The 43,265-nt window shown below is 61.5% G+C and carries 49 protein-coding genes, 1 tRNA gene and 1 pseudogene; 49 read left to right on the top strand and 2 right to left on the bottom strand.

Annotated elements, in window-relative coordinates; genetic code table 11:
* From tuf (DIE23_RS34140) to dsbD, 46 genes are all read left to right on the top strand, one after another.
* On the top strand, nt 1–1,182 hold a 1,182-nt coding region (gene tuf / locus DIE23_RS34140), incomplete at its 5' end, for an elongation factor Tu (protein ID WP_027805213.1).
* A gap of 59 nt (nt 1,183–1,241) precedes the next feature.
* A tRNA-Trp gene (locus DIE23_RS34135) sits at nt 1,242–1,317 on the top strand.
* A gap of 42 nt (nt 1,318–1,359) precedes the next feature.
* Entirely contained in the window at nt 1,360–1,740 is a 381-nt protein-coding gene (gene secE, locus DIE23_RS34130; protein ID WP_006482892.1) for a preprotein translocase subunit SecE, read from the top strand.
* 1 nt (nt 1,741) lies between these two features.
* On the top strand, nt 1,742–2,299 hold the full coding sequence (nusG, locus tag DIE23_RS34125; RefSeq protein WP_006400672.1) for a transcription termination/antitermination protein NusG: 558 nt from the start codon (nt 1,742–1,744) through the stop codon (nt 2,297–2,299).
* 141 nt (nt 2,300–2,440) lie between these two features.
* Nucleotides 2,441–2,872 (top strand): 50S ribosomal protein L11, encoded by a 432-nt coding sequence (gene rplK / locus DIE23_RS34120; RefSeq protein ID WP_006477201.1) that lies wholly within the window; start codon nt 2,441–2,443, stop codon nt 2,870–2,872.
* Nucleotides 2,873–3,571 carry a 50S ribosomal protein L1 gene (rplA, locus tag DIE23_RS34115; protein ID WP_017333534.1) on the top strand — a complete coding sequence of 233 codons (699 nt, stop codon included), beginning with the start codon at nt 2,873–2,875 and terminating at the stop codon, nt 3,569–3,571.
* 295 nt (nt 3,572–3,866) lie between these two features.
* Nucleotides 3,867–4,364: a 50S ribosomal protein L10 gene (gene rplJ, locus DIE23_RS34110; RefSeq protein ID WP_124616623.1), complete on the top strand. Its 498-nt coding sequence runs from the start codon at nt 3,867–3,869 to the stop codon at nt 4,362–4,364.
* Between the two features lie 63 nt (nt 4,365–4,427).
* A complete protein-coding gene (gene rplL / locus DIE23_RS34105; RefSeq protein ID WP_124616621.1) occupies nt 4,428–4,802 on the top strand; it encodes a 50S ribosomal protein L7/L12 in 375 nt (124 codons plus the stop codon).
* Nucleotides 4,803–5,179: 377 nt separating this feature from the next.
* A complete protein-coding gene (gene rpoB, locus DIE23_RS34100) occupies nt 5,180–9,286 on the top strand; it encodes a DNA-directed RNA polymerase subunit beta (RefSeq protein ID WP_124616619.1) in 4,107 nt (1,368 codons plus the stop codon).
* Nucleotides 9,287–9,307: 21 nt separating this feature from the next.
* Nucleotides 9,308–13,549: a DNA-directed RNA polymerase subunit beta' gene (gene rpoC / locus DIE23_RS34095; protein ID WP_124616617.1), complete on the top strand. Its 4,242-nt coding sequence runs from the start codon at nt 9,308–9,310 to the stop codon at nt 13,547–13,549.
* A 241-nt stretch (nt 13,550–13,790) separates the two neighbouring features.
* Nucleotides 13,791–15,638: a DNA helicase RecQ gene (gene recQ, locus DIE23_RS34090; protein ID WP_124616615.1), complete on the top strand. Its 1,848-nt coding sequence runs from the start codon at nt 13,791–13,793 to the stop codon at nt 15,636–15,638.
* 227 nt (nt 15,639–15,865) lie between these two features.
* Nucleotides 15,866–16,246, top strand: coding sequence for a 30S ribosomal protein S12 (gene rpsL, locus DIE23_RS34080; RefSeq protein ID WP_006400662.1), 381 nt, complete (start codon nt 15,866–15,868; stop codon nt 16,244–16,246).
* Between the two features lie 172 nt (nt 16,247–16,418).
* Nucleotides 16,419–16,889 carry a 30S ribosomal protein S7 gene (gene rpsG, locus DIE23_RS34075; protein WP_006477195.1) on the top strand — a complete coding sequence of 157 codons (471 nt, stop codon included), beginning with the start codon at nt 16,419–16,421 and terminating at the stop codon, nt 16,887–16,889.
* 123 nt (nt 16,890–17,012) lie between these two features.
* Nucleotides 17,013–19,115: an elongation factor G gene (gene fusA, locus DIE23_RS34070; protein WP_124616611.1), complete on the top strand. Its 2,103-nt coding sequence runs from the start codon at nt 17,013–17,015 to the stop codon at nt 19,113–19,115.
* Between the two features lie 39 nt (nt 19,116–19,154).
* Nucleotides 19,155–20,345, top strand: a complete 1,191-nt coding sequence (gene tuf / locus DIE23_RS34065; RefSeq protein WP_011350666.1) for an elongation factor Tu — start codon at nt 19,155–19,157, stop codon at nt 20,343–20,345.
* A 286-nt stretch (nt 20,346–20,631) separates the two neighbouring features.
* Nucleotides 20,632–20,943, top strand: coding sequence for a 30S ribosomal protein S10 (gene rpsJ / locus DIE23_RS34060; RefSeq protein ID WP_004199280.1), 312 nt, complete (start codon nt 20,632–20,634; stop codon nt 20,941–20,943).
* A 178-nt stretch (nt 20,944–21,121) separates the two neighbouring features.
* On the top strand, nt 21,122–21,772 hold the full coding sequence (gene rplC / locus DIE23_RS34055) for a 50S ribosomal protein L3 (RefSeq protein WP_006752926.1): 651 nt from the start codon (nt 21,122–21,124) through the stop codon (nt 21,770–21,772).
* The gene (rplD, locus tag DIE23_RS34050) at nt 21,772–22,392 is read left to right on the top strand and encodes a 50S ribosomal protein L4 (protein WP_006477192.1); all 621 of its coding nucleotides are present in this window, start codon (nt 21,772–21,774) and stop codon (nt 22,390–22,392) included. The genes rplC and rplD overlap by 1 nt, the downstream gene beginning before the upstream one ends.
* A complete protein-coding gene (gene rplW, locus DIE23_RS34045) occupies nt 22,389–22,703 on the top strand; it encodes a 50S ribosomal protein L23 (protein ID WP_004199275.1) in 315 nt (104 codons plus the stop codon). The genes rplD and rplW overlap by 4 nt, the downstream gene beginning before the upstream one ends.
* Nucleotides 22,704–22,705: 2 nt before the next feature.
* Nucleotides 22,706–23,533, top strand: coding sequence for a 50S ribosomal protein L2 (gene rplB / locus DIE23_RS34040; protein WP_006482900.1), 828 nt, complete (start codon nt 22,706–22,708; stop codon nt 23,531–23,533).
* A gap of 10 nt (nt 23,534–23,543) precedes the next feature.
* Nucleotides 23,544–23,819 (top strand): 30S ribosomal protein S19, encoded by a 276-nt coding sequence (gene rpsS, locus DIE23_RS34035; protein ID WP_004199273.1) that lies wholly within the window; start codon nt 23,544–23,546, stop codon nt 23,817–23,819.
* 12 nt (nt 23,820–23,831) lie between these two features.
* The gene (rplV, locus tag DIE23_RS34030) at nt 23,832–24,161 is read left to right on the top strand and encodes a 50S ribosomal protein L22 (protein WP_004199272.1); all 330 of its coding nucleotides are present in this window, start codon (nt 23,832–23,834) and stop codon (nt 24,159–24,161) included.
* A gap of 11 nt (nt 24,162–24,172) precedes the next feature.
* Nucleotides 24,173–24,973: a 30S ribosomal protein S3 gene (gene rpsC / locus DIE23_RS34025; protein ID WP_006482899.1), complete on the top strand. Its 801-nt coding sequence runs from the start codon at nt 24,173–24,175 to the stop codon at nt 24,971–24,973.
* A 2-nt stretch (nt 24,974–24,975) separates the two neighbouring features.
* Nucleotides 24,976–25,392, top strand: a complete 417-nt coding sequence (gene rplP, locus DIE23_RS34020) for a 50S ribosomal protein L16 (protein ID WP_006482873.1) — start codon at nt 24,976–24,978, stop codon at nt 25,390–25,392.
* Between the two features lie 9 nt (nt 25,393–25,401).
* Complete coding sequence (gene rpmC, locus DIE23_RS34015) at nt 25,402–25,596, top strand: 50S ribosomal protein L29 (RefSeq protein WP_006400652.1); 195 nt, start codon at nt 25,402–25,404, stop codon at nt 25,594–25,596.
* The gene (gene rpsQ, locus DIE23_RS34010; RefSeq protein ID WP_043191859.1) at nt 25,593–25,865 is read left to right on the top strand and encodes a 30S ribosomal protein S17; all 273 of its coding nucleotides are present in this window, start codon (nt 25,593–25,595) and stop codon (nt 25,863–25,865) included. The genes rpmC and rpsQ overlap by 4 nt, the downstream gene beginning before the upstream one ends.
* 309 nt (nt 25,866–26,174) lie before the next feature.
* A complete protein-coding gene (rplN, locus tag DIE23_RS34005) occupies nt 26,175–26,543 on the top strand; it encodes a 50S ribosomal protein L14 (protein WP_006752929.1) in 369 nt (122 codons plus the stop codon).
* 9 nt (nt 26,544–26,552) lie between these two features.
* Nucleotides 26,553–26,861 (top strand): 50S ribosomal protein L24, encoded by a 309-nt coding sequence (rplX, locus tag DIE23_RS34000; RefSeq protein ID WP_006477187.1) that lies wholly within the window; start codon nt 26,553–26,555, stop codon nt 26,859–26,861.
* 16 nt (nt 26,862–26,877) lie between these two features.
* Complete coding sequence (gene rplE, locus DIE23_RS33995; protein WP_006477186.1) at nt 26,878–27,417, top strand: 50S ribosomal protein L5; 540 nt, start codon at nt 26,878–26,880, stop codon at nt 27,415–27,417.
* A 7-nt stretch (nt 27,418–27,424) separates the two neighbouring features.
* Complete coding sequence (gene rpsN / locus DIE23_RS33990; RefSeq protein ID WP_006482884.1) at nt 27,425–27,730, top strand: 30S ribosomal protein S14; 306 nt, start codon at nt 27,425–27,427, stop codon at nt 27,728–27,730.
* Between the two features lie 14 nt (nt 27,731–27,744).
* The gene (gene rpsH / locus DIE23_RS33985; protein ID WP_006477185.1) at nt 27,745–28,140 is read left to right on the top strand and encodes a 30S ribosomal protein S8; all 396 of its coding nucleotides are present in this window, start codon (nt 27,745–27,747) and stop codon (nt 28,138–28,140) included.
* A gap of 18 nt (nt 28,141–28,158) precedes the next feature.
* Entirely contained in the window at nt 28,159–28,689 is a 531-nt protein-coding gene (gene rplF / locus DIE23_RS33980; protein ID WP_011350678.1) for a 50S ribosomal protein L6, read from the top strand.
* A 12-nt stretch (nt 28,690–28,701) separates the two neighbouring features.
* A complete protein-coding gene (rplR, locus tag DIE23_RS33975; protein ID WP_006477183.1) occupies nt 28,702–29,067 on the top strand; it encodes a 50S ribosomal protein L18 in 366 nt (121 codons plus the stop codon).
* A gap of 14 nt (nt 29,068–29,081) precedes the next feature.
* Complete coding sequence (rpsE, locus tag DIE23_RS33970) at nt 29,082–29,600, top strand: 30S ribosomal protein S5 (protein WP_006752931.1); 519 nt, start codon at nt 29,082–29,084, stop codon at nt 29,598–29,600.
* Nucleotides 29,601–29,615: 15 nt separating this feature from the next.
* Nucleotides 29,616–29,798 carry a 50S ribosomal protein L30 gene (rpmD, locus tag DIE23_RS33965; protein ID WP_006400644.1) on the top strand — a complete coding sequence of 61 codons (183 nt, stop codon included), beginning with the start codon at nt 29,616–29,618 and terminating at the stop codon, nt 29,796–29,798.
* 26 nt (nt 29,799–29,824) lie between these two features.
* Nucleotides 29,825–30,259 (top strand): 50S ribosomal protein L15, encoded by a 435-nt coding sequence (gene rplO, locus DIE23_RS33960; RefSeq protein ID WP_059759907.1) that lies wholly within the window; start codon nt 29,825–29,827, stop codon nt 30,257–30,259.
* 42 nt (nt 30,260–30,301) lie between these two features.
* A complete protein-coding gene (gene secY / locus DIE23_RS33955; RefSeq protein ID WP_006400642.1) occupies nt 30,302–31,651 on the top strand; it encodes a preprotein translocase subunit SecY in 1,350 nt (449 codons plus the stop codon).
* Nucleotides 31,652–31,660: 9 nt separating this feature from the next.
* Nucleotides 31,661–31,879 (top strand): translation initiation factor IF-1, encoded by a 219-nt coding sequence (gene infA, locus DIE23_RS33950; protein ID WP_004521905.1) that lies wholly within the window; start codon nt 31,661–31,663, stop codon nt 31,877–31,879.
* Between the two features lie 20 nt (nt 31,880–31,899).
* Nucleotides 31,900–32,016, top strand: coding sequence for a 50S ribosomal protein L36 (gene rpmJ, locus DIE23_RS33945; RefSeq protein WP_004199844.1), 117 nt, complete (start codon nt 31,900–31,902; stop codon nt 32,014–32,016).
* 38 nt (nt 32,017–32,054) lie between these two features.
* Nucleotides 32,055–32,420, top strand: coding sequence for a 30S ribosomal protein S13 (gene rpsM, locus DIE23_RS33940; protein WP_014898353.1), 366 nt, complete (start codon nt 32,055–32,057; stop codon nt 32,418–32,420).
* 28 nt (nt 32,421–32,448) lie between these two features.
* Nucleotides 32,449–32,850 carry a 30S ribosomal protein S11 gene (rpsK, locus tag DIE23_RS33935; RefSeq protein WP_004197937.1) on the top strand — a complete coding sequence of 134 codons (402 nt, stop codon included), beginning with the start codon at nt 32,449–32,451 and terminating at the stop codon, nt 32,848–32,850.
* Nucleotides 32,851–33,006: 156 nt separating this feature from the next.
* On the top strand, nt 33,007–33,630 hold the full coding sequence (gene rpsD, locus DIE23_RS33930; protein ID WP_006752934.1) for a 30S ribosomal protein S4: 624 nt from the start codon (nt 33,007–33,009) through the stop codon (nt 33,628–33,630).
* A 124-nt stretch (nt 33,631–33,754) separates the two neighbouring features.
* Entirely contained in the window at nt 33,755–34,732 is a 978-nt protein-coding gene (locus DIE23_RS33925; RefSeq protein WP_006477176.1) for a DNA-directed RNA polymerase subunit alpha, read from the top strand.
* Between the two features lie 136 nt (nt 34,733–34,868).
* Entirely contained in the window at nt 34,869–35,264 is a 396-nt protein-coding gene (gene rplQ, locus DIE23_RS33920) for a 50S ribosomal protein L17 (protein WP_006477175.1), read from the top strand.
* Nucleotides 35,265–35,470: 206 nt separating this feature from the next.
* Nucleotides 35,471–35,797: a divalent-cation tolerance protein CutA gene (cutA, locus tag DIE23_RS33915; protein ID WP_124616609.1), complete on the top strand. Its 327-nt coding sequence runs from the start codon at nt 35,471–35,473 to the stop codon at nt 35,795–35,797.
* On the top strand, nt 35,790–37,637 hold the full coding sequence (dsbD, locus tag DIE23_RS33910; protein WP_124616607.1) for a protein-disulfide reductase DsbD: 1,848 nt from the start codon (nt 35,790–35,792) through the stop codon (nt 37,635–37,637). Before cutA ends, dsbD begins: the two co-directional genes overlap by 8 nt.
* Before the next feature lie 114 nt (nt 37,638–37,751).
* Here the strand turns inward: dsbD and hemB are convergent, their stop codons facing one another.
* Both hemB and yihA read right to left on the bottom strand, forming a co-directional pair.
* Nucleotides 37,752–38,750, bottom strand: a complete 999-nt coding sequence (hemB, locus tag DIE23_RS33905; protein WP_124616605.1) for a porphobilinogen synthase — start codon at nt 38,748–38,750, stop codon at nt 37,752–37,754.
* A gap of 253 nt (nt 38,751–39,003) precedes the next feature.
* The gene (yihA, locus tag DIE23_RS33900) at nt 39,004–39,663 is read right to left on the bottom strand and encodes a ribosome biogenesis GTP-binding protein YihA/YsxC (RefSeq protein WP_044848923.1); all 660 of its coding nucleotides are present in this window, start codon (nt 39,661–39,663) and stop codon (nt 39,004–39,006) included.
* Nucleotides 39,664–39,880: 217 nt separating this feature from the next.
* Between yihA and DIE23_RS33895 the strand changes: the two genes are divergently transcribed.
* From DIE23_RS33895 to DIE23_RS33880, 3 genes and pseudogenes are all read left to right on the top strand, one after another.
* Complete coding sequence (locus DIE23_RS33895) at nt 39,881–40,534, top strand: cytochrome c (RefSeq protein WP_124616625.1); 654 nt, start codon at nt 39,881–39,883, stop codon at nt 40,532–40,534.
* Between the two features lie 205 nt (nt 40,535–40,739).
* Nucleotides 40,740–42,956 (top strand): cytochrome c biogenesis protein ResB, encoded by a 2,217-nt coding sequence (locus tag DIE23_RS33885; RefSeq protein WP_124616603.1) that lies wholly within the window; start codon nt 40,740–40,742, stop codon nt 42,954–42,956.
* Between the two features lie 4 nt (nt 42,957–42,960).
* A pseudogene (locus DIE23_RS33880) lies at nt 42,961–43,265 on the top strand (c-type cytochrome biogenesis protein CcsB); the annotation flags it as partial.

Raw genomic sequence — 43,265 nt, 5'->3', positions numbered from 1 at the left:
GGTAAATTTGAGCGGACCAAGCCGCACGTCAACGTTGGTACGATTGGTCACGTTGACCACGGCAAGACGACGCTGACGGCAGCGATCACGACGGTGCTGACGAAGAAGTTCGGCGGCGAAGCGAAGGCATACGACCAGATCGACGCGGCACCGGAAGAAAAGGCGCGCGGCATCACGATCAACACGGCACACGTCGAGTACGAAACGGCCAACCGCCACTACGCACACGTCGACTGCCCGGGCCACGCTGACTATGTGAAGAACATGATCACGGGCGCAGCGCAGATGGACGGCGCGATCCTGGTTTGCTCGGCAGCAGACGGCCCGATGCCGCAAACGCGTGAGCACATCCTGCTGGCACGTCAGGTTGGCGTTCCGTACATCATCGTGTTCCTGAACAAGTGCGACATGGTGGACGACGCTGAACTGCTCGAGCTGGTCGAGATGGAAGTTCGCGAACTCCTGTCGAAGTACGACTTCCCGGGCGACGACACGCCGATCGTGAAGGGTTCGGCAAAGCTGGCGCTGGAAGGCGACACGGGCGAGCTGGGCGAAGTGGCGATCATGAGCCTGGCAGACGCGCTGGACACGTACATCCCGACGCCGGAGCGTGCAGTTGACGGCGCATTCCTGATGCCGGTTGAAGACGTGTTCTCGATCTCGGGCCGTGGTACGGTGGTGACGGGTCGTGTCGAGCGCGGCATCGTGAAGGTCGGCGAGGAAATCGAAATCGTCGGTATCAAGCCGACGGTGAAGACGACCTGCACGGGCGTTGAAATGTTCCGCAAGCTGCTGGACCAAGGTCAAGCAGGCGACAACGTTGGTATCCTGCTGCGCGGCACGAAGCGTGAAGACGTGGAGCGTGGCCAGGTTCTGGCGAAGCCGGGTTCGATTACGCCGCACACGCACTTCACGGCTGAAGTGTACGTGCTGAGCAAGGACGAAGGCGGCCGTCACACGCCGTTCTTCAACAACTACCGTCCGCAGTTCTACTTCCGTACGACGGACGTGACGGGCTCGATCGAGCTGCCGAAGGACAAGGAAATGGTGATGCCGGGCGACAACGTGTCGATCACGGTGAAGCTGATCGCTCCGATCGCGATGGAAGAAGGTCTGCGCTTCGCAATCCGCGAAGGTGGCCGTACCGTCGGCGCCGGCGTCGTCGCCAAGATCATCGAGTAAGCCAGTTATTCGTTGATCGACAGTTTTGGGGCTGGCAACAGCCAGCCCCAGTATGGTTTAGGGGTATAGCTCAACTGGCAGAGCGTCGGTCTCCAAAACCGAAGGTTGGGGGTTCGATTCCCTCTGCCCCTGCCAAAAATCGCCACGTGTCCCACGTGGCATTTGTTTTAAGGTGTTATGGCGAATCCATCCGTCGAAACTGTAAATACCTCCGGCGATAAGCTGATGCTGGCCCTGGGCGTATTGCTGGTCTTGGCCGGATTCGTGGGCTTCTTCTGGCTGGCCAACCAGCAGTGGTATGTCCGCGGTGCCGCATTGGCGGTAGGTATCATCGCCGGCGTGGCCGTCGGTCTGATGTCCGCACCTGGCAAGAGCCTCATCGCGTTTGCCAAGGATTCGTACAAGGAAGTCCGCAAGGTCGTTTGGCCCACCCGCAAGGAAGCAACGCAAACCACACTCGTCGTGTTCGGTTTCGTGCTCGTGATGGCGATTTTCCTCTGGTTGAGTGACAAATCGATCGAATGGGTGATTTTCTCGGCGATTCTGGGTTGGAAATGATATGAGCGATACTCCGGCATCCCCGAGCGGAAAGCGTTGGTACGTCGTGCACGCCTACTCCGGTATGGAGAAGAGCGTGCAACGTGCGCTTCAGGAGCGCATCGAACGTGCTGGCATGCAGGACAAATTCGGTCAGATCCTGGTTCCGACCGAAGAAGTGGTCGAAGTCAAGGGCGGCCACAAGGCTGTAACCGAGCGTCGTTTCTTCCCCGGCTACGTGCTGGTGGAAATGGAAATGACGGACGAAACGTGGCACCTCGTGAAGAACACGGCGAAGGTCACGGGTTTCGTCGGCGGTGCGCGTAACCGCCCGACCCCGATTTCCCCGAAGGAAGTCGAGAAGATCATGTCGCAGATGCAGGAAGGCGTCGAGAAGCCGCGCCCGAAGACCCTGTTCGAAGTTGGCGAGATGGTGCGGGTCAAGGAAGGCCCGTTCACGGACTTCAACGGCACGGTCGAGGAAGTCAACTACGAGAAATCGCGCGTGCGGGTGTCGGTCACCATCTTTGGCCGCTCCACCCCGGTCGAACTCGAGTTCGGCCAGGTCGAAAAAGTTTGATCCCGATTCGGTGGGCAGCCTCGGCTGCCCACCTTCGCGCTTACGGTCCGCGTTATGGCCGTTGAGGAGCGTCAGTAGCCAGCGGCGAAAGCGCGTTATCACTCACCGAACGCCCCTCCGGCGTTCCAATGAGGTTCACAAATGGCAAAGAAGATTATCGGCTTTATCAAGCTGCAGATCCCTGCAGGTAAAGCCAACCCGTCGCCGCCGGTCGGTCCGGCACTGGGCCAGCGCGGCCTGAACATCATGGAGTTCTGCAAGGCGTTCAACGCGCAGACTCAAGGCATGGAGCCGGGTCTGCCGGTGCCGGTGGTCATCACGGCATTCGCTGACAAGAGCTTCACGTTCGTGATGAAGACGCCGCCGGCGACCGTCCTGATCAAGAAGGCGGCGAAGGTGGACAAGGGCTCGAGCAAGCCGCATACCGACAAGGTTGGTTCGATCACGCGCGCTCAAGCCGAAGAAATCGCGAAGACCAAGATGCCGGACCTTACGGCAGCTGATCTGGACGCAGCCGTTCGCACCATCGCTGGTAGCGCACGCTCGATGGGCATCACTGTGGAGGGCGTGTAAATGGCTAAGATCTCCAAGCGCCGTCAGGCATTTGCCGCCAAGGTCGACCGTCAGAAGCTGTACGCGATCGAAGACGCACTGGCACTCGTGAAGGAATGCGCGAGCGCGAAGTTCAACGAATCGATCGACGTCGCAGTTCAGCTCGGCATCGATGCGAAGAAGTCGGACCAGGTTGTTCGTGGTTCGGTCGTTCTGCCGGCAGGTACGGGCAAGTCGGTTCGCGTTGCCGTGTTCGCGCAAGGCGAAAAGGCCGAGCAGGCACGTGCAGCAGGCGCGGAAATCGTCGGTATGGAAGACCTGGCTGAGCAGATCAAGGCTGGCCAGATGGACTTCGACATCGTGATCGCTTCGCCGGACACGATGCGTATCGTCGGTACGCTCGGTCAGATCCTCGGCCCGCGCGGCCTGATGCCGAACCCGAAGGTCGGCACGGTCACGCCGGACGTCGCAACCGCCGTCAAGAACGCGAAGGCTGGTCAGGTGCAATTCCGTGTCGACAAGGCCGGTATCATCCACGCGACCATCGGCCGTGCATCGTTCGAATCGACCGCACTGCGTTCGAACCTGTCGGCACTGATCGAAGCGCTGCAAAAGGCGAAGCCGGCAACGAGCAAGGGCGTCTACCTGCGCAAGATCGCACTGTCGAGCACGATGGGCGTCGGCGTGCGTGTCGACCAGGCTACGCTGGCAGCACAGTAAGCAAGTATTCGGGCCGCTTCGTTCGCGAAGCGGCCTACATGGGCTTTGGGCGGTTGTTCGTGCAGTAGGGCGGGCAACCGGTTATCAAAGACCGTTGGTGGGACGCAGCAGGCAGGCGATCCCTTAATTCAAGCCAACGCAGATGGCGAACCCGAAAAAGTTTTGCAGTGGTGAAGCCGCAGGTCGTGAAGTGATTCACGGCGTGAGGTGGAAATACTCCTAACGAGGTCGGACGCCGTTGTTGAACGAGGTACGTGAGGTTTCGTGCCTAACGTATCGTTTCTGGAGGCTAACCGTGCCGCTTAATAGAGAAGACAAGCAAGCCGTCGTCGCTGAGGTTTCCGCGCAAGTCGCGAAGGCTCAGACCGTTGTGCTGGCTGAGTATCGTGGAATTGCGGTTGGCGATCTGACCAAGCTGCGCGCGAAAGCGCGTGAGCAACAGGTTTACCTGCGCGTGTTGAAGAACACGCTGGCGCGTCGCGCTGTTGAAGGTACGCCTTTTGCTTCGCTGGCAGAGCAGATGACTGGCCCCCTGATCTACGGCATCTCGGAAGATGCAATTGCTGCTGCTAAGGTCGTCAACGACTTCAGCAAGAGCAATGACAAGTTGGTCATCAAGGCTGGTTCGTTCGATGGCAAGGTGATGGACAAGGCTGGCGTGCAAGCGCTGGCAAGCATCCCGAGCCGCGAAGAACTGCTCTCGAAGCTGCTGTTCGTTATGCAATCGCCTGTTTCGGGCTTCGCGCGTGCTCTGGCCGCGCTCGCCGAGAAGAAGCAAGCGGAAGCTGCGTAAGCGAACGTGCATCAGCGTTACTGATCGCTGGCTGTATCCGAATTCAATTTAGGAGTATTTCAAATGGCAATCGCAAAAGAAGACATCCTGGCAGCAGTCGAAGGGATGACCGTTCTGGAACTGAACGAACTGGTCAAGGCGTTCGAAGAGAAGTTTGGCGTGTCGGCGGCTGCAGTGGCAGTCGCTGGCCCGGCAGGCGGCGGCGCTGCTGCTGCTGTTGAAGAGAAGACCGAATTCACGGTCGTTCTGACTGAAGCAGGCAGCAACAAGGTTGCAGTCATCAAGGCAGTTCGTGAACTGACGGGCCTGGGCCTGAAGGAAGCGAAGGACGTCGTTGACGGCGCACCGAAGGCTGTCAAGGAAGGCGTCGACAAGGCTGCTGCTGAAGAAGCCAAGAAGAAGCTGGAAGAGGCAGGCGCGAAGGTCGAAGTCAAGTAAGTTTCGACGCGCTGTGCGAAGGCTGGCGGTATTTTCACCGCCGGCCTTTTTGTGCTTTGTGGGGACGTTCTTCTGGCACTCATTCGGGAGCCCGAATAATCGGCCCCAGAAGCCAAAGAAAACCGCCAAATCGTTGTCAATGGTCACGATTGGCGTTTCTCTTTGTCTTCTGAAGCGACTGCAGAAGGCAAGTTTGGTCGGGTAGCGGGCAACACAGGCATCCGCTGCCGTCAGCCAGCGGTTGGTAGCGGCCAACCACCAAGCTTCTCGGCTCGTTCAAGCCGTTGGACGGCCATCGGGTCTCAGTCGGTGAACACTCGGGTTTGAAACGTCCTGGTATTCCGCCTCGACAGCACCCGCCGTGATTCGGAGATCGTATGCAATATTCCTTCACCGAGAAGAAGCGCATTCGCAAGAGTTTCGCGAAGCGCCCCATCGTTCACCAAGTTCCGTTCTTGCTGGCTACCCAGCTTGAATCATTCAGCACGTTTCTGCAAGCCGATGTGCTTGGCACGCAACGCAAGCCTGAAGGTTTGCAGGCCGCATTCACATCGGTATTTCCCATTGTTTCGCACAACGGCTTCGCGCGCCTCGAGTTCGTGAGCTATGCGCTGTCCTCGCCGGCATTCAACATCAAGGAATGCCAGCAGCGGGGCCTGACGTACTGCTCCGCACTGCGCGCGAAGGTCCGCCTCGTCATCCTCGACAAGGAATCGCCGAACAAGCCGGTCGTCAAGGAAGTGAAGGAGCAGGAAGTGTACATGGGCGAAATGCCGCTCATGACGCCGACGGGCTCGTTCGTCATCAATGGCACCGAGCGTGTCATCGTCTCGCAGCTGCACCGTTCGCCGGGCGTGTTCTTCGAACACGACAAGGGCAAGACGCACAGCTCGGGCAAGCTGCTGTTCTCGGCACGGATCATTCCGTACCGCGGCTCGTGGCTCGACTTCGAATTCGATCCGAAGGACATCCTGTACTTCCGCGTCGACCGTCGCCGCAAGATGCCGGTCACGATCCTGCTGAAGGCCATCGGCCTCACGCCGGAACAGATCCTCGCGAACTTCTTCGTGTTCGACAACTTCACGCTGATGGACGAAGGCGCGCAACTCGAGTTCGTGCCCGAGCGCCTGCGTGGTGAAGTCGCGCGCTTCGACATCACGGATCGTGATGGCAAGGTCATCGTCCAGAAGGACAAGCGGATCAACGCGAAGCACATTCGCGACCTCGAAGCCGCGAAGACCAAGTTCATCTCGGTGCCGGAAGACTATCTGCTCGGCCGCGTGCTGGCGAAGAACGTCGTCGACGGCGACACCGGCGAAGTGATCGCGACCGCGAACGACGAAGTCACGGAAAGCGTGCTCGAGAAGCTGCGTGAAGCGGGCATCAAGGACATCCAGACGCTCTACACGAACGATCTGGACCAGGGTCCGTACATCTCGTCGACGCTGCGTGTCGACGAAACGACCGACAAGACGGCCGCGCGCATCGCGATCTACCGCATGATGCGTCCGGGCGAGCCGCCGACCGAAGAAGCGGTCGAGGCCCTGTTCAACCGTCTGTTCTACAGCGAAGAAGCGTACGACCTGTCGAAGGTCGGCCGTATGAAGTTCAACCGCCGCGTCAGCCGTGACGAGATCACCGGCCCGATGACGCTGCAGGACGACGACATCCTCGCGACGATCAAGATCCTCGTCGAGCTGCGCAACGGCAAGGGCGAAGTGGACGACATCGACCACCTCGGCAACCGTCGCGTGCGTTGCGTCGGCGAACTGGCGGAAAACCAGTTCCGCGCGGGTCTAGTGCGTGTCGAGCGCGCGGTCAAGGAACGCCTCGGCCAGGCCGAAAGCGAAAACCTGATGCCGCACGACCTGATCAACTCGAAGCCGATTTCGTCGGCGATCCGCGAGTTCTTCGGTTCGTCGCAGCTGTCGCAGTTCATGGACCAGACCAACCCGCTGTCGGAAATCACGCACAAGCGCCGTGTTTCCGCACTGGGCCCGGGCGGTCTGACGCGCGAACGCGCAGGCTTCGAAGTGCGTGACGTGCACCCGACCCACTATGGCCGCGTGTGCCCGATCGAAACGCCGGAAGGTCCGAACATCGGTCTGATCAACTCGCTCGCACTGTATGCGCACCTGAACGAGTACGGCTTCCTCGAGACGCCGTACCGCAAGGTCGTGGACAGCAAGGTGACCGACCAGATCGACTACCTGTCGGCGATCGAGGAAGGCCGCTACATGATCGCGCAGGCGAACGCCGCGATCGACGAGAACGGCACGCTGATCGACGAACTCGTGTCGTCGCGTGAAGCCGGCGAAACGATGATGGTCACGCCGGACCGGATCCAGTACATGGACGTCGCGCCGTCGCAGATCGTGTCGGTTGCAGCTTCGCTGATCCCGTTCCTCGAGCACGACGACGCGAACCGTGCACTGATGGGTTCGAACATGCAGCGTCAGGCCGTGCCGTGTCTGCGTCCGGAGAAGCCGGTCGTCGGTACGGGCATCGAGCGCACCTGCGCGGTCGACTCGGGCACGACGGTTCAGGCGTTCCGTGGCGGTGTCGTCGACTACGTCGACGCAGGCCGTATCGTGATTCGCGTGAACGACGACGAAGCGGTCGCGGGTGAAGTCGGTGTCGACATCTACAACCTGATCAAGTACACGCGTTCGAACCAGAACACGAACATCAACCAGCGTCCGATCGTGAAGATGGGCGACAAGGTCTCGCGCGGCGACGTGCTGGCCGACGGCGCCTCGACGGACCTGGGCGAACTCGCGCTCGGCCAGAACATGCTGATCGCGTTCATGCCGTGGAACGGCTACAACTTCGAAGACTCGATCCTGATCTCGGAGAAGGTTGTTGCGGACGATCGCTACACGTCGATCCACATCGAAGAGCTGAACGTCGTTGCACGTGACACGAAGCTCGGACCGGAAGAAATCACGCGCGACATCTCGAACCTGGCGGAAGTCCAGCTCGGCCGTCTCGACGAATCGGGCATCGTGTACATCGGTGCTGAAGTCGAAGCGGGTGACGTGCTGGTCGGCAAGGTCACGCCGAAGGGCGAGACCCAGTTGACGCCGGAAGAGAAGCTGCTGCGCGCGATCTTCGGCGAGAAGGCTTCGGACGTGAAGGACACGTCGCTGCGCGTGCCGTCGGGCATGAGCGGTACCGTGATCGACGTCCAGGTGTTCACGCGCGAAGGGATCCAGCGCGACAAGCGTGCGCAACAGATCATCGACGACGAACTGAAGCGCTACCGTCTCGACCTGAACGACCAGCTGCGCATCGTGGAAGGCGACGCGTTCCAGCGTCTCGCCCGCATGCTGGTGGGCAAGGTCGCGAACGGCGGTCCGAAGAAGCTCGCGAAGGGCACGAAGATCGACCAGGCTTACCTGGAAGACCTCGACCACTACCACTGGTTCGACATCCGCCTCGCGGACGACGAAGCAGCGGCACAGCTCGAAGCGATCAAGAATTCGATCGAAGAGAAGCGTCACCAGTTCGACCTCGCGTTCGAAGAGAAGCGCAAGAAGCTCACGCAAGGCGACGAACTGCCGCCGGGCGTGCTGAAGATGGTCAAGGTGTACCTCGCGGTGAAGCGCCGTCTGCAGCCTGGCGACAAGATGGCAGGCCGTCACGGTAACAAGGGTGTCGTGTCGAAGATCGTCCCGATCGAAGACATGCCGTACATGGCCGACGGCCGTCCGGCAGACGTCGTGCTGAACCCGCTCGGCGTGCCGTCGCGGATGAACGTGGGTCAGGTACTGGAAGTGCACCTCGGCTGGGCCGCGAAGGGCCTCGGCTGGCGTATCGGCGAAATGCTGCAGCGTCAGGCGAAGATCGAGGAAATGCGCGTATTCCTGACGAAGATCTACAACGAGTCGGGCCGCCAGGAAGATCTGGAAAGCTTCACCGACGACGAGATCCTCGAACTCGCGAAGAACCTGCGCGAAGGCGTGCCGTTTGCAACGCCGGTGTTCGACGGTGCGACCGAGGAAGAAATGGGCAAGATGCTCGACCTCGCGTTCCCGGACGACATCGCGGAACAGCTCGGCATGAACCCGTCGAAGAACCAGGTCCGCCTGTACGACGGCCGCACGGGTGAGATGTTCGAACGTCGCGTGACGCTCGGCTACATGCACTACCTGAAGCTGCACCACTTGGTCGACGACAAGATGCACGCGCGTTCGACCGGGCCGTACTCGCTCGTCACGCAGCAGCCGCTGGGTGGTAAGGCGCAGTTCGGTGGCCAGCGTTTCGGTGAAATGGAAGTGTGGGCACTCGAAGCGTACGGCGCGTCCTACGTGCTGCAGGAAATGCTGACGGTGAAGTCGGACGACGTGAACGGCCGGACGAAGGTTTACGAGAACCTCGTCAAGGGCGATCACGTGATCGATGCAGGCATGCCGGAATCCTTCAACGTGCTCGTGAAGGAAATCCGCTCGCTCGGTATCGACATCGATCTCGACCGCAATTAATCGGACTACGGAGAGAAGGCAATGAAAGCTCTGCTCGATCTATTCAAGCAAGTCCAACAGGAAGAAGTTTTCGACGCGATCAAGATCGGTCTGGCCTCGCCGGACAAGATCCGTTCGTGGTCGTTCGGCGAAGTGAAGAAGCCGGAGACCATCAACTACCGTACGTTCAAGCCGGAACGCGATGGTCTCTTCTGCGCGAAGATCTTCGGGCCGATCAAGGACTACGAGTGCCTGTGCGGCAAGTACAAGCGTCTGAAGCACCGCGGCGTGATCTGCGAGAAGTGCGGCGTCGAAGTGACGCTGGCGAAGGTGCGTCGCGAACGGATGGGCCACATCGAACTGGCCTCGCCGGTCGCGCACATCTGGTTCCTGAAGTCGCTGCCGTCGCGTCTGGGCATGGTGCTCGACATGACGCTGCGCGACATCGAACGCGTGCTGTACTTCGAAGCGTACGTGGTGATCGAACCGGGCATGACGCCGCTGAAGGCGCGGCAGATCATGACCGAAGAGGATTACTACAACAAGGTCGAGGAATACGGCGACGAATTCCGTGCCGAGATGGGCGCGGAAGGCGTGCGTGAACTGCTGCGCGCGATCAACATCGACGAGCAGGTCGAGACGCTGCGCACCGAGCTGAAGAACACCGGCTCGGAAGCGAAGATCAAGAAGTACGCGAAGCGCCTGAAGGTCCTCGAGGCATTCCAGCGCTCGGGCATCAAGCCCGAGTGGATGATCCTCGAAGTGCTGCCGGTGTTGCCGCCGGAACTGCGTCCGCTCGTGCCGCTGGACGGCGGCCGTTTCGCGACGTCGGACCTGAACGACCTGTATCGCCGCGTGATCAACCGTAACAACCGGTTGAAGCGTCTGCTCGAGCTGAAGGCGCCTGAAATCATCGTCCGCAACGAAAAGCGGATGCTGCAGGAAGCCGTCGACTCGCTGCTCGACAACGGTCGTCGCGGCAAGGCGATGACGGGCGCGAACAAGCGTCCGCTGAAGTCGCTCGCCGACATGATCAAGGGCAAGGGCGGTCGTTTCCGTCAGAACCTGCTGGGCAAGCGCGTCGACTACTCGGGCCGTTCGGTCATCGTGGTCGGCCCGACGCTGAAGCTGCACCAGTGCGGTCTGCCGAAGCTGATGGCGCTCGAGCTGTTCAAGCCGTTCATCTTCAACAAGCTGGAAGTGATGGGCGTCGCGACGACCATCAAGGCGGCGAAGAAGGAAGTCGAGAACCAGACGCCGGTGGTGTGGGACATCCTCGAAGAGGTGATCCGCGAGCACCCGGTGATGCTGAACCGTGCGCCGACGCTGCACCGTCTCGGTATCCAGGCGTTCGAGCCGGTCCTGATCGAAGGCAAGGCAATTCAGCTGCACCCGCTCGTCTGCGCGGCGTTCAACGCCGACTTCGACGGTGACCAGATGGCCGTTCACGTGCCGCTGTCGCTCGAAGCGCAGATGGAAGCGCGCACGCTGATGCTGGCGTCGAACAACGTGCTGTTTCCGGCCAACGGTGATCCGTCGATCGTGCCGTCGCAGGATATCGTGCTTGGTTTGTACTACGCGACCCGCGAAGCGATCAACGGCAAGGGTGAAGGCCTGTCGTTCACCGGCGTGTCGGAAGTGATCCGCGCGTACGAGAACAAGGAAGTCGAGCTGGCATCGCGCGTCAACGTGCGGATCACCGAAATGGTCCGCAACGAGGACACGTCGGAAGGCGCGCCGCAATTCGTGCCGAAGATCTCGCTGTACGCGACGACCGTCGGTCGCGCGATCCTGTCGGAGATCCTGCCGCACGGCCTGCCGTTCTCGGTGCTGAACAAGCCGCTGAAGAAGAAGGAAATCTCGCGCCTGATCAACACCGCATTCCGCAAGTGCGGTCTGCGTGCGACGGTCGTGTTCGCCGACCAGCTGATGCAGTCGGGTTTCCGTCTCGCGACGCGCGCCGGTATTTCGATCTGCGTGGACGACATGCTCGTGCCGCCGCAGAAGGAAACGATCGTCGGCGACGCCGCGAAGAAGGTGAAGGAGTACGACCGCCAGTACATGTCGGGTCTCGTCACCGCGCAGGAACGCTACAACAACGTGGTCGACATCTGGTCGGCAACGTCGGAAGCGGTCGGCAAGGCGATGATGGAGCAGCTGTCGACGGAGCCGGTGACGGACCGCGACGGCAACGAGACGCGCCAGGAGTCGTTCAACTCGATCTACATGATGGCCGACTCGGGCGCCCGGGGTTCGGCGGTGCAGATTCGTCAGCTGGCCGGTATGCGAGGCCTGATGGCGAAGCCGGACGGCTCGATTATCGAGACGCCGATTACCGCGAACTTCCGCGAAGGCCTGAACGTGTTGCAGTACTTCATCTCGACCCACGGTGCACGTAAGGGTCTGGCTGATACGGCACTGAAGACCGCGAACTCGGGTTACCTGACGCGTCGTCTCGTCGACGTCACGCAGGATCTCGTGGTGGTCGAGGACGATTGCGGCACGTCGAACGGCGTCGCGATGAAGGCACTGGTCGAAGGCGGTGAAGTCGTCGAAGCGCTGCGCGACCGTATCCTCGGCCGCGTCGCGGTCGCGGACGTCGTGAACCCGGAAACGCAGGAAACGCTGTACGAATCGGGCATGCTGCTCGACGAAACGGCGGTCGAGGAAATCGAACGCCTCGGCATCGACGAAGTGCGCGTGCGCACGCCGCTGACCTGCGAAACGCGTTACGGTCTGTGCGCGGCCTGCTACGGCCGAGACCTGGGCCGCGGCTCGCTCGTGAACGTCGGCGAAGCAGTCGGCGTGATCGCGGCACAGTCGATTGGTGAACCGGGCACGCAGCTGACGATGCGTACGTTCCACATCGGTGGTGCGGCATCGCGTGCGGCTGTGGCGTCGTCGGTCGAAGCGAAGAGCAACGGTATCGTGCGCTTCACGGCGACGATGCGTTACGTCACCAACGCGAAGGGCGAGCAGATCGTCATTTCGCGTTCGGGCGAAGCGCTGATCACCGACGATTTCGGTCGCGAGCGCGAGCGTCACAAAGTGCCGTACGGCGCGACGCTGCTGCAGCTCGACGGCGCGACGATCAAGGCCGGTACGCAGCTGGCAACGTGGGATCCGATGACGCGTCCGATCATCACCGAGTACGGTGGTACGGTGAAGTTCGAGAACGTCGAGGAAGGCGTGACCGTCGCGAAGCAGATCGACGACGTGACCGGCCTGTCGACGCTGGTCGTGATCGACGTGAAGCGTCGTGGTTCGCAAGCTTCGAAGAGCGTGCGTCCGCAGGTGAAACTGCTCGACGCGAACGGCGACGAAGTGAAGATCCCGGGCACGGAGCACGCAGTGCAGATCGGCTTCCAGGTCGGCGCACTGATCACCGTGAAGGACGGCCAGCAAGTGCAGGTGGGTGAAGTGCTTGCACGTATCCCGACCGAAGCGCAGAAGACGCGTGACATTACCGGCGGTCTGCCGCGGGTGGCGGAGCTGTTCGAAGCGCGTTCGCCGAAGGATGCCGGCATTCTCGCGGAAGTCACCGGTACGACGTCGTTCGGTAAGGACACGAAGGGCAAGCAGCGTCTCGTCATCACGGACCTCGAAGGCAATCAGCACGAGTTCCTGATCGCGAAGGAAAAGCAGGTCCTGGTCCACGATGCTCAGGTCGTCAACAAGGGCGAAATGATCGTGGACGGCCCGGCCGATCCGCACGACATCCTGCGTCTGCAGGGTATCGAAGCGCTGTCGCGCTACATCGTCGACGAAGTGCAGGACGTGTATCGTCTGCAGGGCGTGAAGATCAACGACAAGCACATCGAGGTGATCGTTCGCCAGATGCTGCGTCGTGTGCAGATCACCGATAACGGCGATACGCGCTTCATCCCGGGCGAACAGGTCGAGCGTTCCGACATGCTGGACGAGAATGATCGCATGATCGCCGAGGACAAGCGTCCGGCGTCGTACGACAACGTGCTCCTCGGTATCACGAAGGCGTCGCTGTCGACCGACTCGTTCATCTCCGCGGCATCGTTCCAGGAAACGACCCGCGTGCTGACCGAGGCGGCGATCATGGGCAAGCGCGACGATCTGCGCGGCCTGAAGGAAAACGTGATCGTCGGCCGTCTGATCCCGGCCGGTACGGGTCTCGCGTTCCACAAGGCACGCAAGGCGAAGGAGATGTCCGACCGCGAGCGTTTCGACCAGATCGCAGCGGAAGAGGCATTTGACTTCGGTACGCCGAGCGCGCCGGCCGAAGAGCCGCAGCACCCGGCAGCCGAGTAAGCGCGGGCGGCGCGAGCTGCCTCACGTTGCGCTATTCGCTGTCATCGAAACCGCCCGGTCCGCCGGGCGGTTTTTTTTATCCGTCGTTCACGTGCATGACGGGCTTGCCGCACGGTTGCGCAGGCCCGTCATGCGCGCGCACGAACCCTGTCCGATTGGCTAACGTTGCACGATTCGCCGCGCGCTGCGCGAGCGGGTTGTTAAAATTGCGGTCATCGTTCTGCCGTCCTCGTTCTCATTCATGTCCCGCGCCCTCGAAATCCTCGACGAAGTTTTTGGTTATTCCGCCTTTCGCGGCCAGCAGGGCGAGATCGTCGAACACGTCGCCGGCGGTGGCGATTGCCTCGTGCTGATGCCGACGGGCGGCGGCAAGTCGCTGTGCTACCAGATTCCGGCGCTTCTGCGCCGCGAGGCCGGGCAGGGCGCCGGCATCGTGGTGTCGCCGCTGATCGCGCTGATGCAGGACCAGGTCGCCGCGCTGAGCGAAGTCGGCGTGCGCGCTGCCTACCTGAACTCGACGCTGTCGGGTGCCGAAGCCGCGGCGACCGAGCGCGCGCTGCGCGAGGGCGAGATCGACCTGCTGTACGTCGCGCCCGAGCGGCTGATGACCGGGCGCTTCCTCGACCTGCTCGAGCGCGCGAAGATCGGCCTGTTCGCGATCGACGAGGCGCACTGCGTGTCCCAGTGGGGGCATGACTTCCGACCCGAATACATCCAGCTGTCGGTGCTGCACGAGCGCTTCCCGGCGGTGCCGCGCATCGCGTTGACGGCCACTGCCGACGCGATCACGCGCGACGAGATCATCCATCGTCTCGCGCTCGACGATGCGCGCGTGTTCGTGTCGAGCTTCGACCGCCCGAATATCCGTTACCGGATCGTCGAGAAGGACAACGCGCGCGCGCAGCTGCTCGACTTCATCCGCGCCGAGCACACGAATGCGGACAGCACGACCGACGCGGGCGTCGTCTACTGCCTGTCGCGCCGCAAGGTCGAGGAAACGGCCGAATGGCTGAAGGCACAGGGCGTACGCGCGCTGCCGTATCACGCGGGGATGGAGTTCGAGGTGCGGCAGAAGCACCAGGAAATGTTCCAGCGTGAGGAGGGCATCGTAATGTGCGCGACGATCGCGTTCGGCATGGGCATCGACAAGCCGGACGTGCGCTTCGTTGCACACCTCGATTTGCCGAAGAGCGTCGAAGGCTATTACCAGGAAACCGGCCGCGCGGGCCGCGACGGGATGCCGGCGAACGCATGGATGGCGTATGGGCTCGGCGACGTCGTCCAGCAGCGCAAGATGATCGACGAGTCCGATGCGGACGACGCGCACAAGCGCGTGCAGACGTCGAAGCTCGATGCGTTGCTCGGGCTGTGCGAGACGATCTCGTGCCGGCGCGTGCGGCTTCTGAACTACTTCGGCGAGCCGAGCCAGCCGTGCGGCAACTGTGACACATGCCTCGAGCCGCCCGATTCATGGGACGCGACGCGCGAGGCGCAGATGGCGCTGTCGTGCGTATTCCGCGCGCAGCGTGCGAGCGGCTTCAATTTCGGCTCGAGCCATCTGATCGAGATCCTGCGCGGCGGCCGCACCGAGAAAGTATTGCAGCGCGGCCACGACCAGCTCAGCACGTTCGGGATCGGCGCGTCGCTGTCCGAGCCCGAGTGGCGCGCGATTTTCCGGCAACTCGTCGCGTATGGCTATCTGGCGGTCGACCATGGCGGCTTCGGCGCGCTGATGCTGACCGAAGCCGCGAAGCCGGTGCTGAAGAACGAGGAGAAGGTCACGCTGCGCCGCTACGTGAAGCCGCAGCGCACGCGCCAGTCGTCGAGCCGCAGCGGCACGCGCGTCGACCCGACGGCCGGCATGGGCACGCGCGAGCGTGCCCGGTGGGACGCGCTGCGTGCATGGCGCGCGGAAACCGCGAAGTCCGACGGCGTGCCGGCCTACGTGATCTTCCACGACGCGACGCTGGCCGAAATCGCGCGCAACGCGCCGGAGACGATCGACGACCTGCGCCATATCCCCGGCATGGGCGTGCGCAAGCTCGAACGCTTCGGCGACGAGATCATCGACGTCGTCGAGTCGGCGTGACACAGGTGTTTCGACCCTTCCGGTAAACCGCCCGCGCGGCTGGTGAATCACGCAAGCCGTTGACTTAGTTGGCATTTCCGGAATATGATGCTGGGTTCCGGTATTCGGTGAGCCGAGTCGCGTTCGAAGGTTCGTGTCCGTATCGCCGGTTCGGAAGTCAACTGTGCGTCGATTCTCGCTTTGCCCGAAATCGATGTGCGGATTTTGTTCAATTTCAGGAATAAACAATGCCAACCATCAACCAACTGGTTCGCAAAGGCCGTCAGTCGGAAACGACGAAGAGCAAGAGCCCGGCCCTGCAGGACTGCCCCCAGCGTCGCGGCGTGTGCACCCGTGTGTACACGACGACGCCGAAGAAGCCGAACTCGGCACTCCGTAAGGTCGCTAAGGTTCGTCTGACGAACGGCTTCGAAGTGATTTCGTACATCGGCGGTGAAGGCCACAACCTGCAGGAACACTCGGTTGTGCTGATCCGCGGCGGCCGTGTGAAGGACTTGCCGGGTGTGCGTTACCACATGGTTCGCGGCTCGCTGGATACCCAGGGCGTCAAGGACCGTAAGCAAGCGCGCTCGAAGTACGGCGCGAAGCGTGCAAAGGCTGCCAAGTAAGCAGTTTTTGATCAGGGATCGCCGCAGGGCGGTCAAGGCGGGAGTGCCGGATTGCCGGTGCTGTCGAGTAAGTGGTCACCCGGCCAAGCTGGTTAGTCGTGAAGATGTGATCGGGTTTGTTGGTGGCCGCGGAGCTGAATACAGCTCCAACTGAACAAGTAAAGGAAGAATCATGCCGCGTCGTCGCGAAGTCCCCAAGCGGGAAGTGTTGCCGGATCCGAAGTTCGGCAACGTTGATGTTGCCAAGTTCATGAACATGCTGATGCTGTCCGGCAAGAAGTCGGTCGCAGAGCGCATCGTTTATGGCGCATTCGAACAAATCCAGACCAAGGGTGGCAAGGACCCGCTGGAAGTGTTCACGGTTGCGCTCAACAACGTGAAGCCGGTGGTCGAAGTGAAGAGCCGTCGCGTTGGTGGTGCCAACTATCAAGTTCCGGTCGAAGTGCGCCCGTCGCGTCGTATGGCATTGGCGATGCGCTGGCTGCGTGAGGCTGCGAAGAAGCGCAGCGAGAAGTCGATGGCCCTGCGCCTGGCAGGTGAACTCTCCGAAGCGGCCGAAGGCCGTGGCGGCGCGATGAAGAAGCGCGATGAAGTTCACCGCATGGCAGAAGCCAACCGCGCGTTCTCGCATTTCCGTTTCTAAGCGCCTGGCTGGGCTGTTAGCGGAAATAAATTCCGGGCGGGTGCGCTTTTCAGGCGCCTCGCCCGTTTGTGTTGAAGCGTGATGCAGCTGGGCTGCATCGCGTCATCCCAGTAGAGGATCAAAGTGGCTCGCAAGACTCCTATCGAGCGCTACCGCAATATCGGTATTAGCGCTCACATCGACGCCGGCAAAACGACGACGACCGAGCGCATTCTGTTTTACACCGGTGTGAACCACAAGATCGGTGAAGTCCACGACGGCGCAGCCACGATGGACTGGATGGAGCAGGAACAGGAGCGTGGCATCACGATCACGTCCGCTGCTACCACGGCCTTCTGGAAGGGCATGGGCGGCAACTATCCGGAACACCGCATCAACATCATCGACACCCCGGGCCACGTCGACTTCACGATCGAAGTGGAGCGTTCGATGCGCGTGCTCGACGGCGCATGCATGGTGTACTGCGCAGTGGGCGGCGTGCAGCCGCAGTCGGAAACGGTGTGGCGCCAGGCTAACAAGTACAAGGTGCCCCGTCTCGCGTTCGTCAACAAGATGGACCGTACCGGCGCGAACTTCTTCAAGGTCTACGACCAGCTCCGTCTGCGCCTGAAGGCGAACCCGGTTCCGGTCGTGGTGCCGATCGGTGCGGAGGAAGGCTTCAAGGGCGTCGTCGATCTGATCAAGATGAAGGCGATCATTTGGGACGAAGCGTCGCAAGGCACGAAGTTCGACTACGTCGACATCCCGGCGGAACTCGTCGACACGTGCAACGAGTGGCGTGAAAAGATGGTCGAGGCGGCTGCCGAGTCGAGCGAAGACCTGATGAACAAGTACCTGGAAGCAGGTGAACTGGCCGAAGCCGAAATCGTGAAGGGTCTGCGTGACCGTACGATCGCGTGCGAAATCCAGCCGATGCTGTGCGGTACCGCGTTCAAGAACAAGGGCGTGCAGCGCATGCTCGACGCCGTGATCGACTTCCTGCCGTCGCCGGTCGACATTCCGCCGGTTACGGGCGAGCTCGAAAACGGCGAGAAGACGGAGCGTCGCGCTTCCGACGACGAGAAGTTCGCGTCGCTCGCGTTCAAGATCATGACCGACCCGTTCGTCGGCCAGTTGATCTTCTTCCGTGTCTACTCGGGCGTCGTCAATTCGGGCGATACGCTGCTCAATGCGACCAAGGGCAAGAAGGAACGTCTCGGCCGTATTCTGCAGATGCACGCGAACCAGCGCGAGGAAATCAAGGAAGTCCGCGCGGGCGACATCGCTGCTGCGGTTGGCCTGAAGGAAGCGACCACGGGTGACACGCTGTGCGATCCGGCACACCCGATCGTGCTCGAACGCATGATTTTCCCGGAGCCGGTGATTTCGCAGGCCGTCGAGCCGAAGACGAAGGCTGACCAGGAGAAGATGGGCCTGGCACTCAACCGTCTGGCTCAGGAAGATCCGTCGTTCCGCGTGCAGACCGACGAAGAATCGGGTCAAACGATCATTTCGGGTATGGGCGAGCTCCACCTCGAAATTCTGGTAGACCGGATGAAGCGTGAATTTGGCGTGGAAGCGACCGTCGGCAAGCCGCAGGTTGCCTACCGCGAAACCATTCGCAAGTCGGCCGCGGACGTCGAAGGCAAGTTCGTCAAGCAGTCGGGTGGCCGTGGTCAGTATGGCCATGCGGTCATTACGCTCGAGCGCAGCGAACTGGGCAAGGGCTACGAGTTCGTCGACGCGATCAAGGGCGGCGTGATTCCGCGTGAATACATCCCGTCGGTTGACAAGGGTATCCAGGAAACGCTGAAGAGCGGCGTGCTGGCGGGCTTCCCGGTCGTCGACGTGAAGGTCACGCTGACGTTCGGTTCGTACCACGACGTTGACTCGAACGAAAATGCGTTCCGCATGGCTGGTTCGATGGCGTTCAAGGAAGCGATGCGCCGCGCTGATCCGGTTCTGCTCGAGCCGATGATGGCCGTGGAAGTGGAAACGCCGGAAGACTTCATGGGCAACGTGATGGGCGACCTGTCGGGTCGTCGCGGCATCATCCAGGGCATGGATGACATGGTTGGCGGCGGCAAGATCGTGCGCGCCGAAGTGCCGTTGTCGGAAATGTTCGGCTATTCCACGTCGCTGCGTTCGCTGACGCAGGGTCGCGCAACGTACACGATGGAGTTCAAGCACTACGCTGAAGCTCCGAAGAACGTTGCAGAAGCGATCATCAGCGCGAAGACGAAGTAATTCGCTATCACAATCGATTATTTTTGAAAGAAGAGAATCATGGCAAAAGGTAAATTTGAGCGGACCAAGCCGCACGTCAACGTTGGTACGATTGGTCACGTTGACCACGGCAAGACGACGCTGACGGCAGCGATCACGACGGTGCTGACGAAGAAGTTCGGCGGCGAAGCGAAGGCATACGACCAGATCGACGCGGCACCGGAAGAAAAGGCGCGCGGCATCACGATCAACACGGCACACGTCGAGTACGAAACGGCCAACCGCCACTACGCACACGTCGACTGCCCGGGCCACGCTGACTATGTGAAGAACATGATCACGGGCGCAGCGCAGATGGACGGCGCGATCCTGGTTTGCTCGGCAGCAGACGGCCCGATGCCGCAAACGCGTGAGCACATCCTGCTGGCACGTCAGGTTGGCGTTCCGTACATCATCGTGTTCCTGAACAAGTGCGACATGGTGGACGACGCTGAACTGCTCGAGCTGGTCGAGATGGAAGTTCGCGAACTCCTGTCGAAGTACGACTTCCCGGGCGACGACACGCCGATCGTGAAGGGTTCGGCAAAGCTGGCGCTGGAAGGCGACACGGGCGAGCTGGGCGAAGTGGCGATCATGAGCCTGGCAGACGCGCTGGACACGTACATCCCGACGCCGGAGCGTGCAGTTGACGGCGCATTCCTGATGCCGGTTGAAGACGTGTTCTCGATCTCGGGCCGTGGTACGGTGGTGACGGGTCGTGTCGAGCGCGGCATCGTGAAGGTCGGCGAGGAAATCGAAATCGTCGGTATCAAGCCGACGGTGAAGACGACCTGCACGGGCGTTGAAATGTTCCGCAAGCTGCTGGACCAAGGTCAAGCAGGCGACAACGTTGGTATCCTGCTGCGCGGCACGAAGCGTGAAGACGTGGAGCGTGGCCAGGTTCTGGCGAAGCCGGGTTCGATTACGCCGCACACGCACTTCACGGCTGAAGTGTACGTGCTGAGCAAGGACGAAGGCGGCCGTCACACGCCGTTCTTCAACAACTACCGTCCGCAGTTCTACTTCCGTACGACGGACGTGACGGGCTCGATCGAGCTGCCGAAGGACAAGGAAATGGTGATGCCGGGCGACAACGTGTCGATCACGGTGAAGCTGATCGCTCCGATCGCGATGGAAGAAGGTCTGCGCTTCGCAATCCGCGAAGGTGGCCGTACCGTCGGCGCCGGCGTCGTCGCCAAGATCATCGAGTAATATCGACGATCCGCGGATCCCTCCGGGGTCCGCGATTCCACGGTAGGCAGTTGAACCGTCGAAACCGGGTGCCCAGTTTGATCTGGCGCCCGGTTTTGTCTTTGTGGCGTGCGCGTTGCGGCATTGACAAACGCACACCACCGCTTCGATTTTTCGTGTAGAATCGCGGGCTTAGCAGTGGAAGTACCGTTCGGAACCGGGTGCCTCGCTCCCCGCAGGCAACAGGTTTCGCGTTCTTTTAGTGTCCGGCGATGCAACATCGCCTCGCTCTTTTCAAGGAATCGTCATGCAGCAACAGAAAATCCGCATTCGCCTGAAGGCTTTCGACTATCGCCTGATCGATCAATCGGCTGCCGAGATCGTCGATACCGCGAAGCGGACTGGTGCAATCGTCCGTGGCCCGGTGCCGCTGCCGACGCGCATTCAGCGTTTTGACATCCTGCGTTCGCCGCACGTCAACAAGACGTCGCGCGATCAGCTCGAAATCCGTACCCACCAGCGCCTGATGGACATCGTCGATCCGACCGACAAGACGGTTGACGCGCTGATGAAGCTCGATCTGCCGGCTGGCGTCGACGTGGAAATCAAGCTGCAGTAAGGCTTTCGGCGCCAACTGGCTTGTCGGGCGGTGCTAAGTCTTTGTATTGCTTGCGGAAATCGAGAAGTCGGGCTATACTGCTTGGCTTTTCGCGTATTCGCGTAAAAAAGTTGGGCCTTGCGTGCCCGGCATTTTGTAAATCAGCCCCGACCAATCGCAGTCGGGAATGGAGAAAATGATGAGCCTTGGACTCGTAGGTCGCAAGGTTGGCATGACCCGTATCTTCACGGCTGAAGGGGATTCGATTCCCGTCACCGTGCTGGACGTGTCGGACAACCGCGTGACGCAGATCAAGACTGTTGAAACCGACGGCTACACGGCCGTGCAGGTTGCATTCGGCTCCCGCCGCGCATCGCGCGTGACGAAGCCGCTGGCAGGTCATCTCGCCAAAGCCGGTGTTGAGGCCGGTGAAATCCTCAAGGAATTCCGCATTGACGCGGCCAAGGCGGCTGAGCTGTCGAATGGCGCCGTGGTCGGTGCTGATCTTTTCGAAGTAGGCCAGAAGGTCGACGTGCAAGGCGTGTCGATCGGTAAGGGCTACGCCGGTACGATCAAGCGTTACAACTTCTCCTCCGGCCGTGCCACGCACGGTAACTCGCGCTCGCACAACGTGCCGGGCTCGATCGGTATGGCGCAAGATCCGGGTCGTGTTTTCCCGGGTAAGCGCATGACGGGTCACCTCGGTGACGTTACGGTGACGGTGCAGAACCTCGAAATCGCGCGTATCGATGCAGAGCGCAAGCTGCTGCTCGTCAAGGGTGCGATTCCGGGCGCGAAGGGCGGCAAGGTTTTCGTGACGCCGGCCGTCAAGACCAAGGGGGCGAAATAATGGAACTCAAGCTCCTGAATGAAAATGGTCAGGAAGGTGCAGTGGTCAACGCGTCGGACGTCGTGTTCGGTCGTGACTACAACGAAGCGCTGATCCACCAGGTCGTCGTCGCGTACCAGGCGAATGCTCGCCAGGGTAACCGCGCACAGAAGGACCGTGAGCAAGTCAAGCACACCACCAAGAAGCCGTGGCGTCAGAAGGGTACGGGCCGCGCTCGTGCCGGTATGTCGTCGAGCCCGTTGTGGCGTGGCGGTGGTCGCATCTTCCCGAACTCGCCGGAAGAAAACTTCTCGCACAAGGTCAACAAGAAGATGCATCGCGCAGGTCTCTGCTCGATCTTCTCGCAGCTGGCCCGTGAAGGCCGTCTGTCGGTCGTCGAGGACATCATCCTCGAAGCGCCGAAGACCAAGCTGCTGGCTGACAAATTCAAGACCATGGGTCTCGACTCCGTTCTGATCATTACGGACACGGTCGACGAGAACCTGTACCTGGCTTCGCGCAACCTGCCGCACGTGGCGATTGTCGAGCCGCGCTACGCTGACCCGCTGTCGCTGATCTACTTCAAGAAAGTGCTGGTCACGAAGGCTGCGGTCGCCCAGATCGAGGAGTTGCTGTCATGAGCGAGATTCGCAAGAACGATCATCGTTTGATGCAGGTCCTGCTCGCACCGGTGATCTCGGAAAAGGCGACGCTGGTTGCCGACAAGAACGAGCAAGTCGTGTTCGAAGTCGCACCGGATGCCACGAAGCAGGAAGTGAAGGCGGCTGTCGAGCTGCTGTTCAAGGTTGAAGTTGATTCCGTCAACGTGCTGGTTCAGAAGGGCAAGCAAAAGCGCTTTGGCCGTTCGATGGGCCGCCGCAAGGACGTGAAGAAGGCGTACGTTTGCCTGAAGCCCGGCCAGGAAATCAACTTTGAAGCGGAGGCCAAGTAATCATGGCAATCGTTAAAGTTAAACCGACATCGCCGGGTCGCCGCGCGATGGTCAAGGTGGTTAACAAGAACCTGCACCAGGGCAAGCCGTTCGCGGCACTGCTCGACTCGCAGAGCTCGACCGCCGGCCGTAACAACAACGGTCGTATCACCACGCGTCACAAGGGTGGTGGTCACAAGCAGCACTACCGTATCGTCGATTTCCGTCGCACGAAGGATGGCATCCCGGCAAAGGTCGAGCGTCTCGAGTACGACCCGAACCGTAGCGCGAACATCGCGCTGGTGCTCTACGCAGACGGCGAGCGTCGCTACATCATCGCCCCGAAGGGCCTGACCGTCGGCCAACAGCTGATGTCGGGTTCGGAAGCGCCGATCCGTGCAGGCAACACGCTGCCGATCCGCAACATTCCGGTCGGTACGACGATCCACTGCATCGAGATGCTGCCGGGCAAGGGCGCGCAAATGGCGCGTTCGGCTGGCACGTCGGCCATGCTGCTGGCACGTGAAGGCGTCTACGCGCAGGTTCGTCTGCGTTCGGGCGAAATCCGCCGCGTGCACATCGAGTGCCGTGCAACGATCGGTGAAGTCGGCAACGAAGAGCATAGCCTGCGCCAAATCGGCAAGGCTGGCGCGAACCGCTGGCGCGGTATCCGCCCGACGGTGCGTGGCGTTGCGATGAACCCGGTTGATCACCCGCACGGTGGTGGTGAGGGCAAGACGGCTGCAGGTCGCGACCCGGTGAGCCCGTGGGGTACGCCGGCTAAGGGTTACCGCACCCGCAGCAACAAGCGCACGACGACGATGATCGTCCAGCGCCGTCACAAGCGTTAAGGAGTAGGCAATGGCACGTTCTGTTAAAAAAGGTCCGTTCTGCGACGCCCATTTGCTGAAGAAAGTTGAGGCGGCTGCAGCTTCGCGCGACAAAAAGCCGATCAAGACCTGGTCGCGTCGCTCGACGATTCTGCCGGATTTCATCGGCCTGACGATCGCTGTTCACAACGGCCGTCAACACGTTCCGGTGTACATCTCGGAAAACATGGTCGGCCACAAGCTTGGCGAGTTCGCACTGACCCGTACGTTCAAGGGTCACGCAGCCGACAAGAAGGCCAAGAAATAAGGGGCAATCAAGATGGAAGTGAAAGCAATTCATCGCGGTGCCCGCATCTCGGCGCAAAAAACGCGCCTTGTGGCTGACCAGATCCGCGGTTTGCCGGTCGACAAGGCGCTGAACGTTCTGACGTTCTCGCCGAAGAAGGCGGCTGGCATCGTGAAGAAGGTTGTGCTGTCGGCAATCGCGAATGCGGAGCACAACGAAGGCGCTGATATCGACGAGCTCAAGATCAAGAGCATCTACGTCGACAAGGCTGCATCGCTCAAGCGTTTCACCGCGCGCGCCAAGGGCCGCGGTAACCGCATCGAGAAGCAATCCTGTCACATCACTGTGACGGTCGGGAATTAAGGAGCCATACGATGGGACAGAAAATTCATCCGACTGGCTTCCGCCTGGCTGTCAGCCGCAATTGGGCTTCGCGTTGGTACGCGAACAACAACAATTTCGCGGCGATGCTGCAGGAAGACATCGGTGTTCGTGAATACCTGAAGAAGAAGCTGAAGAACGCTTCGGTCGGTCGGGTCGTCATCGAGCGTCCGGCGAAGAACGCGCGCATCACGATTTACAGCTCGCGTCCGGGCGTCGTCATCGGCAAGAAGGGCGAGGATATCGAACAGCTGAAGACGGAACTGCAACGCCGCATGGGCGTGCCGGTTCACGTCAACATCGAAGAGATCCGCAAGCCGGAAACCGATGCGCAACTGATCGCTGACTCGATCACGCAACAGCTCGAGCGCCGGATCATGTTCCGTCGCGCGATGAAGCGTGCGATGCAGAACGCGATGCGTCTGGGTGCCCAGGGCATCAAGATCATGAGCGCAGGCCGTCTGAACGGTATCGAAATCGCTCGTACGGAGTGGTATCGCGAAGGTCGCGTGCCCCTTCACACGCTGCGTGCCGACATCGACTACGCAACTTCGGAAGCGAAGACGACCTACGGGATCATCGGCGTCAAGGTGTGGGTGTACAAGGGCGACACGCTCGGCCGCAATGACGCGCCGGTGGTCGAAGAAGTAGCCGAAGACAAGCGTCCGCGTCGCAATGCGCGTCCGGGCGACCGTCGTCCGCGCCGTGACGGCGAAGGCGGCGCTCCGGGTGCTCGTCGTGGCGCACCGCGCCGCGGCGCCGGCAAGCCGGAAGACGGCAAGACTGGAGAATAACGATGCTGCAACCGAAACGCAGGAAGTATCGCAAAGAGCAGAAGGGTCGTAACACCGGCAAGGCGACGCGCGGCAACGCAGTGTCGTTCGGTGAATTCGGCCTGAAGGCGATCGGTCGCGGTCGTTTGACCGCACGTCAAATTGAAGCGGCGCGTCGTGCAATGACGCGTCACATCAAGCGTGGCGGCCGCATCTGGATCCGGATCTTCCCGGACAAGCCGATTTCGCAAAAGCCGGCAGAAGTGCGTATGGGTAACGGTAAGGGTAACCCGGAGTACTACGTCGCCGAGATCCAGCCGGGCAAGATGCTCTATGAAATGGACGGCGTAACCGAAGAACTGGCACGCGAAGCGTTCCGTCTGGCTGCAGCCAAGCTGCCGCTGAAGACGGCATTCATCGTGCGCCAGCTCGGCGCCTAAGGAGAAAACATGAAGGCTTCCGAACTTCTCCAGAAAGACCAGGCCGCGCTCAACAAGGAGCTGGCGGACCTGCTGAAGGCGCAATTCGGCCTGCGCATGCAACTCGCGACCCAGCAGCTCACGAACACGAGCCAGCTGAAGAAGGTTCGTCGCGACATCGCACGTGTGCGGACCGTCATGACTCAGAAGGCGAACCAGAAATGAACGATAGCGTGAAAACCTCGCTGAAGCGGACGCTGGTCGGTCGGGTCGTCAGCAACAAGATGGACAAGACCGTCACCGTGCTGATCGAGCACCGCGTCAAGCACCCGATCTACGGCAAGTATGTCGTGCGCTCGAAGAAGTACCACGCGCATGATGAAGCGAACACCTACAACGAGGGTGACCTCGTTGAAATCCAGGAAACTCGTCCTCTGTCGAAGACGAAGGCCTGGACGGTGTCGCGCCTCGTCGAAGCAGCTCGCGTCATCTAAGCGGGCAGCGCAGTAGGCAGTAACAGGCACTTCGCCACGAAGTGCTTGAAATCGCAAAGTTTTTGCTTGCGTGACCAGGGTTATTTGTTATAATCCTGGTCTTCCCTCTTTATGGGAGCCCCGTCGCGGGCGAAGTTGGTGGGGGAAGCGGACTGGCGCCAGCCTGTCCGAAAGATTCACCGAATTGCGATGGCGGGTTTCGTTTGCCGTCGCTGCTGTTCCAACCCAAGCAGCCGATTGGCTGACGGGACCAAGACTGACCGAATGCATCATGGTGGTGCATCCGGATTAAGTTGGGAAAGACAAACCATGATCCAGACCGAATCTCGGCTCGAAGTAGCCGACAACACGGGTGCGCGTGAAGTCATGTGCATCAAGGTGCTCGGCGGCTCGAAGCGTCGTTATGCCGGCATTGGCGACATCATCAAGGTGACCGTCAAAGAAGCAACGCCGCGCGGGCGCGTGAAGAAAGGCGAAATCTACAACGCCGTGGTGGTCCGCACCGCCAAGGGTGTGCGCCGTCAAGACGGCTCGCTGATCAAGTTCGACGGCAACGCCGCTGTGCTTTTGAATAACAAGCTTGAGCCGATCGGCACCCGTATCTTCGGGCCGGTGACGCGTGAGCTGCGTAGCGAACGATTCATGAAGATCGTTTCGCTGGCGCCGGAAGTGCTGTAAGGAGTCGCGATGAACAAGATTCGCAAAGGTGACGAAGTCATCGTCGTCACTGGCAAAGACAAGGGCAAGCGCGGCGTCGTGCTGGCTGTCGGTGCAGAACATGTGACGGTTGAGGGTATCAACCTCGTCAAGAAGCATGTGAAGCCGAACCCGATGAAGGGTACGACGGGTGGCGTGGAAGCGAAGACGATGCCCCTGCATATTTCGAACGTCGCACTGGTCGACGCGAATGGCAAGGCGTCGCGTGTTGGCATCAAGGTCGAGGAAGGCAAGAAGGTTCGCTTCCTGAAGACGACCGGTGCCGTACTGAGCGCCTGACGCAGCGGAGTAAAAAATGGCTCGTTTTCAAGAGTTTTACAAAGAAAAGGTTGTGCCCGGCCTGATCGAGAAGTTCGGTTACAAGTCGGTCATGGAAGTGCCGCGCATCACCAAGATCACGCTGAACATGGGTCTTGGCGAAGCGATCGCTGACAAGAAGATCATCGAGAACGCCGTCGGCGACCTCACGAAGATCGCTGGTCAGAAGCCGGTCGTCACGAAGGCGCGCAAGGCAATCGCAGGCTTCAAGATCCGCCAGGGTTACCCGATCGGCGCGATGGTGACGCTGCGTGGCCAAGCGATGTACGAATTCCTCGACCGTTTCGTGACCGTTGCCCTGCCCCGCGTGCGTGACTTCCGCGGCGTGTCGGGTCGTGCCTTCGATGGCCGCGGCAACTACAACATCGGTGTGAAAGAGCAGATCATTTTCCCCGAAATCGACTACGACAAGATCGACGCACTGCGTGGGCTGAACATCAGCATCACGACGACTGCGAAGACCGACGACGAAGCAAAGGCTCTGCTCGCCAGCTTCAAGTTCCCGTTCAGAAACTGAGGTTACCGTGGCTAAACTGGCACTGATCGAACGTGAAAAGAAGCGCGCCCGCCTGGTCGCGAAGTTCGCAGCAAAGCGCGAAGCGCTGAAGGCGATCGTCGAAGACCAAAGCAAGTCGGAAGAAGAGCGCTACGAAGCACGCCTTGAGCTGCAGCAACTGCCCCGCAACGCAAACCCGACCCGCCAGCGTAACCGCTGCGCGATCACGGGCCGTCCGCGTGGCACGTTCCGTAAATTCGGCCTCGCGCGTAACAAGATTCGTGAAATCGCATTCCGTGGCGAGATTCCTGGCCTGACCAAGGCGAGCTGGTAATAGGAGAAACGTAAATGAGCATGAGTGATCCTATCGCCGATATGCTGACTCGCATCCGCAACGCGCAGATGGTCGAGAAGGTATCGGTTGCGATGCCCTCGTCGAAGGTCAAGGTTGCAATCGCGCAAGTCCTGAAGGACGAAGGTTATATCGACGATTTCGCCGTCAAGGCGGAAGGTGCGAAGTCCGAACTGAATATCGCGCTGAAGTACTACGCAGGTCGCCCGGTCATCGAACGCCTCGAGCGCGTTTCGAAGCCTGGTCTGCGCGTGTATCGCGGCCGTAACGACATTCCGCAGGTCATGAACGGCCTGGGTGTGGCAATCGTTTCGACGCCGAAGGGCGTGATGACCGACCGCAAGGCGCGCGCTACCGGCGTCGGCGGCGAAGTCATCTGCTACGTTGCTTAAAGCCGAGGAGAGAGAAACATGTCTCGAGTAGGTAAGAGCCCGATCGCGCTGCAAGGCGCGGAAGTCAAGCTGGCTGACGGTGCAATCACCGTCAAGGGCCCGCTGGGCACCATCACGCAAGCGATCAATCCGCTCGTGAACGTGGCGAACAACGACGGCACGCTGAATCTGGCGCCGGTCGACGAAAGCCGCGAAGCAAACGCACTGTCGGGCACGATGCGCGCGATCATCGCGAATGCCGTGCACGGCGTGACCAAGGGTTTCGAGCGCAAGCTGACGCTGGTTGGCGTCGGTTATCGTGCGCAAGCGCAAGGCGACAAGCTGAACCTGTCGCTGGGTTTCTCGCACCCGGTGGTGCACCAGATGCCGGAAGGCGTCAAGGCTGAAACCCCGACGCAAACCGAAATCGTGATCAAGGGGATCAACAAGCAACAAGTCGGTCAAGTGGCTGCGGAAGTCCGCGGTTACCGTCCGCCGGAGCCCTACAAGGGCAAGGGCGTGCGCTATTCCGACGAGGTTGTGATCCTCAAAGAAACGAAGAAGAAGTAAGGGTGCGCAATCATGGATAAGACTCAATCTCGCCTGCGCCGCGCTCGCCAGACGCGTATCAAGATCGCTGAGCTGCAGGTCGCGCGTCTCGCCGTGCATCGCACGAACACGCACATCTACGCTCAAGTGTTCTCGCCCTGCGGCACCAAGGTGCTCGCCAGCGCGTCGACGCTCGAAGCAGAAGTGCGCGCTGAACTGGCCGACAAGTCGGGCAAGGGCGGCAACGTTAATGCCGCGACGCTGATCGGCAAGCGTATTGCCGAGAAGGCAAAGGCTGCCGGCATCGAATCCGTCGCCTTCGACCGCTCGGGCTTCCGCTACCATGGCCGCGTCAAGGCGCTGGCTGAGGCAGCTCGCGAAGCTGGGCTCAAGTTCTAAGGAAGGAATTCGTCATGGCAAAGATGCAAGCGAAAGTTCAGGCTGACGAGCGCGACGACGGCCTTCGTGAAAAGATGATTTCGGTCAATCGCGTGACCAAGGTCGTGAAGGGTGGCCGTATTCTCGGCTTCGCCGCACTGACCGTGGTTGGCGACGGTGATGGCCGCATCGGTATGGGCAAGGGCAAGGCGAAGGAAGTGCCGGTCGCTGTCCAGAAGGCAATGGAACAAGCTCGCCGCAACATGTTCAAGGTGCCGCTCAAGAACGGCACGCTGCAGCACGAAGTGCATGGCAAGCATGGCGCATCCGCTGTCCTCCTCGCTCCGGCGAAGGCAGGTACGGGCGTGATCGCCGGTGGCCCGATGCGCGCAGTGTTCGACGTGATGGGCGTTCAGAACGTCGTGGCAAAGAGCCACGGTTCGACGAACCCGTACAACCTCGTTCGCGCCACGCTGGACGGTCTGCGCAAGCAGTCGACCCCGGCAGACATCGCGGCGAAGCGCGGCAAGTCCGTCGAAGATATTTTGGGCTAAGCCCGGGTGGTCACCATGTCTGAAAAAACTGTCAAGGTTCAGCTCGTTAAGAGCCTGATCGGGACCCGCGAATCGCACCGCGCGACCGTGCGTGGCCTGGGCCTGCGCCGACTCAACTCGGTTAGCGAGCTGCAGGACACGCCGGCGGTCCGCGGCATGATCAACAAGGTCTCGTACCTCGTTAAGGTCATCGCGTAAGCGGCCCTACGGATCAAGGAGTTGATATGGAATTGAATAACCTGAAGCCGGCCGCTGGTGCAAAGCACGCCAAACGTCGTGTCGGCCGCGGCATCGGTTCGGGCCTCGGCAAGACGGCTGGCCGTGGTCACAAGGGTCAGAAATCGCGTTCGGGCGGCTTCCACAAAGTCGGTTTCGAAGGCGGTCAGATGCCTCTGCAACGTCGTCTGCCGAAGCGCGGCTTCACGTCGCTGACGAAGGAATTCGTCGGTGAAGTGCGCCTGGGCGACCTCGAGAAGCTGCCGGTCGATGAAGTCGATCTGCTCGCACTGAAGCAAGCCGGCCTGGTCGGCGAGCTGACGAAGAGCGCAAAGATCATCGCGACGGGCGAACTGAAGCGCAAGATCGTCGTGAAGGGTCTCGGCGCCACCAAGGGTGCGCGCGCTGCGATCGAAGCGGCTGGCGGTTCGTTCGCCGAGTGACACGCGTAGCGCGTCGTTACTTGCATTCATCGGAGAAGGTACTTGGCTAACAGCCCGAGTCTTGCAAAACCCGGTCGAAGCACGGCGAAATTCGGCGATCTGCGTCGGCGAGCGATGTTCCTGCTCCTGGCGCTGATCGTCTATCGCATCGGCGCGCACATCCCCGTGCCGGGCATCGATCCGGATCAACTGGCGAAGCTGTTCCAGAGCCAGGCGGGCGGCATCCTGGGCATGTTCAACATGTTCTCGGGTGGCGCGCTTTCCCGCTTCACGATCTTTGCGCTGGGGATCATGCCGTACATCTCGGCGTCGATCATCATGCAGTTGCTGGCGATCGTCTCGCCGCAACTCGAGGCGCTGAAGAAGGAAGGGCAGGCAGGGCAGCGGAAGATCACGCAGTACACGCGGTATTTCACCGTGGTGCTCGCGACCTTCCAGGCGTTCGGTATCGCGGCGGCGCTGGAAAACCAGCCGGGCCTCGTCATCGACCCCGGCATGCTGTTCCGACTGACGACGGTCGTGACGTTGGTTACCGGCACGATGTTTCTGATGTGGCTGGGTGAGCAGATCACCGAGCGTGGTCTGGGCAACGGCATCTCGATCATCATCTTCGGCGGGATCGCAGCAGGGTTCCCGAATGCCGTCGGTGGGCTGTTCGAGCTGGTGCGTACGGGTTCGATGAGCATCATTTCGGCGATCATCATCGTCGTTCTGATTGCCGCGGTGACTTACCTGGTCGTGTTCATCGAACGCGGTCAGCGCAAGATCCTCGTGAACTACGCGAAGCGCCAGGTCGGCAACAAGATCTACGGTGGCCAGTCGTCGCACTTGCCGCTGAAGCTGAACATGTCGGGCGTGATTCCGCCGATCTTCGCATCGTCGATCATCCTGTTCCCGGCCACGATTCTCGGCTGGTTCAGCACGGGTCAGCCGTCGGGAAGCTGGATCTCCAACACGTTGCATAACGTCGCGGAGGCGCTGAAGCCGGGCCAGCCGGTCTATGTGCTGCTGTACACGCTGGCAATCGTGTTTTTCTGCTTCTTCTACACCGCACTGGTGTTCAACAGCAGGGAAACCGCGGACAACCTGAAGAAGAGCGGCGCGTTTGTTCCGGGCATTCGTCCGGGCGATCAGACCGCACGATATATCGACCGCATCCTCACGCGTCTGACGCTGGCCGGTGCGATCTACATCGTCTTCGTGTGTCTGCTGCCGGAATTCCTGGTGCTGCGCTGGAACGTGCCGTTTTATTTTGGTGGAACGTCGCTGCTGATCATTGTCGTCGTCACGATGGACTTCATGGCGCAGGTGCAGTCGTACGTTATGTCGCAACAGTATGAGTCGCTGCTCAAGAAGGCAAACTTCAAGGGCGGCAACATCCCAATGCGTTAATCAAGGACTATGGCCAAAGACGATGTAATCCAGATGCAAGGTGAGGTGATCGAAAACCTCCCGAATGCGACCTTCCGCGTGAAGCTGGAAAACGGCCATGTCGTGTTGGGGCATATCTCCGGGAAGATGCGGATGCATTACATCCGCATCCTGCCGGGCGACAAGGTGACGGTTGAATTGACGCCTTACGATCTGTCTCGTGCGCGGATCGTGTTCCGGGCGAAGTGATTTGAAAAAAGGGTATTATCATGAAAGTGATGGCATCGGTTAAGCGCATTTGCCGCAATTGCAAGATCATCAAGCGCAAAGGCGTCGTTCGCGTGATCTGCAGCTCGGATCCGCGCCACAAGCAGCGCCAAGGCTGACCGCGCGTTTGTTTGCGCTTTTTGTTTGAGGAAAAACAATGGCTCGTATCGCAGGGGTTAACATCCCGAATCACCAGCATACCGAGATCGGCCTGACGGCAATCTTCGGTATCGGCCGCACGCGCTCGCGCAGCATCTGCGTGGCGTCTGGCGTGGAATTCTCGAAGAAGGTCAAGGACCTGACCGACGCAGACCTCGAAAAGCTGCGTGAAGAAGTGGGCAAGTTCATCGTCGAAGGCGATCTGCGCCGTGAAGTGACGATGAACATCAAGCGCCTGATGGACCTCGGTTGCTACCGTGGTGTTCGTCATCGCAAGGGCCTGCCGATGCGCGGTCAGCGTACGCGTACGAACGCACGTACCCGCAAGGGTCCGCGTCGTGCAGCGCAAGCGCTGAAGAAGTAAGCGGAACTGACAGTTACAGGAAAACGTAATGGCTAAGGCTTCGAATACCGCGGCGCAACGCGTTCGCAAGAAGGTTAAGAAGAACGTCGCTGAAGGCGTGGTTCACGTTCACGCGTCGTTCAACAACACGATCATCACGATCACCGATCGCCAGGGCAATGCACTGGCATGGGCGACGTCGGGCGGCCAGGGCTTCAAGGGCTCGCGCAAGTCGACGCCGTTCGCTGCTCAGGTTGCTGCTGAGTCGGCCGGTCGCGTGGCGATGGAATACGGCGTGAAGAATCTGGAAGTGCGGATCAAGGGCCCGGGCCCGGGTCGTGAGTCGGCAGTGCGTGCACTGCATGGCCTCGGCATCAAGATCACCGCGATTTCGGACGTCACCCCGATTCCGCACAACGGCTGCCGTCCGCCGAAGCGCCGTCGTATCTAAGAATGCTGCTGGCACGTTCGTGCTGGCGCATTTGCCTGTCGCCGCGTAGCGTCGACGGGCGTTGCTTTTTTGATTGACTAAGCCCACCGTTCGCCCCAAAGGGCGCGAACTAGCGCGGATTCCGATCCGCGTGACTGATTGATAAAGGAATGCAAAGTGGCACGTTATATCGGCCCTAAGGCCAAGCTGTCCCGCCGTGAAGGCACCGACCTGTTCCTGAAGAGCGCGCGCCGCTCGCTCGCCGACAAGTGCAAGCTCGACAGCAAGCCGGGTCAGCACGGCCGTACCTCGGGCGCACGTACGTCCGACTATGGTACGCAGCTGCGCGAAAAGCAGAAGGTCAAGCGTATTTACGGCGTCCTGGAGCGTCAGTTCCGCCGTTACTTCGCTGAAGCCGACCGCCGCAAGGGCAACACGGGTGAAAACCTGCTGCAACTGCTCGAGTCGCGTCTCGACAACGTCGTGTATCGCATGGGCTTCGGCTCGACCCGCGCTGAAGCGCGTCAACTGGTGAGCCACAAGTCGATCACGGTGAACGGCGTCGTCGCGAACGTCCCGTCGCAGCAAGTGAAGGCGGGTGACATCGTCGCGATCCGCGAAAAGGCAAAGAAGCAGGCGCGTATCGTCGAAGCGCTGTCGCTGGCCGAGCAAGGCGGCATGCCGAGCTGGGTTGCAGTCGATGCGAAGAAGTTCGAAGGCACGTTCAAGCAAATGCCGGAACGCGCTGACATCGCAGGCGACATCAACGAAAGCCTGATCGTCGAATTGTATTCGCGTTAATCCGATTGACGGCCGAGGTACCCCGATTGCGTTATGCAAGGAGGGGCCTCGGCTGTTTATTTTCTGGTTGTTACCGGTCAGCCTTATCGGTGTAACGAGCCGAGGGTATTGAAAAGGAAAGCCCATGCAAACCAGTTTGCTGAAACCCAAGATCATCGCCGTGGAATCGCTGGGCGAGAACCACGCGAGGGTGGTCATGGAACCGTTCGAACGCGGTTACGGCCACACCTTGGGCAATGCGCTTCGCCGCGTGCTGCTGTCGTCGATGGTTGGCTACGCGCCGACCGAAGTCACGATCGCTGGCGTGGTGCACGAGTATTCGACGCTTGATGGCGTGCAAGAGGACGTCGTCAACCTGCTGCTGAACCTGAAGGGTGTGGTGTTCAAGCTGCACAACCGTGACGAAGTGACGGTGACCCTGCGCAAGGAAGGCGAAGGCGTCGTTACGGCCGGCGATATCGAGCTGGCTCACGATTGCGAAGTCATCAACCCGAATCACGTGATCGCACACCTGTCGAAGGGCGGCAAGCTCGACGTTCAGATCAAGATCGAAAAGGGTCGCGGCTATGTGCCCGGCAACGTCCGTCGCTACGGCGAAGACACGGCCAAGATCATCGGCCGCATCGTCCTCGACGCATCGTTCTCGCCGGTTCGCCGCGTGAGCTACGCCGTTGAAAGCGCACGTGTCGAGCAGCGTACCGACCTCGACAAGCTCGTGATGAACATCGAGACGAGCGGCGTGATCACCCCGGAAGAAGCGATCCGTCAATCGGCCCGCATCCTGGTCGACCAGCTGTCCGTGTTCGCGGCACTGGAAGGCACGGAAACGGCTGCCGAAGCACCGTCGCGCGCACCGCAGATCGATCCGATCCTGCTGCGTCCGGTGGACGATCTCGAGCTGACGGTTCGTTCGGCGAACTGCCTGAAGGCCGAGAACATCTACTACATCGGCGACCTGATCCAGCGCACGGAAAACGAGCTGCTGAAGACGCCGAACCTCGGTCGCAAGTCGCTCAACGAGATCAAGGAAGTGCTCGCTTCGCGCGGTCTCACGCTGGGCATGAAGCTCGAAAACTGGCCGCCGGCTGGTCTCGACAAGTAAGCCCGGTTGTTGCTGTAGTTGGCAAAGATGCGGATTTTCCTTTAAAATCCGCATCTTGCTTTTTTCGTTACCGGCCCGTGCACCCCAGCGGTGCGATAGAAGAGCTGGATCAAAACTTTGAATCAAGGAAACTGAAATGCGCCATCGTCATGGTCTGCGGAAACTGAACCGCACGAGCAGCCACCGTCTGGCTATGCTCCGTAACATGTCCAACTCGCTGATCGAGCACGAAGTCATCAAGACGACGCTGCCGAAGGCGAAGGAACTCCGTAAAGTCGTCGAGCCGCTGATCACGCTCGGCAAGAAGCCGTCGCTGGCAAACCGTCGCCTAGCGTTCAACCGCCTGCGCGATCGTGACTCGGTGGCGAAGCTGTTCGACGTGCTCGGTCCGCGTTTCGCGAACCGTCCGGGCGGCTACCTGCGCGTGCTGAAGTTCGGCTTCCGCGTCGGCGACAACGCACCGATGGCACTGGTCGAGCTGCTCGATCGTCCGGAAGTCGACGAAACGGAAAACGTGCAAGAAGCTGAGTAAGCTTCCGCTACGCTGCAGTATCTGAAAGGGCCGAGCAAATGCTTGGCCCTTTTTGTTTTTGGCGATACCCCGGCTGCGATCGATTGTCGCAGCCCGGTACCGGCAGCGTCGCACGGGCTGCGCTACGATATGGAACTGTCGACGCGGGCCCTCGATGGGCGATTCGTGGCGGCGGAAGCCGGTAAAAACCAGCCAGGAGGGCGCGTATGGTGGTGGTGTTGATGCTGACGACGGTGCCGGATGCTGCGACGGCCGCAGCGCTCGCCGACGGCGCGCTCGACGCGCGGCTGGCCGCGTGTGTGTCGGAGCTCGGTGCGATCAAGTCGCGCTATCACTGGCAGGGCAAGGTCGAGACGGCCGACGAGATCCAGTTGCTGTTCAAGACGAGCCCCGTGCGCTCGCTCGATCTGGAGCGATTTATTCTCGCGCATCATCCGTACGAGACGCCGGAAATCGTCTCGTGGCAGGCGACGGCCTCGGCCGCGTACGGCCAGTGGGTGACCAGCGAAACTCAACGTCTATTTCATGTTTAACGGTATGGCGCTTTCCGTGCGTGTGCGCGCGCTGCGGTTCCTCGCAGTCCTCTTGTCGTTCATGTTCGTGCTGGGCGGTCTGTCGGCCGCGCGCGCGGCTGACGATTTTCTCGATCCGTCGGTCGCATTCAAGTTCAGCGCGAGCGAAGCGCCGGGGCAGGTGGACGTCCGCTTCAAGGTTGCCAACGGCTATTACCTCTATCGCGAGCGGTTCGCGTTCGCGGTGAAGGGCGGGCAGGCGACGCTCGGCGATCCGCAATTCCCGGCCGGGCATGTGAAGTTCGATCAGACGTTCCAGAAGGAAGTCGAGACCTATCGCGACGAGGTCGTGATTCACGTGCCGGTCAAGCAGGCTGCTGGGCCGTTCGAACTCGCGGTGACATCGCAGGGATGCGCCGACGAAGGGATCTGCTATCCGCCTGCGGAGCACGTCGTGAAGGTCGACGGCGCCGCGCTCGGCGCGGCCGCGCCGGCCGATGGCGCGGTGGCTTCGGGCAGCTGGTTCGACAAGGTCACGAGCGCGGATTTCGCGCAGTCGCTGCTCGAGGGGCACGGCTTCTTCACGATCGTCGCGCTCTATTTCGTCGCGGGCGTCGTGCTGAGTCTCCTGCCCTGTTCGTATCCGATGATTCCGATCGTGTCCGCGATCATCATCGGCCAGGGCACGCGCGCGACGCATGCACGCGGCTTCGCGCTGTCGCTGACGTACGTGGTCGGCATGGCGCTCGTCTATACGGTGCTGGGCATCGCGGCGGCGCTGGTCGGCCAGAGCCTTGGCGCGTGGCTGCAGAACCCGTGGGTGCTCGGCGCATTCGGCGTGCTGCTCACCGCATTCGCCGTATCGCTGATTTCCGGCAAGGACATCGCGCTGCCCGAGCGCTGGCAGAACGGCGCGGCCGAAGCCTCGAGCGCGCGCCGGGGCGGCCACTTTGTCGCGGTCGCCGCGATGGGGGCATTGTCGGCGCTGGTCGTCGGCGCATGCATGACGGCGCCGCTGTTTGCGGTGCTCGCGTTCATCGCGCACACCGGCAATGCGCTGCTCGGCGGCGCCGCGCTGTTCGCGATGGGACTGGGGCTGGGCGTGCCGCTGCTCGTCGTCGGCATCGGTGCCGGTACGGTGCTGCCGCGCGCGGGCGCATGGATGGACGGCGTGAAGGTGTTCTTCGGCATCGTGCTGCTCGCCGCCGCGCTATGGATCGTGTGGCCGGTGCTCGCGGGCGGTCTGAAAATGGTGCTCGCCGCGCTGTGGCTGCTCGTCGCGGCTGCGGCGCTCGGCCTGTTCACGCCACATGCCGGTGCCGCGTCGATCTGGCGCCGCCTCGGCCGTGGCCTCGGTGCAGCGCTCGCGATCTGGGCTGCGACGCTGCTTGTCGGTCTAGCGGCGGGCTCCAACGACCCCGTGAAGCCGCTGGCCGTCCTCGCTGCGCGTACGGTTGCGTCGGGCGATGCGTCGGCAGCCGGTGCGGCGGCCGGGCGGCAGGGCACCGCGTTCGCGTCGGTGCGCTCCAGTGGCGAACTCGACGCGCTGCTGAAGACGTCAGGCCGGCCCGTGATGCTCGACTTCTACGCAGACTGGTGCGTGAGCTGCAAGGAAATGGAGCATCTGACGTTCACCGATTCACGCGTGCAGGCGCGGCTCGCGCGGCTTCACCTGGTGCGTGCGGACGTCACCGCGAACAATCCGGACGACCAGGCGCTGCTCAAGCGCTTCAACCTGTTCGGGCCGCCGGGCATCATTTTCTTCGATCGCAACGGCAACGAAATCGGTCGCGTCGTCGGCTATCAGGCGGCCGAGACGTTCCTGCGCAGCCTCGATCGCGCAGCGGTACCGACGGTGTAACGCGCGCTCGCCGGTGCGCAGGGGCGTCCTCTGCGCCGACCGGACGGTAAATAAAAAACGGCGGGACACCGAAGTGTCCCGCCGTTTTTTATTGGATGCCTGCCGGCGCGCGGCTCAGCGCTGCGCTTTCAGCAGACGCGCGGCATCGAGCGCGAAGTACGTGAGCACGCCGTCGGCGCCTGCGCGCTTGAACGCGAGCAGCGATTCGAGCACGACTTTGTCGTGGTCGAGCCAGCCGTTCATTGCGGCGGCCTTCAGCATCGCGTATTCGCCGCTCACCTGGTACACGTAGGTCGGGAAGCGGAACTCGTCCTTCACGCGGCGCACGATGTCGAGATACGGCATGCCGGGCTTGACCATCACCATGTCCGCGCCTTCGTCGATGTCGAGGCGCACTTCGCGCAGCGCTTCGTCGCTGTTCGCCGGATCCATCTGGTAGGTCATCTTGTTACCCTTGCCCAGATTGGACGCCGAACCGACCGCGTCGCGGAACGGGCCGTAGAACGCAGATGCGAACTTGGCCGAATAGGCCATGATGCGCGTATGGATATGGCCGTCGCTTTCCAGCATTTCGCGGACCGCACCGATCCGGCCGTCCATCATGTCCGACGGCGCGACGATGTCGACGCCGGCTTCCGCCTGCGCACGCGCCTGGTCGACCAGGATCTCGATCGTGTCGTCGTTGATCACGTAGCCGTTCTCGTCGAGCACGCCGTCCTGGCCGTGGCTCGTGTATGGGTCGAGCGCGACGTCGGTCAGCACGCCCAGTTCGGGGAAGCGCTTCTTCAGCTCGCGCACCGCGCGCGGGATCAGGCCTTCCGGATTGGCCGCTTCGCGACCGTCGGGCGTTTTCAGCGACGGCTCGATGGCCGGGAACAGCGACAGCACGGGCACGCCGAGTTCGACACACTGCTCGGCGACCTGCATCAGCAGATCGACCGACACGCGCTCGACGCCGGGCATCGACGGGACGGGCTGACGTTCGTTGGTGCCTTCGACGACGAACACCGGGTAGATCAGGTCGTCGGTGGTCAGGCGGTTTTCACGCATCAGGCGCCGGGAGAAGTCGTCGCGGCGCATCCGGCGCGGACGGTGAAGCGGATGGAAGCTCATGGCGATTGGGCAGAAATCAGGGCAAGAAGGACCTTACGGAACCCTTAGGTCATTTTCGAGATCGTTGGTATATGATAGCGATCGAGCGGCACGCGTCGCGTGCTGCTCCCCGCTTCTCCTCCCTGAGCGGGTGCCTGTCGTTATTCGATTAGGCTGTTTGACCCGCCGTTCAACGGCGGGTTTTTTTATGAGCCGGCCGAATCCGCAGGTGCCGTCAGGTGCGCACAGCCGATCCCGGCCGCGCGTTGCCCGCTCATTGTGCTACAGGCTCGCTTTTTTCGTCGGCGACGGACGGCCGCACCCAGCTCTCGATCAGTTCGTGCGCCTCGTCGAGCCCCGTGCGCTTCAGCGCCGAGAACAGCTGGACGGTCAGCTTGCCCTTCACGCCCTGGTCGCGGTACGCGTCGAGTCCCTTCTGCGTGTTGCGCAGCGCGTTGATGCTTTCCTGCCGCGTCAATTTGTCGCACTTCGTCAGCAGCGTGTGGATCGGCTTGCCGGTCGGCGCGAACCACTCGATCATCCGGCGATCGAGGTCGGTCAGCGGACGGCGCGAATCCATCATCAGGATCAGGCCGCACAGCTGCGAACGCGTCGCGAGGTAGGACGACAGCAGCATTTCCCAGTGGGCCTTCGCGGCCCCCGGCACTTCCGCATAGCCGTAACCGGGCAGGTCGACGAGGTTCGCGACGGGCTCGGCGGCCGGGCCGACGGAGAAGTAGTTGATGTGCTGGGTGCGGCCGGGCGTCTTCGACGCGAAGGCGAGCCGCTTCTGGTTGCACAGCACGTTGATCGCCGTCGATTTGCCGGCATTCGAGCGGCCCGCGAACGCGATTTCCGGTTGCACCGTCGGCGGCAGGTCGCGCAGATGGTTGACGGTCGTGTAGAAGCGGGCTTGATGGAGCAAAAAGGCCATGGGGAAACCGGTGGGACGGGGCGGCGCGAGCCGCTTGGTGGAGGCGGGGTAGCCCCGATAGGCGCGGGAGCTTTCAGCGCGATATTGTACAATACGACGGTTTTGCCGAAGGGCTGCGGGCGCCTGCCTCGCGCTTTTATGCAGCTTCTGCGGTAGACTGGTCGACGTCGTTTTTTGCAGAACCTCAAATTCCCACAAGACGAAACAGGGTGTGCGAATGAATCGACTGTGCAAGTCTCTGATGGTGCTTCAGGTTGCAGCAGGGTTCGTAGGTTTCGTAGCGGAGGCAAACGCGGCGGATGCGGCAAAGCCGGATCTGGACCGCGGCAAGGCGATTGCCGGGCAGGTCTGCGCGTCGTGTCACGGCGCCGACGGCAACAGTGCGTCGGGCAGTTTCCCGAAGCTCGCCGGCCAGCATCCCGAATATCTGGTCAAGCAGTTGAACGACTTCAAGGCCCAGCCGGGCGCGAAGGGGCCGGCGCGGACCAATCCGGTGATGGTCGGGTTCGCGAGCGCGTTGAGTGCGGACGACATGCGCAACGTCGCCGCGTATTACGGTTCGCAGACGACGAAGCTCGGCACCGCACGCGACGCGGCGACCGTGCCGATCGGCCAGAAGATCTATCGCGGCGGCATCGCGGAAAAGGGTGTACCCGCCTGCGCGAGCTGCCACGGGCCGACGGGGCAGGGGCTTCCGGTCCAGTACCCGCGTCTGTCGGGGCAGTGGGCCGATTACACGGTTGCCCAGTTGACCGCGTTCCAGCAGGGTGTCGGCGCGCGCAACAACAACGAGGCGATGCATCAGATCGCATCGCGTCTGTCGGACAACGAGATCAAGGCCGTCGCGGATTACATCGCGGGCCTGCGTTGAACGGACGGTCGCGAATGGAATGACCGGGCGCCCGAAGGGCGGCGGGAGTCAGAACAAGAAAAGGGTGGGGCGCCGCGTGATTGCGGCCGCCTTACCCTTTTTTGTTGTCAGCACTCGAAGGGCCGCCCCAAGAGTGCTGACCGCCCCCTCGGGGGCAGCGAACATAGTGAGCGTTGGGGGCTGTTTCCCCTTAGTTGGAGTTTGAATGAGCGTTACCACGTCGGGGTTGCAGTCGAAGTCGGGTCAAAGTGCGTCCAGGCGCGCAGTCGAGCTGCTGAGCTCGATGCGTTTCGCGATCGCGCTGCTGGTGGTGCTGTCGATCGCGAGCATCGTCGGCACGGTCCTGACCCAGGACGACCCGTATCCGAACTACGTGAACCAGTTCGGCCCGTTCTGGGCGGACATCTTCCGCTCGCTGGGCCTGTACAACGTGTACAGCGCGTGGTGGTTCATGCTGATCCTGATCTTCCTCGTCGTGTCGATCTCGCTGTGCGTGATCCGCAACGCGCCGAAGATGCTTGCCGACGCGAAGAGCTGGAAGGACAAGGTCCGCGAAGGCAGCCTGCGCGCCTTCCATCACAAGGCCGAATACTCGGCGTCCGGCACGCGCGCGACCGTCGCGGCCACGCTCGCCACGTTCGTCACCAGGGCGGGCTACAAGCACGTCGTGCGCGAGACCGAGGGCGCGACGCTGATCTCCGCGAAGCGCGGCGCGCTGACGAAGTGGGGCTACATCTCCGCGCACGTTGCGATCGTCGTGATCTGTATCGGCGGCCTGCTGGACAGCAACCTGCCGATCAAATTCCAGATGTGGATGTTCGGCAAGAGCCCGGTCAACACGAGCGCGACGATCAGCGAGATCTCGCCCGACCACCGGCTGTCCGCGTCGAACCCGACGTTCCGCGGCTACGCGTGGGTGCCGGAAGGCCAGTTCGTGTCGACCGCGATCCTGAACCAGCCAAGCGGCTCACTGATCCAGGACCTGCCGTTCTCGATCCAGCTCAACAAGTTCATCGTCGACTACTACACGACGGGGATGCCGAAACTGTTCGCGAGCGACATCGTCGTGATCGATCGCGAGTCGGGCCAGAAGATCCCGGCGCGCGTCGAGGTCAACAAGCCGTTCACGTACAAGGGCGTGTCGATCTACCAGTCGAGCTTCCAGGACGGCGGCTCGCAGATGGAGATGACGGCCTACCCGATGACGGGCGGCAACGCGAAGACCTTCGCGGTGAAGGGCACGATCGGCAGTACGGCGCCGCTGCAGATGCCGGGCAGCGACGGCGACACGATCGAATTCTCCGACTTCCGTGCGATCAACGTCGAGAACATGGCCGACGCGAACGGCAAGCCGGACGTGCGCGGCGTCGCGAAGACGGAGTCGCTGAAGGAAGCGTTCGACGAGCGGCTCGGTTCGGGCGCGAAGACGTCGAAGCCGATGCAGCTCCACAACATCGGCCCGTCGGTGCAGTACAAGATTCGCGGCAAGGATGGCCAGGCGCGCGAATTCAACAACTACATGCTGCCCGTCGACATGGGCGGCACGCGCGTGTTCCTCGCCGGCGTGCGCGCGAGCCCGAATGATCCGTTCCGCTACATGCGGATTCCGGCCGACAGCCAGGATTCGATCGGCGAATGGATGCGCCTGCGCGCCGCGCTCGAGGATCCGGCCGTGCGTGCCGACGCCGCCGCGCGCTTCGCGCAGCGTTCGCTGCCGACGACCGAAGCGTCGCTGCGCGGCCGCCTGCAGGACAGCGCGTTCAAGGTGCTGACCCTCTTTGCGGCGAGCGACGACAGCATCGGCCGCGGCGCCGACGGCCAGCCGGTCGGTGGCTTCCAGGCGGTGGCGACGTTCATCGACCGTTCGGTGCCGAAGGCCGAGCAGGAAAAGGCGGCCAGCCTGCTGCTGCGCATGCTCGAGGGCTCGATGTGGGAGGTCTGGCAGATCGCGCGCGAGCGCGCCGGCGAGCCGGCCGCCCAGCAGGGCACCGACACGATCCGCTTCGTGCAGAACGCGATCAATGCGCTATCGGACAGCTTCTTGTATGGATCGCCGGTCTATTTGCAGCTTGACTCCTTCAAGCAGGTGCAAGCTTCGGTATTTCAGTTGACGCGCGCACCCGGCAAGAATCTGGTGTATCTTGGCAGCCTGCTGTTGGTCGCCGGCATCTTCTCGATGTTCTACGTGCGCGAGCGGCGCCTCTGGTTCTGGCTCAAGGATGCCGGTTCGGGCGTCGATGTGGTGATGGCGATGTCCACGGCCCGCAAGACCTTCGATTTCGAGAAAGAATTCGTGCAGACGCGCGACGCGGCCGGCGCCGCCTTGCGCGCCACACCGCGCCACGCCGCGCCCGCCGGCGCGGCAGCGACTGCCCGTCCGCCTGCCGGCGGCGGTTCCGATTCCGAGAATTCCACACGGTAACATCATGGATCTCACGCAAGTTTCCTCTTCCCGTTCGGGGCCGGTCCAGGCCCCGAATCCGGCGCCGTTGTTCGACGACCGTCCGTTCCTCGCGCGCCTGTCGGTCATCGACTGGCTGTTCGCCCTGGCTCTCGTGGTCGGCGCGGGCTATGCGTTCGTGCATTACAACGAACACATGAATTACTACGACAAGGCGGTGATGATCGGCACGGTGCCGGCGCTTGTCGTGCTCGGCTGGCGCTGGAAACCGGCGCGGCTCATGATGGCGTCGATCGCGGTGCTGTCGCTGCTGTCGATCCAGATTTACCA

The organism is Burkholderia sp. Bp9143, from assembly GCF_003853645.1.
Taxonomy (GTDB): Bacteria; Pseudomonadota; Gammaproteobacteria; order Burkholderiales; family Burkholderiaceae; genus Burkholderia.
The sequence above is the reverse complement of the archived record's forward strand: the minus strand, read 5'-3'. Positions and strand labels throughout refer to the sequence as shown.

Excerpts from the sequence above, each read along its gene's own strand:
- rplL (WP_124616621.1), top strand. The coding sequence starts at position 4,428 with ATGGCAATCGCAAAAGAAGACATCCTGGCAGCAGTCGAAGGGATGACC.
- rplF (WP_011350678.1), top strand. The coding sequence starts at position 28,159 with ATGTCTCGAGTAGGTAAGAGCCCGATCGCGCTGCAAGGCGCGGAAGTC.
- tuf (WP_011350666.1), top strand. The coding sequence starts at position 19,155 with ATGGCAAAAGGTAAATTTGAGCGGACCAAGCCGCACGTCAACGTTGGT.
- rpsC (WP_006482899.1), top strand. The coding sequence starts at position 24,173 with ATGGGACAGAAAATTCATCCGACTGGCTTCCGCCTGGCTGTCAGCCGC.
- rplC (WP_006752926.1), top strand. The coding sequence starts at position 21,122 with ATGAGCCTTGGACTCGTAGGTCGCAAGGTTGGCATGACCCGTATCTTC.
- hemB (WP_124616605.1), bottom strand. The coding sequence starts at position 38,750 with ATGAGCTTCCATCCGCTTCACCGTCCGCGCCGGATGCGCCGCGACGAC.
- rplP (WP_006482873.1), top strand. The coding sequence starts at position 24,976 with ATGCTGCAACCGAAACGCAGGAAGTATCGCAAAGAGCAGAAGGGTCGT.
- rpsJ (WP_004199280.1), top strand. The coding sequence starts at position 20,632 with ATGCAGCAACAGAAAATCCGCATTCGCCTGAAGGCTTTCGACTATCGC.
- rpmC (WP_006400652.1), top strand. The coding sequence starts at position 25,402 with ATGAAGGCTTCCGAACTTCTCCAGAAAGACCAGGCCGCGCTCAACAAG.
- rplR (WP_006477183.1), top strand. The coding sequence starts at position 28,702 with ATGGATAAGACTCAATCTCGCCTGCGCCGCGCTCGCCAGACGCGTATC.
- DIE23_RS33885 (WP_124616603.1), top strand. The coding sequence starts at position 40,740 with ATGAGCGTTACCACGTCGGGGTTGCAGTCGAAGTCGGGTCAAAGTGCG.
- rplQ (WP_006477175.1), top strand. The coding sequence starts at position 34,869 with ATGCGCCATCGTCATGGTCTGCGGAAACTGAACCGCACGAGCAGCCAC.
- rpsH (WP_006477185.1), top strand. The coding sequence starts at position 27,745 with ATGAGCATGAGTGATCCTATCGCCGATATGCTGACTCGCATCCGCAAC.
- rpmJ (WP_004199844.1), top strand. The coding sequence starts at position 31,900 with ATGAAAGTGATGGCATCGGTTAAGCGCATTTGCCGCAATTGCAAGATC.
- rplE (WP_006477186.1), top strand. The coding sequence starts at position 26,878 with ATGGCTCGTTTTCAAGAGTTTTACAAAGAAAAGGTTGTGCCCGGCCTG.
- rplW (WP_004199275.1), top strand. The coding sequence starts at position 22,389 with ATGAGCGAGATTCGCAAGAACGATCATCGTTTGATGCAGGTCCTGCTC.
- rpsQ (WP_043191859.1), top strand. The coding sequence starts at position 25,593 with ATGAACGATAGCGTGAAAACCTCGCTGAAGCGGACGCTGGTCGGTCGG.
- DIE23_RS33925 (WP_006477176.1), top strand. The coding sequence starts at position 33,755 with ATGCAAACCAGTTTGCTGAAACCCAAGATCATCGCCGTGGAATCGCTG.
- dsbD (WP_124616607.1), top strand. The coding sequence starts at position 35,790 with ATGTTTAACGGTATGGCGCTTTCCGTGCGTGTGCGCGCGCTGCGGTTC.
- rpsL (WP_006400662.1), top strand. The coding sequence starts at position 15,866 with ATGCCAACCATCAACCAACTGGTTCGCAAAGGCCGTCAGTCGGAAACG.
- rplB (WP_006482900.1), top strand. The coding sequence starts at position 22,706 with ATGGCAATCGTTAAAGTTAAACCGACATCGCCGGGTCGCCGCGCGATG.
- rplK (WP_006477201.1), top strand. The coding sequence starts at position 2,441 with ATGGCAAAGAAGATTATCGGCTTTATCAAGCTGCAGATCCCTGCAGGT.
- rpsG (WP_006477195.1), top strand. The coding sequence starts at position 16,419 with ATGCCGCGTCGTCGCGAAGTCCCCAAGCGGGAAGTGTTGCCGGATCCG.
- yihA (WP_044848923.1), bottom strand. The coding sequence starts at position 39,663 with ATGGCCTTTTTGCTCCATCAAGCCCGCTTCTACACGACCGTCAACCAT.
- rpsE (WP_006752931.1), top strand. The coding sequence starts at position 29,082 with ATGGCAAAGATGCAAGCGAAAGTTCAGGCTGACGAGCGCGACGACGGC.
- rplA (WP_017333534.1), top strand. The coding sequence starts at position 2,873 with ATGGCTAAGATCTCCAAGCGCCGTCAGGCATTTGCCGCCAAGGTCGAC.
- nusG (WP_006400672.1), top strand. The coding sequence starts at position 1,742 with ATGAGCGATACTCCGGCATCCCCGAGCGGAAAGCGTTGGTACGTCGTG.
- rplN (WP_006752929.1), top strand. The coding sequence starts at position 26,175 with ATGATCCAGACCGAATCTCGGCTCGAAGTAGCCGACAACACGGGTGCG.
- rpsK (WP_004197937.1), top strand. The coding sequence starts at position 32,449 with ATGGCTAAGGCTTCGAATACCGCGGCGCAACGCGTTCGCAAGAAGGTT.
- secE (WP_006482892.1), top strand. The coding sequence starts at position 1,360 with ATGGCGAATCCATCCGTCGAAACTGTAAATACCTCCGGCGATAAGCTG.
- rplD (WP_006477192.1), top strand. The coding sequence starts at position 21,772 with ATGGAACTCAAGCTCCTGAATGAAAATGGTCAGGAAGGTGCAGTGGTC.
- infA (WP_004521905.1), top strand. The coding sequence starts at position 31,661 with ATGGCCAAAGACGATGTAATCCAGATGCAAGGTGAGGTGATCGAAAAC.
- rplX (WP_006477187.1), top strand. The coding sequence starts at position 26,553 with ATGAACAAGATTCGCAAAGGTGACGAAGTCATCGTCGTCACTGGCAAA.
- DIE23_RS33895 (WP_124616625.1), top strand. The coding sequence starts at position 39,881 with ATGAATCGACTGTGCAAGTCTCTGATGGTGCTTCAGGTTGCAGCAGGG.
- cutA (WP_124616609.1), top strand. The coding sequence starts at position 35,471 with ATGGTGGTGGTGTTGATGCTGACGACGGTGCCGGATGCTGCGACGGCC.
- rplV (WP_004199272.1), top strand. The coding sequence starts at position 23,832 with ATGGAAGTGAAAGCAATTCATCGCGGTGCCCGCATCTCGGCGCAAAAA.
- rpoB (WP_124616619.1), top strand. The coding sequence starts at position 5,180 with ATGCAATATTCCTTCACCGAGAAGAAGCGCATTCGCAAGAGTTTCGCG.
- rpsM (WP_014898353.1), top strand. The coding sequence starts at position 32,055 with ATGGCTCGTATCGCAGGGGTTAACATCCCGAATCACCAGCATACCGAG.
- recQ (WP_124616615.1), top strand. The coding sequence starts at position 13,791 with ATGTCCCGCGCCCTCGAAATCCTCGACGAAGTTTTTGGTTATTCCGCC.
- rpsS (WP_004199273.1), top strand. The coding sequence starts at position 23,544 with ATGGCACGTTCTGTTAAAAAAGGTCCGTTCTGCGACGCCCATTTGCTG.
- rpoC (WP_124616617.1), top strand. The coding sequence starts at position 9,308 with ATGAAAGCTCTGCTCGATCTATTCAAGCAAGTCCAACAGGAAGAAGTT.
- rpmD (WP_006400644.1), top strand. The coding sequence starts at position 29,616 with ATGTCTGAAAAAACTGTCAAGGTTCAGCTCGTTAAGAGCCTGATCGGG.
- rplO (WP_059759907.1), top strand. The coding sequence starts at position 29,825 with ATGGAATTGAATAACCTGAAGCCGGCCGCTGGTGCAAAGCACGCCAAA.